This is a genomic window from Streptomyces odonnellii (assembly GCF_000981895.1).
Taxonomy (GTDB): Bacteria; Actinomycetota; Actinomycetes; order Streptomycetales; family Streptomycetaceae; genus Streptomyces; species Streptomyces odonnellii.
Genome location: NZ_LATD01000155.1, coordinates 1 through 46,954, shown reverse-complemented (window position 1 = coordinate 46,954; position 46,954 = coordinate 1). Strand labels below are relative to the sequence as shown.

At 70.1% G+C, this 46,954-nt stretch carries 33 protein-coding genes; 15 read left to right on the top strand and 18 right to left on the bottom strand.

Annotation, left to right across the window (positions count from 1 at the left end):
• Positions 1 to 65 precede the first annotated feature (65 nt).
• Positions 66 to 395: a hypothetical protein gene (locus tag WH07_RS15915; RefSeq protein WP_046500546.1), complete on the top strand. Its 330-nt coding sequence runs from the start codon at positions 66 to 68 to the stop codon at positions 393 to 395.
• A 13-nt stretch (positions 396 to 408) separates the two neighbouring features.
• Here WH07_RS15915 and WH07_RS15910 read toward each other — a convergent pair whose 3' ends face one another.
• A complete protein-coding gene (locus WH07_RS15910) occupies positions 409 to 2,214 on the bottom strand; it encodes a PucR family transcriptional regulator (RefSeq protein ID WP_052744403.1) in 1,806 nt (601 codons plus the stop codon).
• Between the two features lie 202 nt (positions 2,215 to 2,416).
• Here WH07_RS15910 and dnaK point away from each other — a divergent pair, with 202 nt between their 5' ends.
• From dnaK to WH07_RS15880, 6 genes are read left to right on the top strand one after another with little or no spacing between them, the layout of a single operon-like run.
• Positions 2,417 to 4,315, top strand: a complete 1,899-nt coding sequence (gene dnaK, locus WH07_RS15905) for a molecular chaperone DnaK (RefSeq protein WP_046500545.1) — start codon at positions 2,417 to 2,419, stop codon at positions 4,313 to 4,315.
• Between the two features lie 9 nt (positions 4,316 to 4,324).
• Positions 4,325 to 4,915 (top strand): nucleotide exchange factor GrpE, encoded by a 591-nt coding sequence (locus WH07_RS15900; RefSeq protein WP_046500544.1) that lies wholly within the window; start codon positions 4,325 to 4,327, stop codon positions 4,913 to 4,915.
• Positions 4,916 to 4,922: 7 nt separating this feature from the next.
• Complete coding sequence (locus WH07_RS15895; RefSeq protein ID WP_232788914.1) at positions 4,923 to 5,876, top strand: DnaJ C-terminal domain-containing protein; 954 nt, start codon at positions 4,923 to 4,925, stop codon at positions 5,874 to 5,876.
• On the top strand, positions 5,873 to 6,283 hold the full coding sequence (locus tag WH07_RS15890; protein ID WP_079023262.1) for a chaperone modulator CbpM: 411 nt from the start codon (positions 5,873 to 5,875) through the stop codon (positions 6,281 to 6,283). Before WH07_RS15895 ends, WH07_RS15890 begins: the two co-directional genes overlap by 4 nt.
• Positions 6,274 to 8,925: an ATP-dependent chaperone ClpB gene (gene clpB, locus WH07_RS15885; RefSeq protein ID WP_046500543.1), complete on the top strand. Its 2,652-nt coding sequence runs from the start codon at positions 6,274 to 6,276 to the stop codon at positions 8,923 to 8,925. The genes WH07_RS15890 and clpB overlap by 10 nt, the downstream gene beginning before the upstream one ends.
• A 41-nt stretch (positions 8,926 to 8,966) precedes the next feature.
• Complete coding sequence (locus WH07_RS15880; RefSeq protein WP_046500556.1) at positions 8,967 to 9,200, top strand: UBP-type zinc finger domain-containing protein; 234 nt, start codon at positions 8,967 to 8,969, stop codon at positions 9,198 to 9,200.
• A gap of 86 nt (positions 9,201 to 9,286) precedes the next feature.
• Here the strand turns inward: WH07_RS15880 and WH07_RS15875 are convergent, their stop codons facing one another.
• Positions 9,287 to 9,910, bottom strand: coding sequence for a DedA family protein (locus WH07_RS15875; RefSeq protein ID WP_046500542.1), 624 nt, complete (start codon positions 9,908 to 9,910; stop codon positions 9,287 to 9,289).
• A 187-nt stretch (positions 9,911 to 10,097) separates the two neighbouring features.
• Between WH07_RS15875 and WH07_RS15870 the strand changes: the two genes are divergently transcribed.
• A complete protein-coding gene (locus WH07_RS15870) occupies positions 10,098 to 10,874 on the top strand; it encodes an SDR family oxidoreductase (protein WP_046500541.1) in 777 nt (258 codons plus the stop codon).
• Here WH07_RS15870 and WH07_RS15865 read toward each other — a convergent pair.
• The 10 genes from WH07_RS15865 to WH07_RS15820 form a co-directional block, all read right to left on the bottom strand.
• Positions 10,871 to 11,467, bottom strand: a complete 597-nt coding sequence (locus WH07_RS15865) for a TetR/AcrR family transcriptional regulator (RefSeq protein WP_046500540.1) — start codon at positions 11,465 to 11,467, stop codon at positions 10,871 to 10,873. The genes WH07_RS15870 and WH07_RS15865 overlap by 4 nt on opposite strands.
• Positions 11,445 to 12,302, bottom strand: a complete 858-nt coding sequence (locus WH07_RS15860) for an oxidoreductase (RefSeq protein ID WP_046500539.1) — start codon at positions 12,300 to 12,302, stop codon at positions 11,445 to 11,447. The genes WH07_RS15865 and WH07_RS15860 overlap by 23 nt, the downstream gene beginning before the upstream one ends.
• A gap of 51 nt (positions 12,303 to 12,353) precedes the next feature.
• The gene (locus WH07_RS15855; RefSeq protein ID WP_046500538.1) at positions 12,354 to 13,226 is read right to left on the bottom strand and encodes an aldo/keto reductase; all 873 of its coding nucleotides are present in this window, start codon (positions 13,224 to 13,226) and stop codon (positions 12,354 to 12,356) included.
• A gap of 406 nt (positions 13,227 to 13,632) precedes the next feature.
• The gene (locus WH07_RS15850) at positions 13,633 to 13,857 is read right to left on the bottom strand and encodes a DUF397 domain-containing protein (protein ID WP_046500537.1); all 225 of its coding nucleotides are present in this window, start codon (positions 13,855 to 13,857) and stop codon (positions 13,633 to 13,635) included.
• 702 nt (positions 13,858 to 14,559) lie between these two features.
• Positions 14,560 to 15,036: a hypothetical protein gene (locus WH07_RS15845; RefSeq protein ID WP_046500536.1), complete on the bottom strand. Its 477-nt coding sequence runs from the start codon at positions 15,034 to 15,036 to the stop codon at positions 14,560 to 14,562.
• 63 nt (positions 15,037 to 15,099) lie between these two features.
• Positions 15,100 to 17,379 (bottom strand): BTAD domain-containing putative transcriptional regulator, encoded by a 2,280-nt coding sequence (locus WH07_RS36250; RefSeq protein ID WP_157877352.1) that lies wholly within the window; start codon positions 17,377 to 17,379, stop codon positions 15,100 to 15,102.
• A 504-nt stretch (positions 17,380 to 17,883) separates the two neighbouring features.
• Complete coding sequence (locus WH07_RS15835) at positions 17,884 to 18,144, bottom strand: ferredoxin (protein WP_046500535.1); 261 nt, start codon at positions 18,142 to 18,144, stop codon at positions 17,884 to 17,886.
• Between the two features lie 32 nt (positions 18,145 to 18,176).
• Positions 18,177 to 19,418: a cytochrome P450 family protein gene (locus tag WH07_RS15830; RefSeq protein ID WP_046500534.1), complete on the bottom strand. Its 1,242-nt coding sequence runs from the start codon at positions 19,416 to 19,418 to the stop codon at positions 18,177 to 18,179.
• Positions 19,419 to 19,622: 204 nt separating this feature from the next.
• Positions 19,623 to 20,204: a maleylpyruvate isomerase N-terminal domain-containing protein gene (locus tag WH07_RS15825; RefSeq protein WP_046500533.1), complete on the bottom strand. Its 582-nt coding sequence runs from the start codon at positions 20,202 to 20,204 to the stop codon at positions 19,623 to 19,625.
• A 137-nt stretch (positions 20,205 to 20,341) separates the two neighbouring features.
• On the bottom strand, positions 20,342 to 21,838 hold the full coding sequence (locus tag WH07_RS15820; RefSeq protein WP_046500532.1) for an MFS transporter: 1,497 nt from the start codon (positions 21,836 to 21,838) through the stop codon (positions 20,342 to 20,344).
• Positions 21,839 to 21,996: 158 nt separating this feature from the next.
• Between WH07_RS15820 and WH07_RS15815 the strand changes: the two genes are divergently transcribed.
• Positions 21,997 to 23,001: a GlxA family transcriptional regulator gene (locus tag WH07_RS15815; RefSeq protein WP_046500531.1), complete on the top strand. Its 1,005-nt coding sequence runs from the start codon at positions 21,997 to 21,999 to the stop codon at positions 22,999 to 23,001.
• 83 nt (positions 23,002 to 23,084) lie between these two features.
• Here the strand turns inward: WH07_RS15815 and WH07_RS15810 are convergent, their stop codons facing one another.
• The 3 genes from WH07_RS15810 to WH07_RS15800 form a co-directional block, all read right to left on the bottom strand.
• Entirely contained in the window at positions 23,085 to 24,293 is a 1,209-nt protein-coding gene (locus WH07_RS15810) for an acyl-CoA dehydrogenase family protein (protein WP_232788913.1), read from the bottom strand.
• A 76-nt stretch (positions 24,294 to 24,369) separates the two neighbouring features.
• A complete protein-coding gene (locus WH07_RS15805) occupies positions 24,370 to 25,887 on the bottom strand; it encodes a flavin monoamine oxidase family protein (protein WP_106409583.1) in 1,518 nt (505 codons plus the stop codon).
• Between the two features lie 216 nt (positions 25,888 to 26,103).
• On the bottom strand, positions 26,104 to 27,036 hold the full coding sequence (locus WH07_RS15800; RefSeq protein WP_079023258.1) for an NAD(P)-dependent oxidoreductase: 933 nt from the start codon (positions 27,034 to 27,036) through the stop codon (positions 26,104 to 26,106).
• Positions 27,037 to 27,357: 321 nt separating this feature from the next.
• Between WH07_RS15800 and WH07_RS15795 the strand changes: the two genes are divergently transcribed.
• From WH07_RS15795 to WH07_RS15785, 3 genes are all read left to right on the top strand, one after another.
• A complete protein-coding gene (locus tag WH07_RS15795) occupies positions 27,358 to 28,377 on the top strand; it encodes an LLM class flavin-dependent oxidoreductase (RefSeq protein WP_046500530.1) in 1,020 nt (339 codons plus the stop codon).
• 137 nt (positions 28,378 to 28,514) lie between these two features.
• Positions 28,515 to 29,072, top strand: a complete 558-nt coding sequence (locus WH07_RS15790) for a hypothetical protein (RefSeq protein WP_063775777.1) — start codon at positions 28,515 to 28,517, stop codon at positions 29,070 to 29,072.
• Positions 29,073 to 29,282: 210 nt separating this feature from the next.
• Positions 29,283 to 30,176, top strand: coding sequence for an endonuclease/exonuclease/phosphatase family protein (locus WH07_RS15785; RefSeq protein WP_046500551.1), 894 nt, complete (start codon positions 29,283 to 29,285; stop codon positions 30,174 to 30,176).
• A 66-nt stretch (positions 30,177 to 30,242) separates the two neighbouring features.
• Here WH07_RS15785 and WH07_RS15780 read toward each other — a convergent pair whose 3' ends face one another.
• Complete coding sequence (locus tag WH07_RS15780; protein WP_232788912.1) at positions 30,243 to 30,779, bottom strand: spore-associated protein A; 537 nt, start codon at positions 30,777 to 30,779, stop codon at positions 30,243 to 30,245.
• A gap of 236 nt (positions 30,780 to 31,015) precedes the next feature.
• Between WH07_RS15780 and WH07_RS15775 the strand changes: the two genes are divergently transcribed.
• The 3 genes from WH07_RS15775 (at position 31,016) to WH07_RS15765 (ending at position 41,614) form a co-directional block, all read left to right on the top strand.
• Positions 31,016 to 33,844: an NACHT domain-containing protein gene (locus tag WH07_RS15775; RefSeq protein WP_052744400.1), complete on the top strand. Its 2,829-nt coding sequence runs from the start codon at positions 31,016 to 31,018 to the stop codon at positions 33,842 to 33,844.
• Between the two features lie 127 nt (positions 33,845 to 33,971).
• Entirely contained in the window at positions 33,972 to 34,880 is a 909-nt protein-coding gene (locus WH07_RS15770; RefSeq protein ID WP_052744399.1) for a DUF6801 domain-containing protein, read from the top strand.
• A gap of 473 nt (positions 34,881 to 35,353) precedes the next feature.
• On the top strand, positions 35,354 to 41,614 hold the full coding sequence (locus tag WH07_RS15765; protein WP_046500528.1) for a type I polyketide synthase: 6,261 nt from the start codon (positions 35,354 to 35,356) through the stop codon (positions 41,612 to 41,614).
• A 98-nt stretch (positions 41,615 to 41,712) separates the two neighbouring features.
• Here the strand turns inward: WH07_RS15765 and WH07_RS15760 are convergent, their stop codons facing one another.
• Together WH07_RS15760 and WH07_RS15755 are read right to left on the bottom strand one after the other, a co-directional pair.
• Positions 41,713 to 42,489, bottom strand: coding sequence for a hypothetical protein (locus WH07_RS15760; RefSeq protein ID WP_232788911.1), 777 nt, complete (start codon positions 42,487 to 42,489; stop codon positions 41,713 to 41,715).
• A 7-nt stretch (positions 42,490 to 42,496) separates the two neighbouring features.
• Positions 42,497 to 46,954, bottom strand: a 4,458-nt coding sequence (locus WH07_RS15755; protein WP_046500527.1) for a putative T7SS-secreted protein, incomplete at its 5' end; no start/stop codon positions are given.

The window sequence follows — 46,954 nt, the reverse complement described above, 5'->3', positions numbered from 1 at the left end:
ACTTTCCGCTCCCTCCACCGCATAGATCACGAAGACGCACTGGAGTACTAGCCGAGGAACTCTCGGTGTCGCTGAGGGGCGCCGTGACCGCGAGCGACCACGCGACGCGGGAGCAACACCTCTGCGCCGCCTACGAGTTCGTGGCCGGGCTCCAGAACGAGACCGGGCAGGCACGGCCGGTGGACCCCTCGTGCAGGCCGTACCACAGCCGCCCGTTCCTCGTGCTGCGTGCCGACCGCTTCGCCAGGGCACTGGCCGAAACGGTCACTGACCCAGTGCTGCGCGACCTGCCGCTGTCCGGAAGCGTCGACCAATGGGCGGACAGCACGGATCTCCTCGGGCAGCCACGGCTCCTGCGTGCCGTCGTCGGCGCGCTCCCCCGGCCCGTTTCGTAGCACCGCACCGTCGTCAGGCCTCGCCGCCCAGGACCTTCCAGACTCGGGTGGCCACGTGGAGGTTGAGGCGGGTCTCGACGTCGGTCAGGTCGTGGCCGGCGATTTCGCGGAGGCGTTGGAGGCGGTAGCGGAGGGTGCTGCGGTGGATGCCGAGGGCTTGGGCGGTGTTGTCGTAGTTGCCGCCCGCCTCGAAGTACTGGGAGAGCGTACGGACCAGGTCGGCGCGGTGGGCCGCGTCGTAGTCGAGGAGCGGGCCGAGCCATTCGCGGACATAGCCCTCGATCTCGCGGTAGTCGTCTCCCGTGCCGATGATCCGGTAGAGGCCCAGGTCGTCGAACGAGGTCGCGCCGTACGGGACGCGTGAGCGCTGCCGTACCTCCAGCGCGCGCAGCGCCTCCTGGTACGAGCGGGGGATCTCGGCCGGGGAGTCGCAGCGGCTGCCGAGGCCGATCGCGCCCGCGCGGGAGCCCAGCTCACGGGCGACCGCCCGGTACAGCTCGTCCCCCTTGGGGCGGCCCTGGACCACCAGGACCGCGCGGCCCGAGCGGCGGGCGACCAGGGCGCGCAGGCCGAGACCGGCCGCCGCACCGGCCACCGCGTGGACGAACGCGTCGTCGGCGGCCATCCCCGTCCAGCCGACCGCCGCCAGGTGCTGCGGGCCGTGCAGATCGTGGCCGACGGCGGCGGCGCGCGCGAAGGCGCTCTCGTCGTCCGTGCCGGTGATCAGATCGTCGACCAGTTCCCGGCGCAGCCGCAGTTCCATCTCGGCCAGGCTGCGCAGATGCGCCATCTCCAGGGCCAGCGCCTCGCAGGCGTGACCGAGCGCGAATTCCTCGCGCCCGCCGGCGCTTCCGTCCGGGTCGACCAGGGCCACCGTGCCGAGGATCTCGCCGCGGTGGCGGGCCACGGCGGTGAGCCGGTGCCCGACATACACCGGGTGCGCGTTCCTGGAGGCGTCGACGATGAGCTGTTCCTGCCGTGCCGGGTCGGGCTTGGGGTACGGGTCGGGGCAGCCGGGGCCCGCCCAGGCGCGGAGGTTGCCGAATCTGTCCTCGACGACGGCGGGAAAGCCGGTCAGCCGGTGGACCGTCCTGGCGATGCCCGCCTCGCTGTCCCCGGTGGCCGTGGCACCGCTGAGCGCGTCGTGCACCACCCGCTGGTATCCCAGCTCGGACTCCACGGCGGCGAGCCGCGTCCGAACGGCGTTCCCGTCCCGCCGGGTCCGGCCCAGCTCCGCCGCGTACGCACACTCCCGGCGGCGGGCCGCGACGTCCGCGAGAGCCGCGCCGGCCTGCCGCGCCAGCAGGGCGAGCAGTTCGATGTCCTCGTCGGCCGGCCGCTCGCGGGCGCTCACGACCAGACGCCCGGCCAGAGGTCCGGCCCGCGGACCGGGGCTCCGGAGGACGAACACCCACGCCCATCCCCGCCCCGGCAGCCGGACCGGGCCGTCCCTGCCCCCGAGCCCGCTCACCTGGCGATCCAGAACCGGGCCCAGGGCCGGATCCTCGATGGCGGAGAGTCCGCGGACCGGTCGCCCGTCCGCCAACCGCCCCTCGACCGGTCGCCCGTCCGCCAACCGCCCCTCGACCGGCCGCCCCTCCGCCGGCCGCCCGTCCACCGGCGGATACACCGCTTCCAGATACACGGCCTCCGTACGGCACGGCCCGAGGCACGCGACACCGTCGGCGGCCCGCCGTACCACTTCGTACGCGTCGCGGCCGTCGTACAGGGCGTCCGACAACGCCGTCAGACGCTGGAGGCGGGAGGACCGGCGGCCCGGAAACTCCGGTGCTCCGGCTCCTCCGGCGACCGTGCTCATCGCCCTGGACCGAGACCTTCCACCACCACAACTTTACCGAGGCCTCACAGCCGCGCATCCGGTCGGACCGGCGCGCGGGCCTGTACCGCCAGGTCCAGTGGCCGTACGGATTTCGACCTCCCAGGAGCAGGAATCGCCCCGGCGTCCCCGTCAGGCTGCCCTTGGGGGTATCTGCCCGGAAGACGGACATAAGGAGCACCCCATGGCCAAGGCAGTCGGTATCGACCTGGGCACCACCAACTCGGTGATCGCCGCGTGGGAGGGCGGTGAGGCGGTGGTCCTCCCCAACGCCGAGGGCTCCCGTACCACCCCCTCCGTCGTCGCCTTCACGGACTCCGGCGAACGGCTCGTCGGCCAGTTGGCCCGCCGCCAGGCGATCCTCAACCCCAAGGGCACCATCTACTCGGCCAAGCGCTTCATCGGCCGCCACTTCGACGAGGTCGGGACCGAGACCGAGGCGGTGACGTACGACGTCGTCGCGGGCGAGAACGGCGTCGCGCGGTTCGACATACGCGGCAAGCTGTACGCGCCGGAGGAGATCAGCGCGCTGGTGCTGCGCAAGCTGGCCGAGGACGCCTCGAAGTCCCTCGGGGAGCGGGTCACGGAGGCCGTCATCACCGTGCCCGCGTACTTCAACGACGCGCAGCGGACCGCCACCAAGGACGCCGGCCGGATCGCGGGCCTCGAAGTGCTGCGCATCATCAACGAGCCGACCGCCGCGGCCCTCGCGTACGGCCTGGACAAGAAGCAGCACGAGACGGTGCTCGTCTTCGACCTCGGCGGCGGCACCTTCGACGTGAGCATCCTGGACGTCGGGGACGGCGTGGTGGAGGTACGGTCCACCGCGGGCGACACCCACCTCGGCGGGGACGACTTCGACCGCCGGCTGGTGGACCATCTGGCGGACGGCTTCCAGCGGGAGAACGGTATCGATCTGCGCGCCGACACCCAGGCGCTGCAACGGCTCTTCGAGGCGGCGGAGAAGGCCAAGACCGAGCTGAGTTCGGTGACCCAGACCCAGGTGAGCCTGCCGTTCATCACCGCCGACGCCAACGGCCCCAAGCATCTGACCGAGTCCGTCATGCGCTCGACCTTCGAGCAGATCACCGCCGATCTGGTGGACCGCTGCCTGGGCCCGGTGCGGCAGGCGCTGTCCGACGCCAAGGTGACCGACAACGACATCGACGAGGTCATCCTGGTCGGCGGCTCGACCCGGATTCCCGCGGTCCAGGCGCTGGTACGGCGGCTGACCGGCGGCAAGGACCCGAACATGAGCGTCAACCCGGACGAGGTGGTGGCGGTGGGCGCCGCCGTCCAGGCCGGGGTGCTGAAGGGCGAGGTCAAGGACGTCCTGCTGCTGGACGTGACCCCGCTCTCGCTGGGTGTGGAGACGCGCGGCGGTGTGATGACGAGGATCGTCGAGCGCAACACCACGATTCCGGTGCGCCGTACGGAGACCTTCTCGACGGCCGAGGACAACCAGCCCGCCGTCGACGTGGTCGTCCTCCAGGGCGAGCGCGAGCGGGCGGCCGACAACCGGGTCCTGGGCCGCTTCCAGCTCACCGACATCCGCCGGGCCCCTCGCGGCGAACCGCAGATCGAGGTCACCCTCGACATCGACGCCAACGGCATTCTCAATGTCAACGCGCGCGACAAGGACACCGGCAAGGAGCAGGGCATCACCCTCAGCGAGGGCTCGAACCTCGAACAGTCCGAGGTGGAGCGCATGGTCGCCGAGGCGGAGCGCAACCGCGGCGAGGACCAGGCGCTGCGGCAGTCCGTCGACGCGCGCAATGAACTGGACGCCATCGCCTACCAGGTGGAACGGAGGCTGGGCGAACTGGGCGAGAGCGCGCCGGAGCACGAGCGGGCGCGCGCCCAACTGCTCGTCGGTGACGCGCGCCAGGCGGTGAAGGGCGAGGCGCCGCTGGACCGGGTCAGCTCGCTGACCTCCGAACTCCAGCAGGTCTACCAGGGGCTGGCGGCGCGGCCAACCGGTCCCGCCGGGCCGTCGGAGCCGGGCGCCCCCGATCAGGGGCAGGGCGGACGGACCGGCGGTGGCGACGACGATGTCGTGGACGCCGACTTCGACCGGGGCTGAGGTCTCGCCATGGCCATCCAGCCGGACCGGGAACGGGAACCGCAAGCACGGCCCGACGAAGCAGCCGAAGCGGAGGCACCGCCGCGGCGGGGCGACCAGCAGGCCGTTGAACAGGACGGCCCGGGGACCGTCCAACAAGACGGCGGGCAGGACGGCGGGCAGAACGGCCGACAGGAGCTGGCCGAGGTCCAGGACGCCTGGCGACGCGCCCTCGCCGATCTCGACAATCTCCGCAAGCGGTACGCCAGGGAGCTGGAGCAGGTACGGCAGGCCGAGCGCGCCCGTACCGCCGCCCAGTGGCTCCCCGTACTCGACCACCTCGAACTGGCCCTCGCGCACGCCCGCGCCGAACCGTCCTCGGTGATCCAGGGCGTCGAGGCGGTACGGGACCAGGCCGTCGACGTCCTGGAGCGGCTCGGCTACCCGCGCCAGGAGGAAAGCGGTGTGCCGTTCGACCCGAGCCGGCACGAAGTGGTCAGTGTGGTGGACGACCCGGACGCCGAGCCGGGCACCGTCGTGGAGGTCCTGCGCCCCGGATACGGCGACGACGGCAGCCAGTTGCGCCCGATGGCCGTGACGGTCAGCCGGCGGCGGGAGTGACAGTCCCATGGCACAGGACCGCGCGAAGGACCGGGCACGGGACCGGATGCGGGACTACTACGAGGTCCTCGGCGTTCCCCGCACGGCGAGCGACGAGGAGATCCAGCAGGCCTACCGGAAGCTGGCCCGCCGCCATCACCCGGACATCAACAAGGACCCGGAGGCGGAGGAGCGCTTCAAGGACGTCAACGAGGCGTACAGCGTGCTGGCGGACCCGAGGACCCGGGCGCGGTACGACCGGTTCGGCCCGGATTTCCGCCAGATCCCCGAGGACTACGACGAGCGGGCCGCCGCGGGCGGCGGGGTGCGCTTCGGGCAGGGAGCGCCCGGCGCGTATCAGGGCGCGGGCTTCGACGTGGACTTCGAGGACCTCTTCGGCGGCCTGTTCGGTGGCGGGGTACGCGGCGGTCCCCGCCGGACCGTGCCCGGTGCCGACCAGGAGGCCGGACTGGAGCTGACGGTGGAGGAGGCCTACCGGGGCGGGCGCCGCCGTATCAGCCTCGCCGGACCGGACGGCCGGCGCGACTACCAGGTCGATGTGCCCAGGGGCGTACGGGACGGTCAGCGGATCCGGCTGGCCGGGGAGGGCGCCCGGGGCAGCCCCGACGCACCCGCGGGCGATCTGTATCTGCGGGTACGGATCAAGCCCCATGAGCGGTACCGGCTGGAGGGCCGCGACATCCATGTCCGGCTGCCCGTCACCCCCTGGGAGGCCGCGCTCGGCGCCACCGTACCGCTGCCCACCCCGGGCGGCACCGCCAAGGTCACCGTCCCGCCCGGCTCCTCCAGCGGGCGGCGGCTGCGGCTGCGCGGCGAGGGCATGCCCCATCCGCGCGGCGCCGACGGCGACCTGTACGCCGAGGTCCGGGTGATGGTGCCGCCGCGCCCCACCGACCGCGAACGGAGGCTGTTCGAGGATCTGGCCGCCGCGTCCGACTACGACCCGAGGAGGCAGGGATGACCACCGACCCACGGCAGCGCCGGCCCCGCCGGGACGCGCCGCCGGTGCGACGGCAGCGGCAGGACACCCCGCCCGTCGAGGTGTACGAGCTGGTGCCCGTGCGGCGGCTCGGCCGCGGGACCGGGCTCAGTCTGGAGAGCGTGGCCCGCCGCTCGGGCCTTCACCCGGAGCTGGTCCGGCGCATGGTGGCGCTCGGTCTGGTGGAGGCCACCCGGGACGCCGCGGGCCGGCTCTGGTTCGACCCGTCCGCGCCGCGCACGCTGGCCCGTGTCCAGCGGCTGCGCGCCGGACTCCCGCTCAACTACGCCTCCATCGGTCTGGTGCTCGACCTGCTGGACCGGATCAGTCTGCTGGAAGCCGCGCTGCGCCGCGCGGGCGTGAGGAGTGACACCGTGCCATGGACATGAACCGCCTCACCCAGAAGTCCCAGGAAGCCCTTCAGGAAGCACAGACCGCGGCCGGGCGCCTCGGGCACACGGAGGTCGACGGCGAGCATCTGCTGCTCGCCCTGCTCGGCCAGCGGGACGGACTCGTACCCCGGCTGCTCGGCCAGGCGGGCGTCGATCCGCCGGCGCTGCGCGAGGCCGTGGAGCGCGAGCTGTCGCACAGGCCCAGGACGACCGGGCCGGGGGCCGCGCCCGGCCAGGTGTTCGTGACCCAGCGGCTGTCGCGGCTGCTGGACACGGCCGCGCAGGAGGCCGGGCGGCTCAAGGACGAGTACGTGTCGGTCGAGCATCTGATGATGGCGCTGGCCGACGAGGGCTCGGCCACCGCCGCCGGGCGGCTGCTCAAGGAGTACGGGCTGACCAAGGAGGCGTTCCTCGCCGCGCTCACCCGGATCCGGGGCAGCCAGCGCGTCACCTCGGCCACGCCGGAGGCGGCGTACGAGGCCCTGGAGAAGTACGGCCGCGATCTGGTCGCCAAGGCGCGCGGCGGCACCCTGGACCCGGTGATCGGCCGGGACGCCGAGATACGGCGGGTGATCCAGATCCTGAGCCGCAAGACCAAGAACAACCCGGTCCTGATCGGTGATCCGGGGGTCGGAAAGACCGCGATCGTGGAGGGGCTCGCCCAGCGGATCGTCCGCGGCGATGTGCCGGAGGGGCTCAGGGACCGTACGATCTTCGCGCTCGACATCGCGTCGCTGGTCGCCGGGGCCAAGTACCGCGGGGAGTTCGAGGAGCGCCTCAAGGCGGTACTGGGAGAGGTCAAGGCGGCCGGTGGCCGGATCCTGCTGTTCCTGGACGAGCTGCACACGGTGGTCGGCGCGGGCGGCGCCGAGGGCGCGGTGGACGCCGGGAACATGCTCAAGCCGATGCTCGCGCGCGGCGAGCTGCACATGATCGGTGCGACGACCCTGGACGAGTACCGCAAGCGCGTCGAGTCCGACGCCGCGCTGGAGCGCCGCTTCCAGCAGGTCCTGGTGGACGAGCCGAGTGTGGAGGACACCGTCTCCATCCTGCGCGGGCTGCGCGAGCGGCTGGAGGTCTTCCACGGGGTGAAGGTCCAGGACACGGCGCTGGTCGCCGCCGCCACCCTCAGCCACCGCTACATCTCGGACCGGTTCCTGCCGGACAAGGCCATCGACCTGGTGGACGAGGCGTGCGCGCGGATGCGTACGGAGATCGACTCGATGCCCGCGGAGCTGGACGAGCTGACCCGGCGGGTGACCCGGCTCGAGATCGAGGAGGCCGCGCTCGCCAAGGAGACCGACCCGGCGAGTGTGAACAGGCTGGACGAGCTGCGGAGGGAGCTGGCCGATCTGCGGGCCGAGGCGGACGCCGAGCACGCCCAGTGGGAGTCGGAGCGGCAGGCCATCCGCCGGGTCCAGGAGCTGCGCCAGGAGCTGGAACGGGTCCGCCAGCAGGCCGACGAGGCGGAGCGCGCGTACGACCTGAACCGCGCCGCCGAGCTGCGCTACGGAACCCTCACCGAGCTGGAGCGCCGCTTCGCCGCCGAGGAGGAGCAACTCCGTGCCAAACAGGGCGAGACGCGGCTGCTGCGCGAGGTGGTCACCGAGGACGAGATCGCCGAGATCGTCGCCGCGTGGACAGGCATCCCGGTGAGCCGGCTCCAGGAGGGCGAACGCGAGAAGCTGCTTCGGCTGGACGAGATACTCCAGGAGCGGGTGATCGGCCAGGACGAGGCGGTACGGCTGGTCGCCGACGCGATCATCCGGGCCAGGTCGGGGATCCGTGACCCGCGCCGTCCGATCGGGTCGTTCATCTTCCTCGGCCCGACCGGGGTGGGCAAGACAGAGCTGGCGAAGACCCTCGCGGCGGCGCTCTTCGACTCCGAGGAGAGCATGGTCCGCCTCGACATGAGCGAGTACCAGGAGCGGCACACGGTCAGCAGGCTGATGGGCGCCCCGCCCGGATACGTGGGGTACGAGGAGGGCGGCCAGCTCACCGAGGCGGTCCGGCGCAAGCCCTACTCCGTGGTCCTGTTCGACGAGATCGAGAAGGCGCACGCGGATGTCTTCAACACCCTGCTCCAGATCCTGGACGACGGCCGGATCACCGACGCGCAGGGCCGCACGGTCGACTTCCGCAACACCGTGGTCATCATGACCTCCAACATCGGCTCCGGTTATCTGCTGGACGCGAGTGTGGAGGGCGAGATCAAGCCCGACGCCCGTGCCCAGGTGATGGGCGAGCTGCGGGCGCACTTCCGGCCGGAGTTCCTCAACCGGGTCGACGACATCGTGCTCTTCAAGCCGCTGGGGCTGACCCAGATCGAGCGGATCGTCGACCTGCAGTTCGACGAGCTGCGCGGGCGTCTCACGGAGCGCAGGATCACGCTGGAACTCACCGAGCAGGCCCGCGAACTCATCGCCCACCAGGGCTTCGACCCGGTGTACGGGGCCCGGCCGCTGCGCCGCTACATCTCGCACGAGGTCGAGACCCTGATCGGGCGCGCGCTGCTGCGCGGGGAGGCGGAGGACGGGTCGGCGATCACGGTGGACGCGCAGAACGGGGAGCTGGTCGTGACGTATCAGGCGCCGCAGGAGCGATCGACCGGTGCGTCCGGCCAGGGGAAGGCGGTGTGAGGGCCGTGGGCACGGAAGCGGAAGGGGACTGGCACCTCTCCATGGTGCGGCCGGTCACTCCCCGTACCCCCGAGGGGTGCGAGGAGTGCCTGCGACTCGGCGCGCCCTGGAAGCAGCTCAGGCTCTGTCTGACCTGCGGGCATGTCGGCTGCTGCGACTCCTCCCCGCTCCGCCACGCGCGCGCCCACGCCGGGAACCTGGGCCATCCGCTCGTGGCGTCACTGGAGCCCGGCCAGGACTGGCGCTGGTGCTACATGCACGGGACATTCGTCTGAACCGTCCGAGTCGGGCGAGGGAGATTCGTCCGAGTCCGGGTCGCGGCCCCGCCCGGTGCTTGAGCCGCTTCAGCACTTGAGCAGCTTCAGCGGGCGCGGCGTCTGCGGATCAGGTGCCGGGTGACAAGGACCGCGACAAGGACCCCGAGCCCGGCCATCAGATAGACCGGATAGCGGGCGAGCTGCTCGTACACCGATCCGATACGGGTGCCCGCCACGTAGCCCAACGTGGTCCACAACGCGACCCACAAGGCGGCGCCGAGCGCGTTGAAGGCCAGGAACCGGCGCCAGGGCATGCCGGTGGTGCCCGCGATGATGCCGTTGACCTGGCGCAGCCCGTCGACGAAACGCGCGAAGGTGACGACCTTGCCGCCATGGCGGGTGAAGAAGTCCTCGGCGCGCTGGAAGCGCTTGGGGGTGAGCCCGACATAGCGGCCCCAGCGGCGTACGAAGGCCTGCCCGCCCGTACGGCCGATGAGATAGCCGATGTTGTCCCCGGCGATCGCGGCGACCAGCGCGATCAGGGCGACGGCGACGATGTTCAGCTTCCCGGCACCCGCGTACAGGGCCGCGACGATCAGGATCGTCTCGCCGGGGGCGGGGACGCCGAAGTCCTCCACGAAGACCAGCACGCCGACAGCCAGGTAGCCGTACTGGTCCAGCAGCGGCGCGAGCTCTGCCAGTACACCGGGCAGCGGCGGAGGGCCCATGCGTCCATTCTCCTGCGGGCCGCGGGAGTACGCGTGGCGCGCCCGCCGGTCCTGGCGGCATCCGCCGGGCCGGGCCCCGGCTCCTGCGCTGCGGGCTCGGCCGTGCGGTGGTGTGCTGGACAGGGGGCGCGCGGTCCCGCGGACCCGGCCCCCACCACTTCCGCATGTCTCGAAAGGTGAGTCCATCATGTCCATGCAGAACCCTGCCAAGCCCCTCGAAGGCCGTGTCGCGGTCGTCACCGGCGCTTCCAGCGGTCTCGGCGAGGCCTCGGCCGAGCATCTGGCGGAGCTGGGCGCCAAGGTCGCGGTGCTGGCGCGGCGCGCGGAGCGGCTCGAAGAGCTGGTCGCCAGGATCGGGAAGAACGGCGGCCGCGCGATCGCGTTCACCGCCGATGTGACCGAGGCGGAGGAGGTCCAGGCCGCCGCCGACCAGGTGGAGGCGGAGCTCGGCAGCGCGGACCTGCTGTTCAACAACGCGGGCGTGATGCTGCCCGCCCCGATCGAGGAACTGCGCACGGACCGGTGGCGCATGGAGATCGATGTGAATGTCACCGGGCTGATGAACACCATCGGCGCGTTCACACCGCAGCTCGTCAGGGCAGCGGCCGAACGCGGTGTGGCGGACCTGATCAACACCTCGTCGATCGGCGCGCAGAACATCTTCCCCAACTTCGCCGTCTACTCCGGCACGAAGGCGTACGTCAGTCATCTCTCCCGCCATCTGCGGGTCGAGCTGGGCCCGAAGAACGTCCGGGTGTGCGCGATCGAACCCGGCATCGTCGGCACGGAACTCCAGGACCATGTCACCGACGAGAGCGCGTTGCAGTGGCTGAGCGGCTCCAGGAAGACGATGCAGTGGCTCACCCCCCAGGACATCGCCCGGACCATCGGCTTCATCGCCACCCAGCCGCCGCGGGTCAATCTCCAGCAGGTCACCATCATGCCGACGGGCCAGGCGAGCTAGGCCCCGGCCAGTGGCCCCCGCCCCGGTTCGGCCGAATACGCTTCGGCCGGTTCGACGGGCAGCCGGAAGATCAGCGGGCCGAAGAGTAGGTCGGTCGCGGTCTCGGCGCTGACGTCGGCCCTGGCCTTGCCCTGTGCGACAAGCCGGTCCCAGAGCAGGGCGGCAGCGGCGCGGCGGGCCTGGAGGAAGTACGTACGGAAGTACGGCGCCGCCTCCGGGTCCGTGACGCACGCCGCCAGCAACTGCCGGAAGACCTGGCCCGTTTCGCCCGCGTAGAACGCGCTCACGCGCCGCACCTGCTCGCGCAGATCGGCCACGGCGTCCCCGGTGTCCGGCAGCGGTACGCAGTCGGACATCCGGCGTCCGAACGCCTCCGCCGCCACCGCCGTGCGCGACGGCCAGTGTTTGTGGATGGTCATCTTGCTCACGCCCGAACGGCTGCTGATGGCGCCGACCGTGGCCGACCTGAGCCCGCCCTCGGCGAGCAGCGCGGCGGTCGCGGTCAGCACCGCTTCCCGCGCCCGCACACTGCGGGGGTGCAGCGCGGGCGCCGGCGCCGTGTGGGGCGGCTCAGCGCGCAGCGACATCATCATGGTCCGTGCTTGTGGCCACCTCACGCCACATCTCCAACTCGTCCCGTACGAACCGCAGTTTGTCCTCGACCCGGGCCACGGCGTCCGCGCCGAGCTGCAGGCGCAGCGGGGCCTTCTCGTCGCCGCCGAGGCCGACGATGATCCGGGCGGCCTTCGCCGGGTCGCCGGGCTGGGTGTGGTTGCGGTCCGCCGAGGCGGTCCGGGTGGCGCCGGAGGTGGCGGCGTAGTCGTCGATCCGACGGTCCTCGGTGTGGAGGCTGGAGGCGTCGAGGAAGTCGGTGCGGAAGAAGCCCGGTTCCACGATCGTCACCTTGATGCCCAGCGGTGCGACCTCCGCCGCCAGCGCCTCGGACAGCCCCTCGACGGCGAACTTGGTGGAGGCGTAGATGCCCCAGCCGGGCGCGCCGGTGAAGCCGCCTACGGAGCGGATGTTGATGATGTGCCCCGACCGGCGCCGGCGCATCCCGGGCAGGACCGCGCGCAGCACATTGAGTGTGCCGAAGACGTTCGTCTCGTACACCGACTTGGCCGCCGAGTCCGGAATCTCCTCGACGGCGCCGAGGAGCCCGCGCCCGGCGTTGTTGACGAGGACGTCGATGCCGCCGCCGTCGGTGCCGAACCGCTTGGCCGCCATGGCGACGACGGCGCGTGCCTGCTCCTGGTCGGTGACGTCCAGGGGCAGCGCGAGCAGTGTGTCGCTCGCGTCGGGGAAGAGGGTCTCCACCGCCTTCGGGTCGCGCGCGGTGGCGACGACCTCGTGTCCCGCGTCGAGGGCGGCGCGAGTGATCTCGGCGCCGAATCCGCGGGAGGCCCCGGTGATCAGCCATGTACTCATGCCCGTCACTGTCCTTCGCGATCTCCGCAGTCCGGTCCTTCGCGCCGCGGTTCAGACCGCGGCCGACAGCGTGTCGAACTGCTCGTCGGTGAGTGTCAGCCGGGCCGCCGCGAGGTTGTCCTCCAGGTGCGCGACGCTGGAGGTGCCCGGGATGGGCAGCATGTTGGGCGACCGCTTCAGCAGCCAGGCGAGGGCCAACTGCGAGGGGGACGCGCTCAGTTCATCGGCTATCCGGTCCAGCGGACCGCCGGACCCGGCGAGTGCGCCGGTGGCGAGCGGGAACCACGGGATGAAGCCCATGCCACGCTCCTCCGCGTACGTCAGCACGTCCTCGGCGGCGCGGTCGGCCAGGTTGTAGCGGTTCTGGACCGACACGATGGCGGCGGTCTTCCCGGCCACTTCGAGATCGGCCGTGTTCACCTCGCTCAGCCCGATGTGCCGGATCTTGCCCTCGCGCTGGAGGGCGGCGAGTTCGCCGACCTGCTCGGCGATGGGTACGGTCGGATCGATACGGTGCAGTTGGAGCAGATCGATCCGCTCCACCCCGAGATTGCGCAGGCTCAGCTCGACCTGCTGCCGCAGATACGCGGGCCGCCCGATCGGCACCCACTCACCGGGCCCGGTCCTGGCGAACCCGGCTTTGGTGGCGATCACCAGATCGTCCGGATAGGGGTGCAGCGCCTTCCTGAGCAGCAGGTCCGCGGTAAAGGGCCCATAAGCGTCGGCGGTGTCGATGAACGTGACCCCCAGCTCCACCGCCCGCCGCAATACCCGCACGGCCTCGTCGGGATCAGCGGGTTCCCCCCACACCCCGGGCCCGGTGAGCTGCATGGTCCCGTACCCCAGCCGGTGGACCCGCAGATCGTCCCCAAGCAGAAATGTCCCAGCCTCACGGGCGGGAGCGTCCGAACTGACGGATGTCATGACCGATCTCCTCAATGAACTATACGTCCAGTTCTGCCCCACTCGGCGAGCAACCGCTCCGACCTGCGCACGAGGGGCATCCGGCGGCTGGTCCCGCTCTCCGGGGCTTCTCAGGGACGTTCAGTCGCGTCCGTGACCACGCCCCGACGGCGGACAGCCCATGAGCGTCGGCGCGCGGCACGAGGTGCGTATACGTCCGGAGCATGAACACGGGGTCCGGGTGCCCCAGCCACTTCGCGAGCGCGACGACCGACTCACGTGCTTCAAGCATCACCGAGGCACAAATCTGGCGCAAGACATGGAAACCGCGCTCACGGCTGAGGGCACACTGAAACAAGAACACCCGTCCCGGCCCCACTCTCTGGTGAAGCCGGACCGGGTTTGCCATTGGTCGAACGCGGAACTCCTAACCGAACTCGCCCTCGCGGACACCGTCTCGGAACGCCGCCCACTCTTCCGCGGTGAACCGCAGGGCCGGCAGGTCCTTCCGCCTCGAGTCACGGATCGCAACGGCTCCGCAGCCAAGGTCTGCCACCTCTACGCAGTAAGGCCCTGTCGCGCTCTTGCTGCTCTTGACCCAGCGCGTATCCGTCAGGTCGAGCGTGTAGAGATCAGCCTTCTTCGCAGTCATCGGACTACCCCTTCGATGCTCAATCGGGCTTCATTTCTCACCATCACCCCGGCCCGCCGGACGTGCAACTGGCGAGGTGGGACACCGTAAAGAGCGATCGACAGGTATTTCACTCCCCGCCCGCCCCACACTCGCCCACAATGGGGTCACGGGGAACGCCGCCGGGTGAGGGGGACACGTACGGTGGCGGACGACGCTCGGACGGGCACCGTTCACAACACGGTCAGCGGTGGCACCCAGGGCACGGTGGTGCAGGCACGCACCGTCTACATCTCTGCTCCTCCGGACACCTCCGAACAGGAGCGCCGCCGGACCCGCCGAGCTCTCCGACGAGGATCGAGAGCCGTGCCGCGGCCACGCTCGGCACGGCTCTCGGCAGGCGTTATGAGAGCGAGGAGTTGGCGTCCCGGACGAACAGACCGGTGCCGCTGCCGGTCCGTTGGACAGCCGCGCGAGCCTCCCCCACGAGCGAGCACGCACAATCGGCAGACGGCCGGTCGAGAACGTGGCGGACTTCTTCGAAGCGCTGCCGAGGCGCCGCCTGGTCGTGCTGGGCGGGCCCGGTGCGGGCAAGTCCGTCATCGCTCTCAGGCGGACGCCCAGAAGATCGTCAACGACGTCTACGCCCAGACGGCACGGGGCGGATGAGACCGGGGCAGCGGCCGCGCCCCGGCGTGGAGCGTCCGTGGGTTCGGGAGAAACCTAAGGATGAATCGCGAGGCGGCGCGCTTCCGCCGTGACCTCTGCATCGATCTGTGCCTCTGTCCTGTCGCCGTATTCGAGGGTGCCGTACTCGTCGTCGAGTTCGGCCAGTCGTTCCGTAAGCGCGAGATCGTGTCCGTGGCCCTGATGAATCCAGAAGGCGAACTCCCGACATGACAGCTCGCCGACGAGCATGCGGCGTGCGAGCGCGCGAACAGCCGCCTCCTTGCCGGCATCGCTGCCGACCGGATAGAAGGTGAGGCCGAGCTCTTCGAGAGCCCCGGGGAGCGCTTCGCGCACGTCGTAGTCCGCCTCAGCACGTGTGCAGGCTGCCAGGATTCGAAGCCCGGGGCTGTCGAGCCCGGCGACGAGCGCGTCACAGGCCGCGCTGACGACCTCGCTTGCCCGTACTTCTCCCGTGCTCCAGAGGGCAGCACGGTCCTGAAGGTCACGTGCTGCTGCTTCGGTCGACGTCACCCGCCCATGATTCCCGGGACGGGGCCGGTGTCCGTGAGGGGGGTCCCGGGGCGCCCCGTTCCGTCAGCCCAGTGCTGTGGCCGTGGTGATGAAGGGGCCTCCGCGGTCCGGTTGGCGGGGTCGGCGGGAGGTGTCCGTGACCGGGAGCAGATACGTGTTCGGCCAGTCCGGGACTCCCCCGCGCACCCGGTCGAGGCTGACCGCTGTGACATGGCGCTGGCCGCCTCCCCAGTCCGGGCGGCGCCGGAGCAGGTCGGGGCAGGCTGTGGCCATGACCAGGAGCGGTACCGAACCGACGGACTCGCTGAGCCCCTCCACCAGGTCGAGGATGGGATCGTCGGCGCCGTGGAGCTCCTCGAACACAAGGACCAGGGGCTGGTTGTGCGCGACCCCCTCCATGAACTCGATCCAGCTCCGCGACGATTCGTCGGCACCGTCACCTGCAGCGCCACGGGCCAGCAGCGAGATCAGCCGTGACCGCATCCGGTCCACGCGTTCGCGCGAGAAGGGCAGGGAGCCGACGGCATCGGTGACACCGCGCCGAATCATGTCGGCCGAGTCGTCCGGCAGGATCCCGCAGTACGCCGAGAGCATCTCGGCCTGGATCGCCGTCACGCTGCCTCGCTCGACGGAGCGGGCGGAGGCGACCAGGCAGCGTGCCCGGCCCATCTGGGCCGAGACGCGGTTCGCGAACTCCGTGACGAAGCGCGTCTTGCCGCTTCCCGCCTCGCCCAGCACCGTGACCAGTTGAGGGGTACGGCGGCGATGCGTCCGCCGGAACACACTCTGGAGCAGCCCCAGTTCGCATTCCCGGTCGGACACGGCCGGCGGCGATCCGATGTCCTCGACCCGCCACCCGCCGGCCGCCCCGCCGGCAGGGTCGTAGACGAACAAGCCGCACGCGGCGTCGCGCGTACTGTCGCTGACCAGGACCTGCCGCTCCGGAACCCGCTCCAGCAGCACCTGGCACTCCTCCAGCAACGTACCGGTGACCGAGATGGTGAGGCCGTCGGCTCCGGGCTGGGTGAGGACCAGGGCCTCTCCGGTCGCGATCGCCACCCGGGTGTCCGGGCCGGGCGCGGTCGGGTCGTCGGCGGACCTCGCGAAGGAGTCGCGTATGGACAGCGCGGCGCGCACCGCCCGTTCCGCGTCGTCCCAGGCGGTGCCGCGGGCCCCGAACAGCGCCATCGTCACCGGCCCGATGGACGCGGCGACATTGCCGCCGAAGAGTTCGATCTCCGCCTTGACCCGGTTGAAGGCATCGACGAGGAGTTCGTCCACGCCTCTGCCGGCCTCGCTGATGACGCCCGGGCTGAAGCGTGTGCAGATCAGCACCACACTGATCTGCTTGCGTTCCGCGGCGCCGCCCCCGCTCTGCGGCCGTGGACCGGACTCCCCCGATGGCCCGGAAGTCCTCGAATCCTTGGGCGAGTTGAACGGAAGGATCGGCGCGACGGGAAGCACCGGGGCAACAGGACGGACCGGGGTGACGGCGGGCTGCTGCTCCAGCAGGTCGGCCATGGGCCGCGGCGCCGGTGTGCGTGCGTCCGGGCCGGTCTGATCCGTACGTACGTCCGGGCCTGACCGGTCCGTACGTTCATCCGTGCCGGACCGGTCGCCGCTCCGCTCGGCACCCCGCTCCGCCGTGTGGCTCCACATCCGCTCGGCACCCCGCTCCCCCGCGGGGCTCCAGGTCCGCCACGCCTCGCCGGGCAGTGCGACACCGGGGGTCGCCAGCGAGGGATCATGGGTGAGGATGCGCTGCTGAAGGTCCTGGAGTGCCCGGCTGGGCTCCAGCCCCAGCTCCTCCACGAGTGCCGAGCGGACACGTACGAACACACTCAGCGCGTCGGCCTGCCGCCCCGAGCGGTACAGCGCGAGCATCAACTGGGCGCAGGACCGCTCGCGGAGCACCTCGTTCTCGACCATGGACTCCAGGTCGCAGATGATCGCATGGTGGCGTCCGGACGCCAGTTCCGCTTCGAAGTAGTCCTCCATGGCATCCATCCGGACGCCTTTCGCGGAGGTCAGTTCCGGCCAGGTGACTCCGGCCTCGACCAGATCGGCCAGCAGGGCTCCGCGCCACAGGTCGAGGGCGCTGCGCAGGGTCCGCGCGGCCGCCTGGGGCGAACCGGCGGCCAGCTCCGCCCGGCCGGCCTCCAACCGGGCATAGAACTGGAACAGGTCGATCTGCGACGAGTCGGTGCGCAGGACATAACCCGGTGCCTGCGTCAGCAGTCTGGGCGAGGAATCGCCACCTCCGGCCGAAGCACCGCCCGCGGAAGCACCGCTCGCCGACGCACCGCTCGTCGAGGCTCCCCCGGCCGCCGCGCCACCGGCCATGGACAGTACGCTCCGCAGGCCGGAAACGGCGTTCTGCAGTATCTGCCGGGCCGAAACCGGAGCCTCGTCCACCGGCCATAACGCGTCCAGTAACTGACTTGTGGCCACAACACGGTTGGGTTGCAGGAGCAGCAGTCCGAGTGTCGCCCGCTGCCTCATTCCACCGAGCGCAACAGGCCTGTCTTCTACCACGACTTCAAGTGGGCCAAGCATTCGAAATTCCACGGTTCCCCCCGCTCACAAGAATCTCGCACCACCGAATGAGAAAATTCTTGAAGTCTTGCCAAACACCCCCGAAGCACCCCCGGGCCTTCGGCTCAGGGTCAGCCTACTGTTCGAGACCGTATCAAAACCAGCCCGATCCGGAGATTTGCATCACATTAGCACAGGACCGGCGCTGGTCACGCGAAAAACTGCGTGCTGTGCCAGTCACCGGCACAACACGCAGCAAACCATCGGAGGTTCTATTGGATTCCGGTTACCTCATGGATTTCGGTATCCGAATCACCGTCCTCCGTTTTCCGCATGCTGATACGCATCCGGATCCGGATCAGCATGCGTATCCGCGTCCACGAAGCTGATCGCCTCGGTGGGGCAGCACGCGATGACGCCTTCCGCCTCCGCCATCTCATCCGCATCGGACAGTTCGGACTTCAGTACGGAAGGAAATCCGCCGTCCGTCATCCGGAACAGCTCCGGCGCGACGGCCGCGCACAGTCCTGAGCCGGCGCACTCCCGGCGGTCGACACGGAGAATCGTCCTCACTCGCTCTCACCTCCCCCAGTCAAGTCCCGCCGTCAGTCCCGGCCGTCGCCGCGAAGACCGTCACCGTGCAGATCGACCGGAAGGCTGGTGAGACTGCGCAGCAACCAGGTTTCGTTGTAACGGAGTTCCGAGCGCGGAACCGCGAGCCGCAGGCGCGGGAACCGTTCGAAGAGGGCGGGGACGGCGATCGCCGATTCGAGCCGGGCCAGCGCCGCGCCGAGGCAGTTGTGCAGTCCATGGCCGAGACCGAGGTGGCGGGGACCGTCGCGCGTGATGTCCAGGTGATCCGGGTTCTCGAAGCGCCGGGGGTCGCGGTTGGCCGACTGCAGCGCGGCCACCACGGGGGCTCCGGCCGGCAGTCTCACCCCGCCGATCTCCACCTCCTCCCTGGCGAAGCGGAAGAGTCCGATGGTCAGCGCCCCTTCGTACCGCAGGAACTCCTCCACCGCCGAGCTGGCCAACTCGGGCCGTGTACGCAGCAGTTCGCGCTGGTCCGGGTTGTCGAGCAGTGCGAGGGCGGCCGAGCCGATCAGATTCCGGGTGGTGTCCAGACCCACCATGATCATGAGGGCGACCATGGCGACCAGCTCCTCCTCGTTGAGGCGGTCGTCGCCGTCCCTGGCCTGGATGAGGCTGGAGGTGAGATCGGTGCCGGGCCGCCGCCGCTTCTCCGCGACCAGCTCCCTGCCGTACGCCCCGATCTCCTCGAAGGCGCGCGTGACGTCGTCCTGGCCCCCGGGATCCGTGTTGAACGCCCGCTCGATGGCGTGCAGCATGTCCTTGAAGCGGTCGAGCGGGATCCCCATGATCTCGCCCATGACCTCGGCGGGCACGGTGCTCGCGAACTCCATCACATCCGGTTGGTCGCGCTTCTCCAGCCGGTCCAGCGCGGACGCCACTATGCGCGAGGTGGGTTCCTCCCACTGGGCGGTGCGCCGCGGAGTGAAGGCGCTCATGGCGAGCCGGCGCACCCGGGTATGGTCCGGCGGATCGAGGACCGTGAGGATTCGTTCGACCGGCGTGCCCTGTGCGTAGACGAGTCCGGCGTCCTTGAATTCCTGGCTCGCCCAGGCCGCCGCGTCATTGCTGAAGCGCTGGTCGCCCAGCAGGGCGTGCACATCGTCGAAGCGTGTGATGATCCACATCGTCACCGCACCGGCCGGGAAGGTGAATTCATGCACCGGAGCGTTGTCCCGAAGCCAGGAGAAGGCCGGATACGGGTCCTGGTAGTAGTCGCGATCGAAAAGCTTCGGAGGGTTTCCTGAAGTGGTCATTTCTACCTCCATAATTAGCCTGGCCATTCAGGTCGGATGCGACCTCGCACAGAACTTCGAATCGCAGAAATCTTGCGGGGATTCCGCAGAGATCTCCGGAAGCCTAATGCCTACTACCCTCCCGCCAGTAATGGGGCGCTAATCGGCTCACATTCGACGGGGGTACGGGAACTGGCCCGTACCCCTGGGCGATGGAGCAGGGGCTCAGCGCACAGCGCCGTTCCACTGCCAATTACGCCGGCGCGGAAGTCCGGGCAGTTCTGTGCGCCCCGTACACCAGAGAAGGGTTTCGGCCGGACGGAAACCGGACGGAGCATCCGGGAACAGTCGCTCGACCACAGGCGCCGACATCTCGTCCGACGGGCTCCAGTCGAATCCGAGGCCGAGGGCGATGTCCCTGGCGTGCACGGTCATTTCCAGTACGCCCATGGCCGCGAAGCCGGGGCCGTCGGAGTGGCCGTACGGGTGCCAGCTCCGGACCTCGGGTGACGCCTCACGGACCGCCGACGCCAGGATCGAGCCGGAGATCCGGATCGCCTCCAGGCAGTGGGCGATCGGCGCGGCCTGGTCGATCGAGGCGAACAGGGTGATGTAGCGGTCGGTCGGCCGCGCGATCAGCAGGCCTGCGTACCCCACCACACCGAGCGCGATGTGGTCGAGGGTCGCCCGGCACTGCCAGTCGAGGTCACCGGCCGGGCGCCGCCAGTCCAGGCCGGCGCCCTTGTCGAGGACGGCGGTCGTCTCGGCGGCGGCCGTGGTGACGAGTTCGGGCCATAAGGTGGTCATAGCTGTCTTTCTGCTCGGTACGTGAAGGGTGGTTCAGGATCGCTGAGCGGTCCAGGATCGCAGAGGCGCTCTTGGTGGGCCGACACACCGTCAGGTACGGCGCGTAGCGGCACACACCGCACACACTGCTACCGGAGTCAATCCCGACTTGCGACCGCTGTGGGCTGTTCCGCACCGACTTGGCCGGTTTCCACACTCTGCCCCGGCTTGGACTGCCGGATCAGCAAGAGAACGAGCGCGACGACCAGTGCGATTCCGGCCATCGCGGCGGTGGCGAAGAAGGCCGCCTGGAACCCCTCGGTCAGGGCCACGCGCTCGGTCGGCCCGGAAGTGTACGCCATGGCCACGCTGGAGCAGACCGCGATACCGAGCGCGGCCCCGATCTGGAAGACGGAGTTGTTGATGCCCGACGCCAGGCCGGACTCGTTGGCCCGTACACCGCTCAGCGCGGCGATGGACGACGCCACGACCGTCGTACCGATACCCGAGCCGAAGACCAGCAGACCCCAGAAGAGATCACCGAAGTAGTCGCCGTCCGCCGACACCTGGGCCAGGAGCAGGGTGCCGATGCCGAGCAGGACCGTGCCGGCCACGGCCACCGGCTTGAATCCGAACCGGGTGGCCACCGGACCGCTGACATTGGATCCGACGATGGACATCGCCGAGTAGATCGCCGTGCTCAGACCGAAGAACACCGCGGTGTACGCGAGGACCTGCTGTGCGTACAGCGAGGTGATCAGCGCCCCGCCATAGGTGGCCATCGCGACCAGAAGCATCATGAGATTGCCGCCGACCATGGTGGGCGAGCGGAAGATGCGCAGCGGCACCAGCGGGCTCGCCGCGCGCTGCTCGATCAGCGCGAAGACCACGACCAGTACGGCCGCCGCGACGATCAGACCGATCGTCTGCCCGTCGCCCCAGCCCACCTCGGGGGCCTCCACGACCGCGTAGATCAGCAGGGCGATCGCCGCGGTGATGGTGATGGCGCCGGCCGGGTCGAAGGAGCGCTTCCCCTCGCTGATGGGCGTCTCGCGCAGCAGCCGCGGGCCGAGCACCAGCACCACCAGGGCGATGGGAATGTTGATGAAGAAGATCCACTCCCAGCCGAGGCCCTCGGTGATCGGGCCGCCGATCAGCAGGGCCGCGGTCGCGCCGAAAGCGCCGATGCCCGTCCAGATGCCCAGCGCCCGGTTGCGTTCCGAGCCCTCGCCGAAGGTGGTCATGAGGACGGCCATGGCGGTCGGGGCCATGATCGCGGCGGCGATGCCCTGGATGATGCGCGTCACCACCAGCACCTCGCTGGTCCAGGCGAGACCGCACACCACGGACGAGACGAGGAAGAGCACCGTGCCGACCATGAACATCCGCCGGCCGCCCAGCAGATCGGCGGTACGGCCGCCGAACAGCAGCAGTCCGCCGAAGCTCAGGAGATAGGCGCTGAGGACCCACTGGACACCGCCGGCCGAGAAGCCGAGATCCGACTCGATCTCCGGAAGCGCCAGGATCACGATCTGGGAGTCGACGATCACCATGAAGTAGGCCGCGCACAACAGCGCCAGGGCCTTCCACCTGCGAGGGTCCGGCCCCGCCCCGCCGCCCGGCGGTGGGCTGTTGCCGACCTGTCCACGGTCCATCAGTTGTTTCTCCTCCGTTGAGCGGTACGGGCCGAACGCCCGCCGCGCGTATCCGATCGGGATCCGATCAAGCGCCGTCCACGCTTCCATCGCGTGACCACGGCCGAAAGTGGCAGGACTGACGTCCTACGAAAAATTCCTGCCGTACGATGAGGCCCATGAGTGTGGGAACGGTTGCCATCGCAGTGATCGACAACACCAACATCCCGGTCGGGGACGTCTACGAACTCGGCATCGCCTGCTCGGTGTTCGGCACTCCTCAGCCGGACCTGGCCGACTCCTGGTACGACGTACGGCTCTGCGCGACACAGCCGGAGGCCCCCGGGCGCGGCTTCGGCTTCGCGCTCACCACGCCGTACAGCCTGGCGGACCTCGCCGACGCGGACACGGTGATAGTTCCGTCCGTGCCGGACGCCGTCGTGGACGAGAACAGTCCGCTGCCCGAGGAGCTGATCGACGCACTGCGCACGGCGGCGAAGCGCGGGGCCAGGATGGTCTCCCTGTGCAACGGAGCGTTCGCGCTCGCCGAGGCCGGGCTGCTGAACGGCCGCCGGGCCACCGCCCATTGGATGCACACCGCCACCCTCAAGAGACGCTTCCCGGAGGTCGAGGTGGACGACTCGGTGCTGTACGTCGACGACGGCGACGTGCTCACCAGTGCGGGGCTCAGCGCCGGCCTCGACCTGTGTCTGCATCTCGTACGGCAGGACCTGGGCGCCCATGTCGCCAACCAGCTCGCACGGCGCATGGTGGTGCCCGCCCACCGTCCGGGCGGCCAGAGCCAGTTCATCGATCTCACGGTGCCCGTGTCGGACGACGACAGCCTCAGCCCGGTGCTCCAGTGGGCGACGGAGAACCTGGATCAGCCCCTGACCGTCGACGACTTGGCGAAGCGCGCGGGAATGAGTCCCCGTACGTTCTTCCGGCGCCTCCAGTCGGTGACGGGCACCACCCCCCTGCAATGGCTGCTCAATCAGCGGCTGTCACGGGCGCAAAGCCTGCTGGAATCCACCGATCTGCCCATCGAGAAGATCAGCGAGTTCAGCGGACTGGGTACGTCGACGAATCTGCGGCGGCACTTCAACATCCATATCGGGGTGTCGCCGAGCGACTACCGGCGGGCGTTCCCCTGCCGTACGACCGTGAAGTCCGGGCATGGGTGAGGCCCCTGACGGGAGTCACCGTCACGCGTCGATCCCGACCGTCACGGTTCCATCCCGGCCCAGGGGCCTCACCAGGCGCCCGCTCAGAGGAAATAGGTCTCCGGGTCGAGACCGAGCAGTACCCGGCCCTGGAGTTCCAGGTTCACATTCACCTGGGCGAGAGCGTGCAGTGAGAAGCCCTGGATGTCCCGGTGGAACCGCTGGAAAGGCACACTGCGCTGAATGACACTGCCGCCGCTGGCGGTGTAGAGAAGCTCCACCGCCTCCTTGGCGAGCTGCGCGGCGAAGGCGGTCTGACCTCGTACGATCGCCTTCTCCGCAAGCGTCGGCTGTTCACCCGCGTCGGCGCGCTCCTGGAGCAGTTCGAGCCACACCTCGGCAAGCTTCTCGGCCGCGGTGATCTTGTTGGCGGCGGTGGCGACCTGAAGCTGTGTGAGCGGGTGCAGACTCTGGTCCTCCCAGGGGGTGTAGGTGATTCCGCGGCCGGGCAGCCGCTCCAGGAAGAGCTCGTACGCACCCCGGGCGATACCCGTGAACACCGCCGCGCACTCGGCCATCACAAAGCTGAGCAGCCCGTAATTCCGCCCGGTGGCACCGGTGTTGGACCGGTCTCCGGTGGCGCTGAACATCACCTCTTCGAAACCGACCACATGGTGGTCCGGTATGAACACGTCCTTGGCGGTCGTGGTCGCGCTGCCCGTGGCGCTGCCCGCCGACACATGCCAGTCGTCGGTGATCACCATCTCGGACATGGGCAGAAGCGCCATGGCCTCTTCCTCGGCGCCGTCGGGGCGCTCGACCATCACGGCGGTGAAATTCCAGTCGGCGCCCCGGCAGCCGGAGTTGTAGCGCCATGTGCCGCTGAGACGGTATCCGCCCTCGACGGGCACCAGCGTTCCGGTCGGGGCGAAGGCGCTGGAGATACGGACAGAACCGTCGGCGAACACTTCCTCCTGGGTCCGGTCGGGATAGAGCGTGGCCGTCCAGGTGCTGGTCACCCACACCATGGTGACCCAGGCGGTGGAGGGGCAGCCACGGCCGATCTCCGAGATCACCTTCGCCTGTTCGGCGAGGCTGAGATCAAGGCCGCCGAACCGCTTCGGCACGGCCATGCGGAACACACCGGCTTTTACCAGGAGTTCGATGTTCTCGTCCAGGATCCACCGCCGCTCCTCGGACTCCTGGCCGTTCTCGCGCAGTGCCGGGACGATCTCCCGTACCGCTTCCAGGACGGACTCTGCGGACTCTGCTTCTGTGCTCAGGGCTGTGCTCGAAGCTGTGCTGGGGGCCACTTCCGGATCCTCTTCTCTGCATTTCCGACATGATTCGATGAGCGGTGGGTGAGCAGAATTGACGGCGGACCACGTCTCACGTCGCCGATATCTGACCGGCGGCCCGCAGACCGGATTCGATCGCGCCGTCGATATAGCCGCTCCACCCGTCGGCGATGTCGCCGCTCGCGAAGGCGATCCGCCCATGGGGCCGCTGGACGGCGGGATAGAGCGAGGTGAGCTGGCCGGGCTTGCGGAATGTCCAGCCGCCACGCGCGTACGGGTCGTTGCCCCAGTCCTGGGCGCGTACGTCGATGACCTCGATGTCCGGGCCCAGCAGCCGTACCGCGCGGCGCACCGCCCCGTGATCGGAGGGGTCGAACGCCGGGTCGACGCTGAATCCGATGAACAACTGACTGCCGTCGGCGAGCCTCTTGTCGGGAATCAGCAGCGAGAGCGGGAATCCCTCCCCGGCCTGGGCGTAGAAACGGCCCGCCGAACTGCGGGCGTGGATCCACAGTTTGGTGGCACGGGTGATGGCGAGGCCCTGCCGGGACGCGGTGGCATGGGCCTCGGGCAGGCCGGGGGTGAAGGCGACGGTCCGCCACATGTTCGCCGGTATCGCCACCACCACGGCGTCCGTCCGGAAGACCCGCCCGGAGCGCGTGGTCACGGTGACCCGTCCTCCGCGCTGATCGACCGCGGCGACCGGTGAGTTGAGCAGCAGCGCGGGCGCCTGATCGTCCAGCATCGCCGTCAGCAGCCGGTGCGTACCGTTCTCCAGCCGGTAGCGCATGGTGTTGTTCCAGCCCTCGTTGCTCCAGCCGGCGAGGGCCCACTGCTGCGCCAGCATGGTCAGTGCGCCGTCGTCGCTGGAGCCGCCCGAGTAGACCGATGTCTGCCCCACGACAAGGAGTTCGTCGCTCCGGGAGAGCCTCATCCGGTCGAGCCGGTCACGGAGCGAGAGCCGGTCCACCGTGCGCAGCAGATCCGCCCGGTGCAGGGGCTCGTAAGGGCGCTCGAAATACTGACGGGAGCCGTCGAAGATGGGCTCGTACACCGCGCCCATCCGCCCGAAACCCTCCTCCACCCCGAACTCCCTGGGGCCGTCGCGGGTGGGGAAGAAGGTGCGCTCGGGCGGTATGTCCTCGGTCAGGGGTATGCCGTACCGCCGGATCTCGCGGCCGATGTGCGGCTGGGTGTCCTCGACCCAGGTGCCGCCGATCTCGACCCGCTGGCCCGCGAAGGTGTCGGTCCAGGTACGGCCGCCGATACGGTTCCTGGCTTCGAGGATCAGCGTCCTGGCGCCCCGCGCCGTGAGTTCACGGGCCGCGGTGACCCCGGCGAACCCGGCCCCGATGACGATCGCGTCGTAACGGGCGGCCGCCGGCCTCTCCGTGGCGGAGGCGGTACGGGCCGCTCCCAGGCCGAGCAGCGCCGCGGCGGCGGCCGACCTGGCGACCGTACGCCGCGACACACCCCGGGCACCGGCGCCGGCGGCCGGGTACGCGCCCTTGGCCGGGGTGGCGCCGGCGGCTCGGCGGGTGCCTGCGGACGGGGCCGGTCTCGGGCCGTCCTGGCCGGCCGCTCCCCTGTTCTCCTGATCCGTGCTCATGTGCGCTGGCTCCTCTTGCGTCAGGAATTCCGTCCGGCCGGGATTCTTGAATTGATGCGGCTTTTTCTACACACCCAGAACCTATCCGGACATATCTCACCAGCCACTCACCCTTCACTAACGAGACACCACAAAGAAGCAGGGCCGTGCGGAGGTGTCCGCACGGCCCTGCTTCTTTGTGAAATTCAGATCCCGATCCCGATGCTCACTCCACGCTCACTCCACCGGCTTGGAATTCCTGACGACTTCGATCAGGCTGGCAAAGCTGTCGTCGCCATGGCCCGCCGCGATTCCACGTTCGGTGAGCGCCTTGATGGCGCGCGGGATCACGCTGTCGATTCCGCGTTCCTCACTGGCGTGAATGACATGGTCCATCGTCATCGCCTGGGTGTGCAGCGTGGCATCGGCGGGATATGTCCGGCTGTCGATCTGGCCGGCGTAGGCCGTGAGGTAACCGCTGATGGTCGCGAGCCACATATTGCCGACCCGGGTGAAGGTCTCGGCGTCGACGCCTTCCGTACCGACCAGCGCCGCCGCGTGGACGTAGCCGCTCATGGTCGACCACATCAGGCCGAGCAGGGACACGTCGTACAGCGAGGCGAGACCGGCGTCACTGCTCAGATACGTCGTACCGCCGCCCAGCAGCTCCAGCGTGGCCCGGTGCGTCTCGAAGCTCTCGTGCGGCCCGCTGTACAGCAGAATCGTGCCGGGCTCGCCGACCCCCTCCGGCACGGACATGACCGCTCCGTCGAGATAGCCGATCCCGTGCCGCGCCGCCCACTGCGCCGTCGTACGGGCCTGTTCGGGGGTGCCGGAGGTCAGATTCACCACCGTGCGCCCGGCCAGCGCGCCCGTGAGCGGGGCCAGCAGCTCGTCGACGACCTCGTAGGTCGACACACAGATCAGGACGAGCGGCGCCGCCGTGACCGCCTCGGCCGCGGTTCCGGCCCGTACCGCCCCTTGGGCCGCGAGCGCGTCGGCCTTTTCCGGAGACCGGTTCCAGACCGTTGTGGTGTGCCCCTGTTTGAGGAGCGCCTGGGCGAGTGCCTGCCCCATCAGTCCCAGGCCGATCACCGCCACCGCGGTCCGGGCCGTGGCCGCTCGGCCCTCTTCGCGGGGCGTCTGGGCCGTTCCGTGGTCGTTGTCCATGGATTGATGCTCTCCGCCGTCCACAGACACGGAAAGGGGAATCCACGACAAGATTCATAAAATTCCCGCCACCACTGGACGGCTGAAAGTCATACAATCGGCTTGCGCTTTTCGGTGCGGCGGGGAAATTCCCCATCTTTTCTCGCTAATAACCCGCTCTCCGGTTACCGGATTTGGTGATTAGTGGCTGATTAGCGCCCCTGATGCCGGCCAGGGGGCCGGTACGGACAGGGGCCCGGCGGGTCCGTACGAGAAGCGCCTGCCACAATCGGGACAGTGCCGGTGTGCGGTGGAGCATGCCGCGGACCACGGAGGAACCCTGTGCCGCTGCCCTCGGAACCGCTGCGGAAGCTGGGCTTCCTGACCATCGGGCTGTTCGACGAGGCCGATCCGCGCCGGGGCCATGAGTCGACGCTGGAGATCATCGAGCTGGGCGAGCGGCTGGGCTTCGACAGCGCGTGGATGCGGCACCGCCATCTCCAGTACGGCATCTCCTCACCGGTCGCGGTGCTGGCCGCGGCCTCGCAACGTACCAGCCGTATCGAACTGGGCACCGCGGTCATCCCGCTGGGCTGGGAGAATCCACTGCGCCTCGCCGAGGACCTGGCCACCGTCGACGTCCTGTCCGGGGGCCGCCTCAACCCGGGGGTCAGCGTCGGTCCGCCGATGCACTACGACCGGGTCGGACACGCGCTCTACCCGGACACCGCCGAGGCCGAGGACTTCGGCTACGACCGGGTGCGGCGGCTCCTGGATTTCGTACGCGGCGAACCGGCCACCGATTTCCGCGGCACCGAGGGCTTCGAGGTGTTCTCCGACCGTGTCCAGCCGCATTCCCCGGGGCTGGGCGGCCGGATGTGGTACGGCGGCGCGAGCCTGCGGTCGGCGCGCTGGGCCGGTGAGCACGGGATGAACTTCCTGACCAGCAGCGTCGTCAGGGCCGAGGAATCCGAGGACTTCGCCGAGATCCAGCTCTCGCACATACGCGCCTTCCGCGCCCACCACCCCGACGGCGAGCGCGCCCGGGTCTCCCAGGGGCTCGTCGTCATCCCCACCGACTCGGCCACGCCGGAGCAGCGCGCGAAGTACGAGGAGTACGCACGGAAGCGGACGCCTCGTACCGCCGCGCCGCAGGGACCGGCGCGCATGATGTTCGCGCCCGATCTCGTAGGCACCTCCGAGGAGATCGCCGAACGGCTCTACGCGCACGCCGCGTTCAGGGAAATAGACGAAGTCGCGTTCGCGCTGCCGTTCACGTTCGAGCATGACGACTATGTCCAGATCCTCACCGACATGGCGACCGGGCTCGGGCCGGCGCTCGGATGGCGGGCGGGGGTCTGACCGGGTCGCCGCCGGGTCCGCGGGAGTTCCCTCCGTAACCCGAGCAGCGGACGGATCCGTGCCGCGCGGGCCGTCGATGGATTCACCTGCTGCGCCCGGCGGTTGTGGACACAGAGATGTCGGCCATACTGCTCCCCGTGGAGCAACACACTGACCCCATCATTCTGCCGACGCACCCGGCCGGGACCGATCCGGCCTTCATCCCCGGGCTCGTGCCCTCTCGCCCCGCCGGGGCGGACGAGGAGGACGGGGCCGCCCCGGAGCAGGTGGCCGACACGCCACCGGACGCTCCGGAGGCTGCCGCTGCCGACGACGGGGCCGAGGCCGCCGCCGCTGCGGACGCCCCGGCTGTCCCGGACGAAGGCACCGCCGACGACAAGACCGAGGAGTCCGCCGAGGAGGGCGACGACGGCCCGGTCTTCGAGATCTCCGACCGGCGCGGCACGATCGTCGCCGACCACGCCGGTATCACCTTCCGGCTGGACGGCGAGGAGGCCCAGTTCGCCTGGGAGGAGGTCAAGGCGGTCGAGACCGACGTCCCGCGCTTCGGGCGGCGTTTCGGCATCACGGTCTACACGTCCCCGCAGCGCTGGTTCGAGCACGACGTCGAAGGCTCGTCCAGGGAACAGCTCAAGCAGTGGGCCACGGAGCTCGACGCGGTTCTGGATGCCAGATTCGACGACGGCGAGGCGTAGCGGCGGACGATGCGGAACACGGACAGTGCGGTACGGGGGGCGCGAGGCGCGCGGTCCGGCGGGTCATGGTTCGGCCGGGGAAGCGGTGGAAGCCGTGGAAGCGGTAGGAGCGGTGCCGCCGGTGGAAGCGCTGCCGACGGCAAGAGCGGTACCGACGGCGAGAGCGGTGCCAGTGGCACCGGCGGTCGCACGCGGGGACGCGTTCTTGTTCTGCTGTCCCTGCTGGTCACCTGCCTGCTGATCTTCCATTCCGCCGTGCCCAATACGGTCGGCCGGCTCGGCAGTCTCCTGGAGACCTTTCTGCCCTGGCTCGGCCTGACCGTCCCCGTACTGGTGGTTCTGGCGTCACTGCGCCGCCGCTGGACCGTCGTGGTGGCCACGCTGCTGCCCGTGGCGGCTTGGCTCGGTCTCTTCGGCGGTTTGTTTCTTTCCCGGTCCGACGCGGAATACGACATCACCGCGCTTCAGCACAATGTCAGCGATGTGAACCCGGATCCGTCGGGCACCGCGAGAAAGCTGCTCGGGACGGACGCCGATCTCATCGCCCTGGAGGAACTGACGCCCGCCGCTCTGCCGGTATTCGAGGCGGAACTGGCACCGGAATACCGTCACCACGCGTCCGTGGGAACGGTCGGGCTGTGGTCGAGGTATCCGCTCGTCGGCATAGAGCGTGTGGACATCAAGCCGGCGGGAATCGGACCGGGCTGGGACCGTGGGCTCAGGGCGACCGCCAGAACGCCTCACGGCGATGTCGCCGTTTACGTCGCCCATCTGCCCTCCGTCCGTCTCGGCCTTGCCAGGGGATTCAATACGGCGTGGCGCGACGAAAGTGCCGCCCTTCTCGGCACGGCGATAGCCGCTGAGCGGCTGGACAAGGTGATTCTGCTCGGCGATCTGAACAGTACGGTGGACGATCGCGGCCTGGACCCGGTCAGTTCACAGCTGGACCCGCCGGGCCCGGGTTTCGCACTGAGCTGGCCCGCGGCTTTCCCATTGGCACGGATCGATCAGATCATGACCCGGGCGGCGCCGGTCACCCATGTCTGGTCACTGCCCTCGACAGGCAGCGATCATTTGCCGATCGCGGCCCGCATCAGACTCTGAACAGCTTCGTCCGGGAGTGCCGGGCCCCGGCGAGACGTGTGTTTCTCGCCGGGGCCCGGCAGTGTGTCAGTGTGCGCCGGCCAGGGCACCCGCGCGTGCCGCGGAGGGCTCGGCCACCTTGGAGCGGACGGTGGTCTCACCGTTCTTGATCACACGGGTCGCGGCCCGGGCGCCGCAGTTCGAACCGTACGTCCACACCTCCTGGTTGGAGATGCCGCCGGCCCAGTCCACGCACAGACCCCGCCCGTAGGCGTACACCGGTCCCGCGTACGAGGTGTAGTAGTCCCCGTCGACCGCGCCCTCGCCGGTCTTGGGAACCACGATGTACGAGAACATGTACACGGGCGACCCGCTGGTCTTACGGATCGTCACCACACAGTTCTTGCCGTTGGCGGGGTTGTACGTCAGGTACACCGTGCCCTGCCGGCCGACGTCGGCCGAGTTCACGACCCCGTACCCGGACCCGCACACACCGTTGTACGCGGCCTGAGCCGACACCGCGGCCGGCGCGGCGACGGCGGGCTGGGCGACAGCCGTGACCGAACCCCCCACAGCGAGCGCGGCCAGCGCTGCCACCGCACCCGCACGACGTGATTTCCTCATGTCATTCCCCCTGTAACTTGGTGGATGCTGCTGCATCTCACCCGGTTTGACCCGTGGATCAGACACACCGTTGTACGGAACCACGACCTCAACTTAAAGGTGTGCCGGAGCCGTTGGCCGACGCCTTCTGAGACCGCCCGATACCGGCCGTCCGCGGGCCGGCACGCACTACCCGGCACCGGAGCACGGGTTACAGTCCTCGGTGACCGACGGTCTCGGCAAAGGGGCGTGGAGTGATGAATCCCGCGGACAACAGGGTCTCCACGCCGGGCGGGCTCGATCCGCGGCGAGTGGTCCAGGTCGTCACCACACAGCGCTCGGGCACGGGAGGGCGCGGATCCGGCTACCAGGTAAGTGGGAACACGGTGCTCACGGCCGCGCATGTGGTATCTGACGCGGTGTCGGTACGGGTGCGTTTTCTCACCGAGCACGGTGCCATAACGGAGTTACCCGGCGAGCCGGCCTGGGCGGACTCCGCGTCGGATATCGCGGTGCTCAAGATCTCAACGGACGCCGACACAGGCGGAATACGCGTCGCCGAGGTCCCGCCAGTACGGTTCGCCGAGATCACGCAGTCCGTGGATTGTGAAGCGCTGGGATTTCCACGATTCAAGCTGCGCCCCGACACCGCGTCACCGAACCGCGACGTTCCGATGACTTACCGGGATTCCCACCACGCACGCGGCACGGTCACACCGTGGTCGAACCTCCGCGCGGGCAGCCTGGAGATCTCCATGGATCCGCCCGGGCCCGCCCCCGAGCCGGGCCGTTCCCCTTGGGAGGGAATGTCGGGGGCCGCGGTGTGGAGCGGCGGGTGCCTGATCGGGGTGGTCAGCGAGCATTACCTCTCCGACGGGCTCAGCAGGCTCACGGCAAGCCAGGTGAAGCGCTGGTACCGCCGCCTCACGCCGGCCCAGATCAATGAACTCAACGGCCTGATCGGCCTGCCGGCCCATGCCGACCAACTCGCCCAACTCCCTCCCCCATCGCCCTCGCCACCGCCGAGCAACTCCGAGGCGGAGGACGCGCCGGACGTGCGGGAGGCCGTCAGGAAGCTCGCCCGCGATGTGCGGGAGCAGTGGAATCGCGAGGTCCGGCGGCGGGTGAGCGACCCGTTCACGCTCGCCGTGCGCTTCGGGTGCACCAACCGGAATGTGTTCGATCACTGGGCCAATATCCGCCAGGCGCCACCGGATACCGACCCGAAGCCCCTTCCACTGGACGGTCAGCTCGACGGAATCGTGGAGGTGTACGAATCCGTCCCGTCCCGTCGGCTGGTGGTGCTGGGTGAGGCCGGGTCGGGAAAGACGATCCTGACCCTGCGTTTCGTCCACGACTGGCTGAGCGCCCCCGGCGACCGAGTACCGGTGATCTTCAGTCTGGGTTCCTGGGATCCGACCCGTACCTCACTGGACGACTGGCTGTGCGGCCAACTGGTGCGCGACCACCCTTATCTGGAGACTCCTGCCGGGCACGGAGGGAATCTCGCCGACGCGTTGCTCGACAAGGACAGGATCCTTCCCGTTCTCGACGGTTTCGACGAGATGGCGAGCGGCCTGCACGGTGCGGCGCTCCGGGCGCTCAACCTCACCACCACGCCGCTGCTCCTCACCAGCCGCCCAGCGGAATACAGCCGGGCTGTGGCGGAGACCCGCGTACTCACCGGAGCCGCCGCCATCGAGCTGAAGGGGCTCACCCTGGACGACTACGCCGACTACCTGCGCCGGGCCGGCCGGCCGGTCCGGGACGGCGGCGAGGAGAGTTCCGCGTGGCAACCAGTCCTGGACAAGCTGCGCGAGGAGTCGCGCGGCCCGGACGCGGCGAACCTCGCCGAGGTGCTCACCACACCGCTGATGGTCTCCCTGGCCGGCACCGTCTACCGCGGCGCTCCCGGACACGACCCCTCGGAGCTGCTGAGGACCGCCCGGTCCGCGTCCCCCGAAGCCCTGGAAGCCCATCTCCTGGCCGCCTTCGTCCCCGCCGTCTACGACCCCACACCGACCGGCCGCGAGACCGGCGGTCTCCGTCGCTGGGAGCCCGAACGCGCCGAGCACTGGCTCAGCTACCTCGCCGCGCACCTGGATGAACTCGGCACCCATGACCTCGCCTGGTGGGAACTGGGCACCACCATGCGCCATTCGTCGCGCATGCTCGTGATCGGGTCCCTGGCCGCACTGGCCTTCGGGGTGACGACCGCGATCGGGAACATACCCGTGAACCTGGTCGGGACCGCGCACGGGCTCGGATTCGCGATCGCGCGAGGGCTGCTCGTCGGACTCCTGCACGGGCTCGTCATCGGACTGGCCTTCGGCCTGGTGTACGGGTACGTGTCCAGGACGGCGCCGCATGAGCCGTCGCGCGTACGCGTACAGGTCTTCGGCAGGTCCGGCCGGACGCGTACCAGGTTCGTCCCCAGATTCCTGGTCGGGCTCGGCCTCGGGCTCCCCGCCGCGGTCATGCTGGTGGTCCTGGACAGATTCGTGGTCGCGCCGCTGGGGTTCGACGACGGACTCGACGGCGGGACCGTGGGCGCGATCCTGTTCCCCCTTGAGATAGGGCTCGGGGCCGGGCTCGTGCTCGTCATCATGGCCCGGCTCGAAACTCCCGTCGACATCCGACGGGCGGTCAGCGCATGGGGCCTGTTGAGCACGAACCGCAACAACGTGGGCCTTCATATGCTCGTGTGGATGATCGTGTTCGGGGTCCCGGCCGGGCTTGCCATCGGGCTCGGGTTCGGGGCCCCGGAAGGGCCCGTCATCGGGCTGGTGTCCGAGCCTGTCCGCGGGCTCCTGGCAGGGCTCGTGTTCGGTATCGAGGCGGCGTTCGGGGGCGGGCTCGGGTACGGGCTGAGTTTCACCGCGTGGGGTCAGTGGGTGGCCCTGTCGCGGGTGTGGCTGCCGCTGACGGGCCGGCTGCCCTGGGCGGTGATCGCTTTCCTGGACGACGCCCACCAGCGAGGTGTGCTGCGCCGGGCCGGCGCGGTTTATCAATTCCGCCACGCTCAACTCCAGGACCACCTGGCCCAGGTATTCCACGCGCATCACGCCTCTCACCGTTCGAATTGAACGAACATGGCGGAACCGGAACCATCGGCGATCGGAACCATTCGCGACCGGAGCAGCGTGTCGATGGTGGTACCCCATAATCAAATATCGACGAAAAACGCAGAGGACCAACTCACGGAGGTGGCATATGACTGCCGAGCACGGAATGGGAAGGCCCAGGGCGAGGACGGCCCTTGGGCTGGTCACGGCGTTAGGGACCGCCGTCGGAGTCGTCGGATTCTCCGGAGCGGGAACCGCGGCCGCACAACCGGTTTCGCTCTCGCTGAAGTACACATGTGACGTTCCGCTTATCGAGGACCAGCACATCACGGCGCGGATCGACGCGAATATCCCGGCGTCGGTCGCGATCGGCCGGCCCGGCAAGAAAATCGACATCGGCGCGGGCACGACGGTGAACGCGGACCTCACACCGTGGCTCGGCCGAATCGGTGTGAAAACCGTCGAGGGCACGGTTGAGGCGAAGATCAAGGTGGCCGCGCCGCAGGGCGACAGGCGGGTCGAGGTGCCCCTCGGCATCACCAGGACCAGCGTCCCGGAATCCGGTGCGTTCGACATCACGGCGACCGGCTCCGCGCTCACTCCCGCTTTCACCCGGCCGGGCACCGCGCGGATCACCGTCGGCGACATCGTCCTGAACGTCGTGGGCAAGAAGGAGGACGGCGAGGCCGTGGGCGAACTCAGCGTGCCGTGCACGCTGGACGCCGAGGAGAACAACTACGTCGGGTCGTTCGAGATCACGGGACCGGGGGTCGGCTCCACCCCGTCCGGCAGTGCCGACCCGACCCCGTCCGGCGGCTCGGGCACGAACGGCAACGGTACGACGGCCCCGGGCACCACGCCCACGGCGGCCTCCGCCGCCGGGGGGTCGTCCACCACGGGAGGCACGACCGGCGGTACGACGACGGGCAGCATGGCGGCCACCGGCCAGGACGCCGGGAATCTGATCCTGCCGGCCGTGGGCACTCTTGTGGCGGGCGTCGCCGCCTACTTCCTCGGCGCGCGGCTGAGGAACCGCCGCCGCGCCGCCGACGACTGACGCGGGCCGGCGGCACGGTCCCACGGTCCGCCACAGGCCTCGATCCCAGTGCTCCGCCCCCGTACGGCATCGCTCCGGCCAGGGCCCCAGGGGGTGTCTCGCCGATCTTGCCGGGCTCGCGAGGCCCGGCACACACGCTCGCGGCGTTGTCGTCGGTCACCAGGACTCCGCCCTGGCTCCCTCCTCCGCCTTGCGATCGCACGCACCGGACCCCGCTCACCCATCCGGCCTGATCGACAAGACACCCCCTGGGGACCGATACATGGCCGACATCACTTCGACGTGGTACCGACGTCCGGCGAACTTCCCGTCGCGGTGAAGCCGAGCCCGTCCCGACGTGGTTCCTAGCCGGGGCGGACACATTCGCCTCCCAGGATGGCAGCACTCCGCGACCGGGCCGACCGTCGAGCAGCAGTCACGGAGGCCGTACCTGCGCGACGTGCTCGTAGCCCTGGGAGAGAGGTTCGCTGAGGATGCCGGACGAAAAGAAACTCCTCGAATACCTGAAGTGGGTCACCACGGATCTGCACCAGACCCGTCAACGCCTTCAGGAGGTCGAATCCGGCAAGCAGGAGCCGGTGGCGATCGTCGCGATGGCGTGCCGGTACCCCGGCGGAGTGCGCTCGCCCGAGGATCTGTGGGAGCTGGTCTCCTCCGGCGGCGACGCGATCTCCGGGTTCCCCACCGACCGCGGCTGGGACCTCGACGTACTCGCCGGTGACGGTCCCGGGCGCAGCGCGACGCAGCAGGGCGGATTCCTCTACGACGCGGCCGAGTTCGATCCGGGCGTCTTCGGGATCTCGCCGCGCGAGGCCCTCGCCATGGACCCGCAGCAGCGGCTGCTGCTGGAGACGGCCTGGGAGGCCATCGAACGCACCGGCACGGACCCCACCGAGCTGCGGGGCAGCAGGACCGGTGTCTTCGTCGGCACCAACTCCCAGGACTACGCCCATCTCGTACTGGCCTCGGACGACGACATGGGCGGGTACGCGAGCAACGGCCTGGCCGCGAGTGTGATGTCGGGCAGGCTCTCCTTCGCACTCGGTCTGGAGGGCCCGGCGGTCACGCTCGACACCGCGTGCTCGTCGTCGCTGGTGACACTGCATCTGGCCGCGCAGGCGGTACGGGCGGGCGAGTGCTCGCTGGCATTGGCCGGCGGTGTGACCGTGATGACGACCTCGTCGAGCTTCGCCGGGTTCAGCCTCCAGGGCGGCCTCGCCCCCGACGGCCGGTGCAAGGCGTTCTCCGACGACGCCGACGGCACCGGCTGGTCGGAGGGCATCGGCATGCTCGTCGTGGAGCGTCTCTCGGACGCCCAGCGCAACGGGCACCCGGTGCTGGCCGTGCTGCGGGGCAGTGCGGTCAACCAGGACGGCGCGTCCAACGGTCTGCCCGCGCCGAACGGTCCTTCGCAGCAGCGCGTCATCCGGCAGGCGCTGGCCGGCGCGGGTCTCTCCCCCTCCGATGTGGACGCCGTGGAGACCCATGGCACCGGGACGGGCCTGGGTGACCCGATCGAGGCGCAGGCGCTGCTGGCCACGTACGGACAGGAGCGTGAACGGCCGCTGCTGATCGGCGCGGTCAAGTCCAACATCGGCCACACCCAGGCGGCGGCCGGCGCCGCGGGTGTGATCAAGACGGTGATGGCGCTCCAGCACGGTGTGCTGCCCAAGGTGCTGCATCTGGACACGCCCTCCACACGGGTGGACTGGACGGCCGGTTCGGTCGAACCGCTCAAGGAGCGCACGGCGTGGCCGGAGACCGGCCGCCCGCGCCGCGCGGGCGTCTCGTCGTTCGGCATCAGCGGCACCAACGCGCATGTGATCCTGGAGCAGTCGCCCGCTCCGGAGGAGACACGGGCGCGGCCGACCGCGGAGGGGACAGGGGAGCGGAAGTCCTCGGAGGAGGCCGCACCGCCGGTCGTCGGTACCGGTGCGCTGCCGTGGGTGGTCTCCGGCAGGAGCGAGACCGCGGTACGCGCCCAGGCGGCGAAGCTGCGGGACTTCGTGTCCGCGCGACCCGAACTGAGCCCCGCGGACGTGGGCCTTTCGCTGGCCACGACCCGTACCGTGTTCGAGCACCGCGCGGTACTCGTCGCCTCGGACCGCAAGGAGTTCCTGGCGGGTCTGGACGCGCTCGCCGCCGGCGAGGTCGCCCCGCAGGTGATCCGGGGCAGGACCCCGGCCGGTGGCAGCGGCAGGACCGTGCTGGTCTTCCCCGGGCAGGGCGCCCAGTGGGCCGGTATGGCCGTCGGTCTGCTGGACACCAGCGAGGTGTTCGCCGCACGCGTACGTGCCTGCGGACAGGCCCTCGCGCCCTACACCGACTGGGACTTGGAGTCGGTCCTGCGGGGGACCGGGGACGCTCCCGGCCTGGAGCGGGTGGACGTGGTCCAGCCCGCGCTGTGGGCCGTCATGGTCGGTCTGGCCGAGGTGTGGCGCGCGGTGGGTGTGGTACCCGACGCGGTGGTCGGCCACTCCCAGGGCGAGATAGCCGCCGCCTGCGTGGCCGGCGCCCTCAGTCTGGAGGACGGCGCCAGGATCGTGGCACTGCGCAGCCGCGCGATCCGGGGCCTGTCCGGGCACGGCGGCATGGCGTCCGTGGCCCTGTCCGCGGAGGAGGTCACCCGTACGATCGCGCCTTGGGGGGACCGTATCCAGATCGCGGTGGTCAACGGCCCGTCCGCCACTGTCGTCGCCGGTGCGCCGGAGGCGCTGGAGGAGCTGGTCGCGGCGTGCGAGGCCGACGGGTCCCGGGCACGTGTGATCCCGGTGGACTACGCCTCCCACTCCTCGTACGTGGACGCGATCCGCGACGAGCTGCTCGAAGCCCTGGCGGACATCACACCGAAGGCCTCGGAGACCGCCTACTACTCCTGTGTCACGGGTGGGCGGTTCGACACCACCGGGCTCGACGCCGGGCACTGGTTCCGCAATCTGCGGGAGACCGTACGGTTCGAGGACGCCACCCGGGAGCTACTGGCCGACGGATACGGGCAGTTCATCGAGGTCGGGCCGCACCCCGTGCTGCTCCCCAGCATCCAGGACACCATCGACACCACCGACCGCCGGGCGCTCGCGACCGGCTCGCTGCGCAGGGACGACGGCGGCTGGGACCGCTTCCTCTCGTTCGCGGCCGAGGCATACGTCAGGGGAACCGCCCTCGACTGGGGGCAGCTGTTCCCCGGAGCGCGGCGGGTGGACGTACCGACGTACGCCTTCCAGCGCGAGCGGTTCTGGCCGTCCGTATCAGCGCGGGCCGTGGACGCCTCCGGTCTGGGCCTGGTCCCGGCCGAACATCCGCTGCTGGGCGCGGCGGTGCTGGTGGCGGGGTCCGACGAGGTGCTGCTGACCGGGCGGCTGTCGCTACGGTCGCATCCCTGGCTGGCCGACCATGTGGTGAACGGGATGATCCTCTTTCCCGGCACCGGTTTCGTGGAACTGGCCGTACGCGCCGCGGCCCAGGTCGGCTGCGACCGGGTCGAGGAGCTGGTGCTCACCACCCCGTTGGTCCTCCCCCACGACGACGCGGCCGAGGTCCAGATCTCCATCGGCGGCCCGGACGACAGCGGCCGGCGCGAGCTGCGCTGCCACACCCGCCCCTCCGGCGTCCATGACGCCGCGTGGACGCTGCACGCCACCGGGCGGATCGGCCGCGAGGAGCACGTGATCGATTTCGACGCGTCCGTCTGGCCGCCCGAGGGCGCGACGGCCGTCGACGCCGCGACGGTGGAGGAGCTGTACGACCGTTTCTTCCGCAAGGGACTCCAGTACGGTCCCGCGTTCCGCGGGCTGTCCGCGGCCTGGCGCCGGGGCGAGGAGATCTACGCCGAGGTCACGCTCCCCCAGCGCGCCGGTGACGCGGACGGCTACGGAGTCCACCCGGCTCTGTTCGACTCGGTCCTGCACAGCACGGTGTTCGCCGGGCCCGAGGACACCTCACGGGGCCTGCTCCCGTTCGCCTGGGACGGGGTCTCCGTGCATGCCACGGGCGCGACGGCCCTGCGGGTACGGCTGACTCCCAATGGCCAGGATTCATTCGAACTGGCGGCTGTCGACGTACAGGGCGAGCCGGTGTTCTCCGTCGAGTCGCTGGCTCTGCGGACGGCTCAGCGGGAGGCCGCGGACGCCCCGCGCCGTACGGAGAACGCCTCGCTCTTCGGCGTCGACTGGGTCTCCGTTCCCACCGTGCGGCCGGTGTCCGGTACCCGCTGGGCGGTCGTCGGCGCCGACGAACTGGATCTGGGTTACGCGATGCACCGTGCGGACGAGACGGTCGTCGCGTACGCGGAGTCACTGGCCGGGACGATCGGCGACAGCGGTGTCGCGCCGGATGTCGTCCTGGTGCCCGTGGTGGGCGACCAGGAGCTGGAGCAGCCGGAGGCGGTGCGTGCTCTCACCGGCTGGGTGCTGGGCCTGCTCCAGGAGTGGCTGGACGAGCCGCGGCTGTCGGGATCACGGATGGTCTTCGTCACCCGTGGTGCGGTCGCGGCGGAGGGTGAGGAGGTCCGGGATCTGGCCGCGGCCGCGGTCTGGGGACTCGTACGGACGGCGCAGACGGAGAATCCGGGGAGCTTCCTGCTCGTGGACATGGACGACACGTTCCTGTCGGCCGGTGTGCTGCCGGGCGTGCTCGCCCTGGACGAGCAGCAGATGCTGGTGCGCGAACACACCGTCCGCGCCGCACGGTTCGTCCGCCTGCCCGGGAGCGGGACGGCCTCCCCGGCCGTGGGCACCGCGCCCGTCTGGAACGGCGAGGGCACCGTACTGATCACCGGCGGTACGGGCGGCCTCGGCGGGGAACTGGCCCGCCATCTGGTGGCTGCACACGGCGTACGGCACCTGCTGCTGGCCGGCCGCCGGGGCCCGGACGCACCGGGCGCGACGGAGCTGCGCGACGAACTGACGGCACAGGGCGCCGAAGTGACCGTCGTCGCCTGCGATGTCGCGGACCGTACGGCGCTGGACGCGCTGCTGGCAGCCGTGCCCGCCGCGCATCCGTTGACCGGCGTGGTGCACACCGCGGGCGTGCTGGACGACGCCCTGCTCGGTTCGCTGACCGCCGAGCAGATGGACCGGGTACTGAAACCGAAGGCCGACGCCGCGTGGTATCTCCACGAAGCGACGCGTGAACTGGATCTGGCCGCGTTCGTCCTCTACTCGTCGGTCTCCGGTGTCGTGGGCAGCCCGGGCCAGGCCAACTACGCAGCCGGCAACGCCTTCCTGGACGCCCTGGCAGCGCACCGCCGGTCCCTGGGACTGCCCGCAACGTCCCTTGCCTGGGGCCCCTGGGCCCAGGGCAGCGGGATGACCAGCAAACTGGCCCGGTCCGACATGGACAGGATGTCCCGGTCCGGGATGCCGCCGATCTCCACGGCCGCCGGTCTCGCCCTCTTCGACTCGGCCGTGGGGCGTGCCGAGCCGCTGGTCATCCCGGTCCGCCTCGATGTCGCGGGCCTCCAGGCCCAGCAGACACTGCCCGCGCTGTGGCGGGACCTCGTCCCCCGGGCGCGCCGCTCCGCCGCCGCGGCGAACCGGTCGCCCGTCACACTGCTCGACCGGCTGCGCAGGCTCGGACCGACAGAACAGCTCCCATTGCTGACCGATCTGGTGGTGGGGTACGCGGCCGGTCTGCTGGGCCACCGTGATCCCGGCGCCATCGACCCGGAGCGGCGTTTCCTGGAGCTGGGCTTCGACTCCCTGGTCTCCGTCGGACTCCGTAACCAGCTCGCCGAGGCGCTCGGCATGCGACTGCCCACCTCGGTCGTCTTCGACAACGAGACGCCCCTCAAGCTCGCGGGCTGGCTGCACCAGGAACTCGACGGACTCCAGGCGGGGCAGACGCTTCCCCGCTCCACGAGCGCCGGCGGCGGTCCGTCCACGGCCGCGCGGCCGTCGCAGGACGCGGGCGAGACACTGGAAGGCCTCTTCTACAGCGCGGTACGGAACGGGAAACTCGTCGAGGGCATGCGTCTGCTGAAGGCCGTGGCGAACACCCGCCCGACCTTCGAGACCCCCGCCGATCTGGAGGAGCTGTCCGCGCCCGTCGTCCTGGCGGACGGCCCCCGCAGCCCCAGGCTGATCTTCGTCAGCGCACCCGGCGCCACCGGCGGCGTACATCAGTACGCGCGTATCGCGGCCCACTTCCGTGGCAAGCGGCATCTCTCCGCACTCCCGCTGATGGGCTTCGCGCCCGGTGAGCCGCTGCCCGCCACGAGTGAGGCCGCGGTCCGTATGGTCGCGGAGAGCGCGCTGCACGCCAGTGACGGCGAACCGTTCGTCCTGGTGGGGCACTCGTCGGGCGGCTCACTCGCCTATCTGGCGGCGGGCGCGATGGAGGAGACCTGGGGGATCAAGCCCGAGGGCGTCGTCCTGCTGGACAGCGCGAGCATCCACTACAACCTGGGCGAGGGCAACGACCTCGACGCGACCACCCGGTTCTACCTGGCCGACATCGACTCGCCGTCCGTGATGCTGAACAGTGCCAGGATGTCCGCGATGGTGCACTGGTTCATGGCGCTGACGGAGTCCAGGACCCCGCCGCCCACCGCGCGCACCCTCCAAGTGCGGTGCACCCAGGATCTGGACGGGTTCATCCTCGACACCTCCTCCGTACCGGCGGACGAAGTCCGGGACATCGAGGCGAACCACCTCTCACTCGCCAAGGAGCACTCGGCGCTGACGGCGGACACGATCGAGAAGTGGCTCGAAACCCTTCCGGGCGCCGGCTCGTAGGCCGGCACCTCGCCGGGGCCGGGCGGTGACATCACGCACCGCCCGTCCCGGGCGTCGGGTCGGTGCGCACGTTGCCCTCGGCGGGTCGAGCCGGTGGCTCACGGCTTCTGCTCGGCGGGCGGGTCGGCGTAGTCCTCGACGAGGTTGCTGATGAGGGCGAGGAGGGCGTCGGCTCGGTGCCGGTCCTCGTGCTGGCTGCGCAGGGCCTCATCGACTGCCCGGAGTCGGGCCAGGGCGGCCGGGTCTCCGTCATCCACGTCGAGGATCACCGGCTGGGTGATCAGGTCCAGGCATTCGCTGAGCAGCCGACGCGTTGCCGGGGACGGCGGGTTGGGGTCGGGGTCTGCGTACGCGGTGGTCAGGTATTGCGCGGGGTTGGTGAGGCTCCAGCCGACGACGGTGCTGTGCTGGACGAGGAGCGCCACGTCGGGGGCGATGCCGATGGGGGCCTCCAGCGGCTCATCGAGGACGTCGAGGTCGCGCAGGCAGGTCAGCACGGCGTCCCCGGGAACGCGATACAGCACCGTGCACATCTCATGCCGAAAGTCCCGGACCTCGTCCGCGCGCAGCCCTCCCGGGCGCACCGCAGGCGTGAGGGGAAGGCGGGCGGCGTCCTCGGCGGAGGCGGACTCCTCCGGCAACCGGAACTCGACCCCGACCAGATGCCTGCCGGCCGGGTCGAACCGGAAGACGTCAGGCGCGTCCCACAGCCAGTGCTGGCTGCCAAAGGTGTCCACGACGAACCGCTCACGTTCCATTACGTCCGTGTAGCGCATGACGCGCACAGAGGCGCCGTCGAAGCGGGGGGTGATGTGCAGCGGATCGTCCGTCACCGTTGCACGCCAGTCGCCGTCGAACGACAGTTTCATGGTCATTCTTGCCTCATCTGATCTGCACTGCTGGAGCCATATAGCCACCCTTGGCAGGAATCTTGCCCTCCACGATGTCCTCATGGGTCACCGGTGCACCGGGGTCCGTGGGTTTGCCGCCGAGCGCCGCCGCCCCGGATTCCCCCTTGATGCCCGACGGTCCATACGCGGTGATGGCCTGGCCTTGGGTGTTGCCGGGCCCATCGGTCACGACGATGTCCTCGCCCTGCCGGAACATGAGTCTTCCGGACGTGCCCGTCGAGTGGTACACCGCGTCCGGGTTCTTCAGGATCTCCAGAACCCGTTCGTCGCTCATACCGTGCATCGAGTCCCCGTGGTAGTCGATGTGCTTCTTGAACCCGCCGTTCTGTGCCCTCTCGATGACCCCGTCCAGGATCTTGTCGACTCGCTTCTGGGCCTTCTCCTCCTTCGTGTACTTGGGCATCAGCCCCAGCGGGTCGCACCCCGTGTACGGGTTGTCCACGTAGCCGACGGGGTTCGGCGCGGGAGCGAGGCCGAGGGGGTCCGGGGAGGTGTAGCGGCCGGTTTCCGGGTCGTAGTGGCGGAAGACGTTGTAGTGGAGGCCGGTTTCGGGGTCGTAGTACTGGCCGGGGAACCGCAGCGGTGTGTACGCGGTGCTGTCGCGGGCCCAGGCGGTGGTGCCCCACAGGGTGGACCGGGAGCGCCACGCGATGTCGCCGGACTCGTCGATCAGTTCGGTGGGGGTGCCGATGAGGTCGGTGGCGATGGCGAAGAAGCGGCGGTCGGTCTCCGTCTGGCGGTCGTCGGCCGTGAGGATGCGCTCGGTCTGGGCGAGGGGGACGTCGTCCCGGTGGTCCCAGGTGACGGCGACCGTGTTCGGGGCGTCCGGCCGATGGGTGGTCTGTTCGCACAGGGTGAGGCCGTCCCAGGTGAAGCGGACCTCCTCCACCACGCTCTCGCCGTCGGATGCCAGCCGCTGCTTCGCGGTGCGGCGGCCCAGGGCGTCGTAGCGGTACCTCCACCGCGTTCCGTCGGGTGTGGTGACGGAGGTGAGGCGGTTCTCCGTGTCCCACTCGTAGCGCCAGGTGTCGGGCTTGCGGGAGAGGCGGGTCTTCTGCCGCAGGACGACCCTGCCGAGGGCGTCGTGTTCGAAGCGGACGCCTCCGGCGCGGGTGATGGTGGTGCCGGTGTAGGCGCGCTCCCCGGTCGCTTCGCCGCCGGGGTGGCGGGACGGCCAGGATGCCGAGGTCTGGTTGCCGGCGTCGTCGTAGGCGTAGCGCTCCGTCCAGCCCTGGGCGTGGACGGCGGTGACCCGGCCCGCCCGGTCGAGATCGAAGGTGCGGGTGCCCGACAACTGGTCCACCAGGGAGGTCAGGTGGCCGTCGGCGCGGTAGGTGTAGGAGCGGCGGTTGACGGTGCGCGCTCCGGTGGTGATGGTCTGCGTGGAAAGCTGTCCGGCTTCGTCCCAGGCGGAGGTCATGGTGACCGCGTCGCCGAAGACGCGGGCGAGCTCCCGGCCGGCGGCGTCGTGGGTGAAGTCGACGCGGTGATCTCCGGTGGTCAGCCGGAGGGGTCGTCCCTCGGGGCCGTAGGCGTAGTCGGTGACATGACCGGTGGGGGTGGTGCGGCGCTTGCGGCGGCCGAGTTCGTCGTACGCGTAGGCCACGGGACGGCCGTCCACCAGCTCGGTCTTGACGTGGCCGCGACGGTCGTACTGGTACCGGAGTTCGCTGTCCGGTCCGACTGCCTCAAGGAGGCGTCCGGCTCCGTCGTAGGCGTAGGCCGTCGTCCTGCCGTCGACGTCCTTGCGGATCACCTGGCCCAGTCGGTCACGCTCGAACGAGATGGTGCCGCCGAGCGCGTCGACGCGGGCGGCCAGCCGGCCTGCGGCGTCCACCCGGTAGGTCAGGGTGCGGCCGTCGAAGTCGGTCTCGGAGACGATGTTTCCCGCGGCATCGTACTCGTAACTCCAGCTCAGGCCCTGCGGGTTGACCACGCGGATGAGGCGCAGGTCGGCATCGTGCTCGAACTCGTGGCGTGTACCGTCGGGTTGTGTGCGGGCGACCGGCAGGTCGAAGTGGGTGTACTCGAAGCGGGTGACGCCGCCGGACGCGTCGGTGTGGGTGAGGAGGTTGCCTTCGCCGTCGTAGGTCCATGATTCCGTGGCACCGTCGGGCCTCGTACGGCGGGCGAGCTGACCGTCCGCGTCCCACTCCAGGTGCGTGACCCCGCCCACCGGGTCGGTGACGCGGACCGGGCGGCCGAGACCGTCGCGCTCCGTGCGGGTGGTAGCGCCGGCCGGGCCGGTCACCTCCACGGGCAGCCCCGCCGCGTCGCACACCACACGGGTCGTGGCGCCGAGGGCGTCGGTGACCGAGGTGAGCCGGCCGGCGTGGTCGTAGGTGTAACGGGTGGTGGAGCCGGCCTGGTCGGTGACCGCCGTGCGGTTGCCGCGTTCGTCGAACTCGTGGACCATACGGGCGCCGTCCGGCCCGACGACCTCCACCGGCAGGCCGAACAGACCGCGCACGGTGCGCAGTTCGCTCCCGTCCGGGCGGACGGCGGCTATGAGCCGGCCCTCCTCGTCGTACGAGAAGGCGGTGGTGAGGCCCAGCGGGTCGGTGCGGGTCAGCAGATTGCCGCGTGGGTCGTAGGTGAACCTGGTGGTATGGCCGAGCGGGTCGGTGGTGGCCAGGATCCGGCAGCCGGGGCCGATCAGATGGCGGGTCGTGTGCCCGTCGGCGGTGGTGAGCGTGGTGGTGCGATGGCCTGTCTCGGCGTCAGGTTCGGTGTAGCGCAAGGTGATCTGGACGTGCCCGGCCTCGCCGCCCTCCGCCACGACGCGGTCGCGGTCGTCGTAGACATAGTCGTAACGGCTCGCGTTCGAGTCGATCCAGGCGATGACACGGTGGCGGTCGTCGTAGGCGAAGGTGGTGGTGGCGCCGGAGGGCCGGGTGACGGCGGTGAGGTCGCCGTCCTCGTAGCCGTAGCCCATCAGGGGCAGATCCGCGCCGTCCTCGCCCGCGCCGGTGAGGGCCAAGGCCGTGACGCGGCCGTCGGCGACGGACACCTTCACCTGGTGGCCCGCCGAGTGGACCAGGGCCAGCGGCCGGCCGTCGTCGGCGCGGTCGAGGGTGATGGTGTGGCCGTTGCGTTCGCTGATGCCGGACAGCCAGGCATCGCCGTCGCCGCCAGGCTCGCTGCCGGACGGGGCGGTGAAGTGGAAGGTCAGGCCGCTGTCGGGATCGGTGACCGTGTAGTCGCCGTCGGCGTCGCGGGTCAGCAAGGCGCGGCCCCTGCCCGTCTCCGGCCGGGTGGGCACGCCGGGGACCGGGTGCGGGTACGGGATCAGGAGACCGTCGGCGGTGACATGGACGACGCCGACGGCGTCGATCTCCAGGCGTTCGTCGACGGTGGACGACCAGGAGGGCCCCAGGAAGCGGCCTGCCGTATAACCCGACTCGGTGCGGCGGCTGAAGACCAGCGGCAGGATTCCGGGCAGGGTCACATCCGTCTGGGGCAGGAACATCCGGCCCGAGGCGAGGTCCACCGGGTCGGTGCCGTCGGTGGTGCGGTCGCCGTTGGGGCGGTTGTGGGTGCCGTCGGGGGCGTCGTCGAGCAGTCTGCGGGCACGGTTGGCGTCGGCGGCGACGTCCGCCGCGTCCATGGCCAGCCGGGTGGCCTTGACCCCCGCGCCCGCGCCACCGGTCGCCGCCGTCAGCACCAGGTCGGGGACGAGCCGGCCGAAGCCCTCGGCCGGGTCGCGCATGAAGTCGGTGACCATCTGACGGCCCGCACCCCACGGATCGTTGGCCACCTGCACCAGCCCGGCCGCCGTGTTGTTCAGCGACAGCAGATACTCAGCCGGATGCGTGACGTTGTACGGGTCCGTCGGATTGATCCCCCGTACGAAACTGACCAGCCCGGCCGTGCCCCGAACAATCCCCGCACCGAAATGCGTCTGCATGACCTCCAGTTCGTCCAGACCGTCCCTGGCCTGCTCGGCATACGAAGGCTTCGGCGGCGCCGCGTCCCGCGCCTGCGCCACCGCGCTGCGCGCCGTCTCCGCCGCCGAGTTCCGCTGGCGGCGGGCCTCGGCCAGGATCTCCTGCGCCTCCTCCATCCGCCCCCTGCCCGGATCGGTGAACTCGCCCGGCCGCGCCGGCAGCGACGACGGATCACGCTGGTCCGCGGGCTGCGCGTTGTACCGGTCGACGGCCTGGTTGTACGCGTCGACCCGGCCGTTGTGCGCGTCCCGCGCCTCCTCCGAGGCCTGCGTACCGGCCTTCCACTTGTCGATCGCGGTCTGCGCCTGCTCCTGCGCCCACTCCACCGTCCCCGCGAACGACTCCAGCGCCCCGGCCGCCTTCCCGAACGCCTCCGCACCCCGGAACCACTTCGGCGGCTCGACCGACACCGTCTCCCGGAACGCGTCCGCCCCCTCACCCTCCAGCGAGCCGGAGTCCAGACCCCGTAACCCCTTCCCCCC

Bases quoted from the DNA above. Each gene is read 5' to 3' on its own strand.
- WH07_RS15910 (WP_052744403.1), bottom strand. From the start codon at position 2,214: ATGAGCACGGTCGCCGGAGGAGCCGGAGCACCGGAGTTTCCGGGCCGC.
- dnaK (WP_046500545.1), top strand. From the start codon at position 2,417: ATGGCCAAGGCAGTCGGTATCGACCTGGGCACCACCAACTCGGTGATC.
- WH07_RS15900 (WP_046500544.1), top strand. From the start codon at position 4,325: ATGGCCATCCAGCCGGACCGGGAACGGGAACCGCAAGCACGGCCCGAC.
- WH07_RS15895 (WP_232788914.1), top strand. From the start codon at position 4,923: ATGGCACAGGACCGCGCGAAGGACCGGGCACGGGACCGGATGCGGGAC.
- WH07_RS15890 (WP_079023262.1), top strand. From the start codon at position 5,873: ATGACCACCGACCCACGGCAGCGCCGGCCCCGCCGGGACGCGCCGCCG.
- clpB (WP_046500543.1), top strand. From the start codon at position 6,274: ATGGACATGAACCGCCTCACCCAGAAGTCCCAGGAAGCCCTTCAGGAA.
- WH07_RS15880 (WP_046500556.1), top strand. From the start codon at position 8,967: ATGGTGCGGCCGGTCACTCCCCGTACCCCCGAGGGGTGCGAGGAGTGC.
- WH07_RS15875 (WP_046500542.1), bottom strand. From the start codon at position 9,910: ATGGGCCCTCCGCCGCTGCCCGGTGTACTGGCAGAGCTCGCGCCGCTG.
- WH07_RS15870 (WP_046500541.1), top strand. From the start codon at position 10,098: ATGTCCATGCAGAACCCTGCCAAGCCCCTCGAAGGCCGTGTCGCGGTC.
- WH07_RS15865 (WP_046500540.1), bottom strand. From the start codon at position 11,467: ATGATGATGTCGCTGCGCGCTGAGCCGCCCCACACGGCGCCGGCGCCC.
- WH07_RS15860 (WP_046500539.1), bottom strand. From the start codon at position 12,302: ATGAGTACATGGCTGATCACCGGGGCCTCCCGCGGATTCGGCGCCGAG.
- WH07_RS15855 (WP_046500538.1), bottom strand. From the start codon at position 13,226: ATGACATCCGTCAGTTCGGACGCTCCCGCCCGTGAGGCTGGGACATTT.
- WH07_RS15850 (WP_046500537.1), bottom strand. From the start codon at position 13,857: ATGACTGCGAAGAAGGCTGATCTCTACACGCTCGACCTGACGGATACG.
- WH07_RS36250 (WP_157877352.1), bottom strand. From the start codon at position 17,379: ATGGCCGGTGGCGCGGCGGCCGGGGGAGCCTCGACGAGCGGTGCGTCG.
- WH07_RS15830 (WP_046500534.1), bottom strand. From the start codon at position 19,418: ATGACCACTTCAGGAAACCCTCCGAAGCTTTTCGATCGCGACTACTAC.
- WH07_RS15825 (WP_046500533.1), bottom strand. From the start codon at position 20,204: ATGACCACCTTATGGCCCGAACTCGTCACCACGGCCGCCGCCGAGACG.
- WH07_RS15820 (WP_046500532.1), bottom strand. From the start codon at position 21,838: ATGGACCGTGGACAGGTCGGCAACAGCCCACCGCCGGGCGGCGGGGCG.
- WH07_RS15815 (WP_046500531.1), top strand. From the start codon at position 21,997: ATGAGTGTGGGAACGGTTGCCATCGCAGTGATCGACAACACCAACATC.
- WH07_RS15805 (WP_106409583.1), bottom strand. From the start codon at position 25,887: ATGAGCACGGATCAGGAGAACAGGGGAGCGGCCGGCCAGGACGGCCCG.
- WH07_RS15800 (WP_079023258.1), bottom strand. From the start codon at position 27,036: ATGGACAACGACCACGGAACGGCCCAGACGCCCCGCGAAGAGGGCCGA.
- WH07_RS15780 (WP_232788912.1), bottom strand. From the start codon at position 30,779: ATGAGGAAATCACGTCGTGCGGGTGCGGTGGCAGCGCTGGCCGCGCTC.
- WH07_RS15775 (WP_052744400.1), top strand. From the start codon at position 31,016: ATGAATCCCGCGGACAACAGGGTCTCCACGCCGGGCGGGCTCGATCCG.
- WH07_RS15770 (WP_052744399.1), top strand. From the start codon at position 33,972: ATGACTGCCGAGCACGGAATGGGAAGGCCCAGGGCGAGGACGGCCCTT.
- WH07_RS15765 (WP_046500528.1), top strand. From the start codon at position 35,354: ATGCCGGACGAAAAGAAACTCCTCGAATACCTGAAGTGGGTCACCACG.
- WH07_RS15760 (WP_232788911.1), bottom strand. From the start codon at position 42,489: ATGACCATGAAACTGTCGTTCGACGGCGACTGGCGTGCAACGGTGACG.